Here is a 46,751-nt window from a genome sequence, read left to right as displayed (position 1 = left end):
ATGTTGAACTCCCGGTCGAGAATCGCGGAGTACGTCGAGTCGCCGAGCCTTCCGGCAGCCACGGCCGTCCCGAAATAGCGGCCGCTGCCGGCCGCGGCCGCGCCCAGCGTGCCGGAAGCCGCATGGGCGGCAGGGGATGCTGTCCCGGCCAGGGCCAGTACCGTGCCGGCTGTCAGTCCGGTGGCCAAGGCCATGGCTTTGCGGAGGCGGGGCTCCTCGTTGATCCAGAACATGAAGGATCAGTCTCCTTGTGTGTGGGGGTGGGGCACCGATCACGAGTCAGTGCTGCGGTGGGGTCGGGTCAAGCGGCCGAGGTGGCCGGCAGAGCGGTCCACTGCTGGTTGGCGCCGCCGTTGCAGTCCCACAGAACCAGTTGCGTACCGTCGGTGGTGGACGCGTTGGGGTCGTCGAGGCAGCGGCCCGAGACCGGGTTGCGGTAACCGCCGTTGTACGGCTGCCATTGCTGGTTGGCGCCGCCGTTGCAGTCCCAGATCTCGATCTTGGTGCCGTTGGCGGTACCGCGGCCGGTGGCGTCGAGGCACTTGCCGAGCGCCCGCAGGGTGCCGTCGGAACGCGCGGACCACTGCTGCGCGTCCGATCCGTTGCAGGACCACATGTCCGCGGCGGTCCCGTTGGCGCTGTTGCCGCCGTTGACGTCCAGGCACTTCCCCACGACTCCGGAGCGCACCTGGCCACCCTGGGAAACCGGCGGCTTGATCCAGCCTGCCGCGTCCGCGGCCTGGACCCCTGCGTTGAAGGCGTCCGCCATCTTGCGGTAGCCGTTGTCGTTGGGGTGCAGGGAGTCGGCCAGGTCCGCGGTGGTCAGAGCGCTCATGTCCACCAGGCGCACATGCTTGCCGGCAGCCTGTTCGGCCTGGACGATTCCGGGGAGCTTGGCGTTGAACGAGGGCCGGCTGGCCTCCTCGGTGCCGCTGGTGGAGATGATCAGGGTGCCGACGAGGACGGTCGCGTCGGGGGCGTCGCGGGTGATCTGGTCGATGAGCGCACGGAGCCGGTCGGTGGCGGTCGGGACCTGGTAGTTGCCGTTCAGGTCGTTGGTGCCGATCTCCAGGGTGACCACGTTCGGCCGGTAACGGGCCAGCACGTTGTCCGCGATGCCGGCTATCTGGTCGATCCGCCAGCCGGAGTGGCCTTCGTTGTCCGGGTCGGACATGGTGCCGCCCCGGCCCGAGCCGACGAAGTCCAGGGCGTGCCCCTCGGCCGACAGCTGGTTCCACAGGAAGCTTCGGTAGCCGTTCCCGGACGGGCTGCCGACGCCCCAGGTGATCGAGTCGCCCAGCGGCATCAGCCGCAGGGGCGCGGGCGCGGCGGAGGACGACGGGGCGGTGCCGGTGGCGGCCGACGCGGGCAGTGCGCAGGCCATGCCGAGCGCGGCCGTCAGCGCCGTGGCCAAGGCTGCCGAGTACTTCTTCATCAGCGTTCCTCACTGGTGCGGGACAGTGGGTGGGGTGAACGGGCCCGCGAGCGGTCAGCGCGGGGTGAAGTCCTGGTCGCTGCCTTGCGTGTTCTTGCAGGGCCACTGGTCGAGCTGCTGGCCGAGGTTGCTGCCGCCGCCGAAGACGTCCAGGCACAGGCCGCTGTTCTTGTTCTGGAAGGAGTAGGAGCCGTCGGACTGCCGCACCGGCAGCCACAGAGTGCCGGCGGCTCCGTCCGGGGCCTGCTGCACGATGTCGGGAGTGCCGGCGGCCGTGGAACCGCCCGCCACCGCCACGACCTGCCCGGAGTTCTGCGCCCGCAGCTGCCCGTAGCCGCCCGAGACCGGCACGAACTCGAACTGCTGGTTGCTCTGCCCGTTGCAGGTCCACTGGTCGATCGCGGCGCCCGCGCTGCCGGAGTTGCCGTACACGTCCATGCACAGGCTGTCGTTGCCGATCACCAGCTGGTGGTAGCCGCTGGGGAAGCCGCCGCCACCGCCGCCCGACGACTGGATGCCCGCCTGCTGGATGACCTGCGTCGCGCCCTGCGGCCAGTTGGTGCCGCTGACCTGGATGTTGCCGGTGAGGACGTTGTTGTGCGGAGGGCCGGTCGCCACGTACGTGTTGCCGCCGTTGTACCAGTTGCCGGAGAAGGTGCTGTCGTCGGTGTGGTTGTTCCCGTTGGCATTGGTCAGCGCCCAGTTACCGGCGTCCTGCACCACGTTGTGGGACACCGTCAGGTACCGGGAACCCTCGTCGAGGTACAGCGCGGTGGTGTGCCTGTTGTCGTACATGTAGTTGTCGGAGATCACCGAGCCGGGGTTCGCGGACAGGCTGTAGATGCTGCCGCCGTCGAACATCGCGTTCTTGGTATCGAAGACCAGGTTGTGGGAGACGGTGTTGTTCTTCAGCGTCGTGGGGGTGCTGTAGACGGGCTGGTAGGTGTACGTGCCCCGGTTGACGTAGTCCTGGCTGCCGCCCGGGTCGTTGATGCCCCAGCCCCAGCCGATGTCGATCCCGTCGTAGGGCAGGTGGTCGCACTGGTTGTGGGTGATCGTCGCGTTCGTGACGTAGGTGGACAGGATGGCCGCGGTCTCTTTGTAGTCGGTGCCCACCCCGCTGACCCGGTTGTTGCTGATGGTGATGTTCTGGTTGGTCATCTGCGGGTTGCCCGGGTGGTGCGCGTCCGGCTGGATCCCGCCGACCTGGATGCCGCTGCCGGCGATGTCGGTGAAAGTGTTGCCGGTGATGGTGATGCCGCTCGCGCCGAGTCCGGTGCCGGAGTCCGTGGCGACACCGTCGTTCCCCACGCCCAGTCCGGCCTGCCCGAGTTCGGAGAACGTGTCGCCGAAGAACATGATGCCGGTGGCGGCGGAGACCTGCACGGCCGCGGGCATCTGCGCCCAGTGGTTACGGGTGGCCTCGAACTGCGTGCACCCCGACTTGCAGGTGCTCAGCCAGTTGGCGGGCATCGCGTAGGCACCGGTGATGTGGGCGCCGCTCTGCTGGTCCGCGTAGCCGTCGGGTCCGCTCGGGCCGAGCCAGGACGTTCCCGTGAACCGGATGCCGTTGAACGCGAGGCCGGTGGCCGGTGAGCCGTAGCTGCCGCTGATGTCGAGCAGGCTGTGCAGCCGGGGCAGTTCGATGTCGAGGCTGTTCGGGTTCTGCCCGGGCTGGGCCCGGTAGTAGAGGTCGCCGGTGGACGAGTCGAGGTACCACTGTCCGGCCTGCTTGAGGAACGCGTAGTTGTTCTCGAGGTACATCGTCCCGCCGGCGAACGGCGCGTTGATGGTGTCGTATCCCCAGGAGTTGTTGTTCCACGCGGGCTGCCGCATGGTGATGGTTCTGCCGCTGATCGACTGGACCGGCGCGTAGCGGTCGGTGAAGGAGTTGACGCTCTCGACTTCCATGTGGTTCTGGTCCGAGAGGCCGGCCAGGTAGTCGAGGGAGGAGTCGGTGGCGGTCAGGCCGGTCTCGGTGAAGACGAAGCCGGAACGGGGCACCTGGATCGCCGCCCTCGGCGCTTCCTTGCCGTTCACGTACAACTGGCGCGTGTTCACGCCCGTGCCGACGTGGACCGACCAGATGCTGGTCGATTGGTCATGCACCTGCCAACCACTCGGCTGGGCGGCGCCGGTCACGACCGGCTGCTGTCCCGGCATGGCCTGGTAGGTGATGGTGTGGCCGTTCTGGCCGCCGTCGCCGGAACCGAAGGTGAGCGGCTTGGACAGCCGGTAGGTGCCACCGGCCAGGTAGACCACGACGTCCGAATCGGCCGAGAGCCGGTGCGCGGGCTGCTGTGCCTGGTCGATGGCGGCGAAGGGCTGCCCGGCGGTGCCGTTCCCGCCGGGAGGCGCATCCGGCGCCACATACAGGACGGCGGCCGCTGTGTGGCGCTCGGCCGGTATCGCGTAGGCGAGCCCCGTCGCGGCCGGGCCGCCGGCCAGTAGGGCGAGCAGAGCTAGGGGGGCGGCCCACAGACCGCGGAGCGCTCTGGCTCTGGACATGGTCATCCTCCGGTGATGGCGCGTGCGGGCCTGTGGTGTCGGGCGGTGCGGCGTTGCTTGTCGTCCGGGTCGCCTGCCTGGTGCGTCCGCGCGGTACGGCGATGCCCGCATGTGGTGGTGAGTGGCCCTTGGCCGACGGTGAGCCGGCCAGGGGCCGGAGCCGTTCAGGTCAGTTGAGGCGCCACTGCTGGTTGGATCCGCCGTTGCAGGGCCAGAGTTCGGCCAGGGCGCCGTTGGCCGTGGAGGCGCCGGTGACGTCGAGGCAAAGCCCGGACTGGGTGCCGGTGACGGTGCCGTCGGAGTTCAGCTGCCACTGCTGGTTGGCGCCGCCGTTGCACGGCCAGGTCTCCACCTTGGTGCCGGCGGAGGTCTGGTTGTTGTACGCGTCCAGGCACATCTGGCTGCTGCCGCTGTAGACGGTCAGCTGGCCCGAGGACGTGCGGGTCCAGGTCTGGTTGGCGCCGCCGCTGCAGTCCCAGATCTGCAGCTGTGTGCCGGCCGTGGTGGACGAGTTCGGCACGTCGAGGCACTTGCCCGCGCCCACCGCGTGCAACGCACCGGTGCTCGTCCCGCCGCCGGAGGAATTGCTGTATCCGGCCGCGGTGATGTTGGCCTGGACGGCGTTCTCCGTGGCGTCCGACGGGTAGCCGGAGGTCATCACGCCTTCGTAGAAGGTCCCTTGGGCGCCCTTGCTGTTGTCGCCGCCAGTGCCCAGGATGATGGCACCCTGCTTGCGCATCGGGTTGTAGCCCGGGACGCCTGGACGCACCCCGTCGTAGAAGGTGGACAGGCCGCCGGACTGTGCGTTGCCGCCACGGATCGCCCAGTGGTTGGGGCCGCCCTTGATGATGGCGGTCGTGTACCGGTAGTTGATGGTGGGGTCGTTCGCGTTGTAGTGCTGGTTCACCCCGGAAAACAGGCCGTTCTCCAGATCGGCCATGATCCAGGGACCGTTGCCCGAACCGTAGCCCCAGACCTTGATGTTGCCGAAGTAGATGGCCTCCATGGTGCCGTTGCCGTCGTCGTTGCTGTCGGTTTCGGCGTTGCCGTAGTCGAAGCAGCAGCCGCCGTTGTAGTGCGTGCCGTCGAGGATCGCGTACATGCCCTCGGGGTTGTCCCCGGTCGCGATGCCGTTGGTGTGGTTGTTGCGGTAGCCCGTGCCGGGCGCCACGAACACGCCGTAGGCCTTGTGACCGCCCACCATGGTGGGCGCGGCGGTCGCGTTCGCGAGGTTGTCCGGGCCGCCCGCGGCACCGCCCCCGGGCGCCTGGGTGAGGTTGTTGCCGCGGCCGGACTGGTCGTAGATGATCGTGATCAGGCAGGTCGTCCCCGAGCAGAACGAGTCCTGGGCGGCGGCGTCGGCGTACCCGCCCGCGCTCAGGACGCCGATGTTCCGGGTGGTGTTGTCCGAGGCACGCCGGACCTCGTAGAGCGGCCCGTTGTACGAGGCGTACAGCGCTCGGGTCGTGCTGTGCGCCGCCACACACGGCGTGCCGCCTGCCGCATAGATGTCGCACGGCCCGGACGCGGCCGCACGGGCCGTGCCGGCCGTGGCCGTGGCGCCGACCAGTGCCCCGGCGACGAGTGCGGCTGCGGCCCCCGCCCGGGCGAACGTTCTCGAACGAGAGCGGGGCGAGCGCGCCGGCGGCGAAATGTGCGCCTGGTCCGGCACACTGTGCGGCCTGCCACGGTGCCGTACCGCCGTGAGTAACCGCCGGACGCCACCACGCCCGGACGGCAGGTGGCGTCCCGTACGTATGGTTCTCATCCGATCTCCCTACCGTGCCGACGCAACCCGGCCGGGTTGTGTGGGTGGCGCTGACAATCCGGAAGCGCTTCAAGGTGCCGTTTCGCGGCGAGATTGCAGAGAGGTTTCGGGGGGAGACGGTGCTCCCGGTTTCGCTGGGCTGTCAAGGGTGCGGAGCCCACTGTTGCAAACGTCGTCGCGGAATCGATTCGATGGCTGATTCCTGCGGTTGGGAACCTCTCGGCGCGGTCGGAGAGCCGCGGCGTGGCGGCAGGCTGACGGCGGCGTGACCGCCCGTCGCGCCGCCGTCGTGGGCCGCACGGGTGTGAGACGACCAGGCCAGGAGCATCCGGCTGATCCGCCGCCATGCCGGTGAGCAGGGAGGCAGTCGCCGAACCGGGACGACGGGGGCCGGTCCGCAGGGCACTGGCCCAAGCGGCGGAGCCTCGGCTCGCGCGGCGGCTCCGCATTCCCCTCGCGGGACGCTGTTGACCCCTCACACCGCCGGTCGTAGCATCCCGTCGAAGCGCTTGCGTGGAACCGATTCGCTCCGCACCCTCCGGCGAGCGCACGGCTCTCCCGCACGACCTGCCCGCGTGGCCCTGCGATCGCTCGGACTGCTTCGTCGGCTCGACTGCGGCTGCGCCCCCGAGCTCGCGCTCGGCGCCGGCAACCGCAAGCCGCCGGCAGCGCCACGCCGGCCGGTGTCGTCGTCCCGGCAACGGATTCAACGGCGGCACGATCTGCTACCCCACCGGCACCGCCCGGGCACAAAGGTGCTGTCGCGATCGCCCCCGGCTGAACCGCCCGGCTCGCCGCGCTGGACAGCCGGTCGGGCGAACCGGCTTCGGTGGAGAGACCGGGCGGCACCTCCACCACCGCCACCACACATCAGTATCCTTGCGGCCTGAGCGCGGTCTTGAGGAGCTGCATGAACATCGGGGAGATAGCTCGACGCGCGGGGGTGTCACGCAGCACGGTGTCGTACGCGCTCAGCGGCAAACGACCCGTCGCCGCCGGCACTCGCAAACGTATCGAAGACGTGATCAACGAATTGGGATACCGCCCCAACGCGACCGCGAGGGCCCTCAAGGAGGGCCGGACCCGGACCATCGGTCTCGTCGTCCCACCGGCCGGCAACAGGCTCACACACATGCAGCTGGACTTCGTCGCCAGCGTGGTCGACGCCGCCGCCCGGGTCGACCTCGATGTGCTGCTCTCCCCTTCCGGCGGGGAACACGAGCGTTCCTTCGAGCGGTTGATCTCGGAGAGCCGCGTGGACGGCGTCATTCTGATGGAGATCCGCCTGGCGGACCCCCGTGTGGGGCGCCTGCAGGAAGCCGGGCTGCCGTTCGTCGGGATCGGGCACACGGCCGGAGACCACCAGATGTCCTGGATCGACGTCGATTACGCCGGTCTGGTCCAGCACTGCGTGCGGCACCTCGCCGATCTCGGGCACCGCCGGGTGGCTCTGGTCACTCGTTCCCGGGAACTCATCTCGGCCGGCTACGGCCCCGCGCACAGGGCCAGGGAGGGTTTCGAGGCGGCCCTGGCGGAACGCGGCCTCGACGGCGTCGAAGTGCCGTGCGGGGATGATGCCCGCTCCGGTCAGGAATGCGTCGAGGCGCTCCTGCGCAGCCATCCGGACGTCACCGCTGTCACCACCATCAACGAGGCCGCCCTGCCCGGCGTCCAGCGCGCGCTGGCGGACGCCGGTCTCGAAGTGCCGTACGACTTCTCCATCACCGGTGTGGCGGCCAGGACGTGGGCCGAGGACTTCCGTCCGCCGCTCACGGCAGCGGACGTACCGGCTCTGGAAATGGGCGAGAAGGCCGTTTCCCTGCTCGTGGAACGCATCGCCGCGCCGGACACACCGCCTCGGCACATCCTGTTGACTCCCCCGATCTCATTGCGTTCCAGCACAGCCCCCGTACCCACCGGCCGGCCGGCAGGGACCGACCGCGCGGCGCGCTGAGCCGCGCGTACCGCAATCACGTCCGCACGACGCCCCGACGCGGCAGCGCGACCCGGGCGTCCTTCTGGTGGCGTGTCAATGTGCGGCGGCGGTAAGGGGCACGGCCGTCAGGCGCTGAAGCGGGTGACCAGGCGGGTGGGGAGGATCAGCGGGGTGGGGTCCTGTCCGCTGATGAGCGCGACGAGCATGCGCGCCATCTCCCGTCCGAAAGCCGTTATGGGCTGGTGGACGGTGGTGAGCGGCGGATCGGCGATCTGGGCGACGGTCAGGTCGTCGAAGCCGACCACGGCGACATCGGCGGGGACCGGGCGGCCGGCCTCGCGCAAAGTGCGCAGCGCTCCCGCCCCCATGTTGTCGTTGGCGGCGAACACCCCGTTCACCTCGGGGCGGTTCACCAGCAGTGCGGCCATGGCTGCGGCTCCACCGGGCTCGGTGAAGTCCCCCTCCTGCGGCGGGTACGGGTCAAGGCCCGCTGCCAGCATGGCGTCCCGGTAGCCGCGGTACCGGGCACGCCCGGCCTCGGTGTCCAGACGCCCGCAGATCGTGGCCACACGGGTCCGGCCACGGGAGAGCAGGTACTCGGTGGCCTCGCGCGCTCCGCCGGCGTTGTCGACGTCCACATACCACCGGGGAGCTGAACCGACCGGGCGACCGCCGAACACGACGGGCATCTCCGCGTCCTGAGCCACACGGGCCAGCGGATCGCCCTCGCGCAGCGCCATCAGCATGACGCCGTCGGCGCCCCTGGACCGAAGGAGCTCCTCCACCCGCTTGCGGCCCCGGTCGGAGGCTGCCAGACACAGCATCAGATGCAGGTCGGCCTCCTCCAGGGCAGCCGAGGCCCCCACGATCACCTGGGCGAAGAACGGGTCCGCGAAGATGGACGGATCCTCTCCCGCGACGACCAGGGCCGCCGCTCCTGTCTGGCGGGTGGCCAGAGCGCGTGCGGTCGGGTTGGGCACGTAACCCAGCTGTTGGACGGCCCGCTCGACCGCCTCACGTTTGGCGCGGCTGACGTGCGGGGCGTTGTTGAGGACGCGGGAGGCCACCGAGCGGGACACGCCGGCGCGTTCGGCCACCTCATCGAGCGTCGGCTGCCGGCGCGGCGCATTCTCTCTCATGGACCATGAGCCTTTCCCACTCGGCCTCGCCGAAAGCGTCTCGCCCCGACCCGGTTCCACTGCCGTCCAGCCGCCGGGCGACGGAGGGCAGACACGGGTCCTTGAGAGACCAGGGCCGGTAGCGCTTCCAGTTCCAGGACTGCAGAGCCTTGTTCTCTTCATGTGAAGTGCAGGTTGTGCATCGCCTCTTGACAGCTTCACCGGAGCGCAACACGATACCGGCCACACACCAAAAGTCCTCCGTGCTTTTGGAAGCGCTTCCAATGGGAGCGCTCCCAAAGCCAGCCTCCGGCTCTTCGGGGCGCGCCCCCGCCCCAGCCCTTCGGTCCAAGGGGCCTCGTACCACCGCACTTCCTCAGCGCGCCGCACGCTCGGGACGAGAGCGTGCGACGCATCCCTGTCAGGAAACCGAGGTACAGTCATGCGCCGCAGACTCCGCGCCCTCGTGGCAGCGTTCTCCGCTCTGCCGCTGGCGCTCGCCGTCGCACCGTCCGCCCACGCCGCCGACCCGACCACCATGACCAGCGGGTTCTACGTGGACCCCGACTCCAGCGTGAAGCGGTGGGTCGCCGCCAACCCCGGTGACGGCCGGGCGTCCGCGATCAACGCCTCCATCGCCAACACCCCGATGGCCCACTGGTTCGGCTCCTGGAGCGGCACCATCGGCACCGCAACCGGTGCGTACGTGGGCGCGGCGGACAGTCAGGACAGGCTGCCCATCCTCGTCGCGTACAACATCTACAACCGCGACTACTGCGGCGGGCACTCCGCCGGCGGAGCCGCATCGCCGTCCGCCTACGCGAGCTGGATCGCCCAGTTCGCCGGGGGTGTCGCGGGCCGCCCGGCCATCGTGCTCCTCGAGCCGGACTCCCTCGCGGACTACGGCTGCATGACCCAGGCTCAGATCGCCGAACGCCAAGGCATGATCACCGGCGCCCTCACGCAGTTCAACCGCCAGGCGCCCAACACCTGGGTCTATCTGGACGCCGGCAACCCGAACTGGGCGAGCCCCGCGACCATGGCCCAGCGCCTCCACGATGCCGGACTCCGACAGGCCCACGGCTTCTCGCTCAACATCTCCAACTACTACACCACAGCCGAGAACATCGCCTACGGCAACGCCGTCAACAGCGAACTGGGCGCCCGCTACGGCTACACCAAGCCGTTCGTCGTGGACACCGGCCGCAACGGCAACGGCTCCAACGGCCAGTGGTGCAACCCCCCGGGCCGCCGCATCGGCACCCCCACCCAGAAGGGCGGAGGCGCCGAGATGCTCCTGTGGATCAAGACCCCGGGTGAGTCCGACGGCGACTGCGGCGTCGGATCGGGCTCCTCGGCCGGTCAGTTTCTCCCCGAAGTCGCCTACAAGATGATCTACGGCTACTGACCCCGGACCGCCGTGGCCCGGTACGCCCCTGCCCCGCGACCGGGGCACGGGCACCGCCGCAGTCAGCCCGGCCGGGTCCGCCGCTCACCGCCTTGCGCAGAGACGGTCGACAGCTCGCCTCGGCGGCAGACGCTCCCCCATCACACCCCCCGGAGCAGCCATGAAACCACGCAGCCCACGACGCCTCGCCGCTGCCGTCATAACGGCGCTCAGCGCCTGCGCCGCCCTCACCGCGACGCAGGCGCAGGCCACACCCGCGCAGGACGTGATCACCCCGGCCACGAAGTTCTACGTGGACCCGCACAGCAAGGCCGCGAAACAGGCCCTCGTCGACTTCGCGAACGGAGACATCGAGAACGCCGCGAACATGGCCGGACTCGCGAGCTGGCCGCAGGCCGAATGGTTCACCGAGGGCACACCCGACGAGGTCCGCGTCAAGGTGAACAGGCTTGTCCGCCGGGCGCGGGCCGTGGACCGGACCCCCGTCCTGGTGGCTTACGACATACCCGGCCGGGACTGCTCCCAGTACTCCAGCGGCGGAGCCGCATCCTCCGCCGCCTACCGCAAGTGGATCGACGCCTTCGCCGCCGGCGTCGGCGACGACAAGGCGGTGGTCGTCGTCGAGCCCGACGGCGTGGCCAACCTTCCCAAGGACTGCGGGCCCACCACCGACCCGACCGGCGAACTCACGGCCGCCCGCATCGCCGACCTCGCATACGCCGTGAAGACCCTGAAGGCCCGGCCCCGCACCACGGTCTACCTGGACGCCGGCAACGTCCAGTGGCGATCCGTCGGGGACATCGCGCAGCGACTGCAGGACGCCGGAGTCCAGTACGGCGACGGCTTCTCCCTGAACGTGTCCAACAACCACCCCACCGACCACAACGCCAGATACGGCACCTGGGTCGCCAAGTGCATCTGGTTCGCCACCGAAGGACCCGAGCAGGCACGCGGCCACACGGACTGGTGCGCCAGCCAGTACTACTCGTCGGCAGCCCCCAACGACGGCGCCCCGGGCAACGCCGTCTCCCCCGCGGACCCCACCACCTGGCGGTGGACCGACGCCTGGTTCGACCAGAACGTGGGCACCCCGCCGGCCGACGAGCTGCATCACTTCGTGATCGACACCAGCCGCAACGGTCGGGGCGCCTGGACCCCGGCGCCGGGCAAGTACAGCGGGGACGCCGAGACCTGGTGCAACGCGCCCGGCCGCGGTCTCGGCCCGCGCCCCACCGCCGACACCGGCGTCCCACTCGTCGACGCCTACCTGTGGATAAAGATCCCCGGTGAGTCCGACGGCAGCTGCACGCGCAACACCGGCGGCACGATCGACCCCGAGTACGGCATCGTCGACCCTCCCGCCGGCGCCTGGTGGCCGGACCAGGCCCACGCACTGGCCCGCAACGCGGTGCCGCTCCTGACGTTCAACCGCTGAGTCGGGCGGCTCGTGCAGGTCGGCCTGAAGGACGGACTCCCGTCACACGCCCGGGTTCGTCCACGGTCAGCCCTCGCCCACAAGGTCGAGGTCGTCACGAGATGCCGCCGAAGTGACCTCCGGAACGGGCCACTTGCGGTGCAGCGGCGCGGACACATCCCGCCACCAGGGGTGCGTAGGGAGGTCGCCGGCAGGCTCGAAGGGCTGGCCCGGAACCGGGACTGCGACCGCCTGACCGACTGCGCCGGCCGCGGCCTTCGTCCACTCACCGGGCTCCGCCCACGCGTGGGGGGCGAGGTTGAAGGTGGCCCAGTGGATGGGGAGCAGCACACCGTGCGGCTCGCCGCCCTGGAGGTCGAGGTGGGCGCGCGTGCCCTCCTCGGGGGTCATGTGGATGTCCGGCCAGAAGTCGGAGTACGCGCCGATCTGGATCATCGTGGCGTCGAAGGGGCCGTGTGCCGCCCCGATGTCCTTGAAGCCCTCGAAGTAGCCGGTGTCGCCGCTGTGGTAGACACGGTGCTCGTCGCCCGCCACGGCCCACGACGCCCACAGCGTGTGCTGCCCGTTGCGCAGGCCGCGGCCGCAGAAGTGGCGGGCCGGGGTGGCGGTCAGCGTGAGGCCGCCGACCTTCGTCGACTCGTTCCAGTCCAGCTCGCGCAGCCGGTCCGCGGACACGCCCCAGTGCTCCAGGTGGGCGCCGACGCCGAGGGGTATCGCGAACACGGTGTCCGTGCCGGCCAGGGCCTTGATGGTGGGCAGGTCGAGGTGGTCGTAGTGGTCGTGGGAGATGATGACGACATCGACGCGGCCGAGCGCGGCCAGCGGCAGCGGCACCGGGTGCAGCCTCTTGGGTCCGGCGAAGTCGAACGGCGAACAGCGGTGCCCCCACACCGGGTCGAACAGCACCCGGTGCCCGTCGATCTCCGCGAGGACGCTGGAGTGACCCATCCAGGTGAGCCGCAGCCCGCTCGCCGGAGGCCTGGCCAGGTCGGCGTAGGTCGTCGGGTGCACGGGGATCGGGCCGGCCGGGGCGCGGCGGGCGCGGTCCTCCTTGCGGAAGTACATCTTCGCCAGCTCCAGAGCGGAGCCGCCGGAGGGGCGGGTCCGGGTGCCCTCCGGGTTCACGAAGGCGCCGTCCGCGAAGTTCGGTGATCTGCGGATGCGCGCCAGGCGCTCCCCGCTGGGATCCACGCCGAAGGCGGTGGGTCGCAGAGCGCGGAGCCCGGAGCTCAGGGGACCGAAACCGGTCACGGCACCTCCAGTGGAGTGGGTGAGGTCCTCATTATGGTCGTCCCGTACTGCAGTGCCGGGTCGGCCATGTCACACGGCGGCGTCCGTCCCGGTCGCCGCGCGGGCCGGATGTCACAACCGTGCGCGCCGGTCCGTCGTACCCGTGTGGGCGCTCACCACGGAGCGCCGCGCCCGGGAACGACACACTGGAGGCACCCCATGGCCCGTATCTCCCTAACCCCGCGCCGCACGCTCTTCTTCCGCGTCATGGAGTGGTATTCGAAGCGGGCGTACGGAAAGGTCCTCGACCCCGGCAGGGCGCTCGCCCACCAGCCGCGCGTGCTGTGGAGCGATCTGCGGTTCGAGCAGTCGGTGGCGAAGTGGAACAAGCTGGACCCGGACCTCAAGGCGCTGGCCGAGATGGCGTCGGCCGCGGCGATCGGCTGCGCCTGGTGCATGGACTTCGGCTACTGGGTGAGCCGCGAGCGCGGTATGGCCCGCGAGAAGCTGGTCGACGTGCCGCGCTGGCGCGACAGCGACGTGTACACGGAGGTGGAGCGCGACGTCATGGAGTACGCCGAGGCGATGACCGCCACCCCGCCCGCCGTCGACGACGCCCTCGCGGCACGGCTCCTGGGCCGGCTGGGCGAGCCCGCGTTCGTCGAGCTGACGGCGATGGTCGCGGTGGAGAACCTGCGCTCGCGCATCAACTCCGCGCTCGGGCTGACGAGCCAGGGCTTCAAGGACTCCTGCGACCTGCCGCCCGTGGAACGGGGGACGTCCTCCGCGCGGTAGCGGTAGCTCAGGGAGCGCGCGGTGCCGGTCGGCCCCGACGACCGCCGTGCCGGCCTTCCACAGGAAAGCGGCGACTCCTTCTGAGGCTTCCGTAGGCGGGTGCCCGACGGACCGGACGTGCGGCCGGTCCTCCGGGACGGTCGGGACGGCACGGCTCCCTGGGGCTGCCACCCCCGGATCCCGGCTCGGGCTCCGCCCCGGACCCCGCTTCGGCCCGAACGGCCTCCTCCGCGAGTCCGGACGGGCTGCATGATGCCGACCGGGGCAGCCGGTGCGGACACATCAGCCCCTCGGCGTTCGCGGAGGAGGCCCGGTACTCAGACCGCCTGCGCGATCCGCACCCTGATGTCGTCCGGCGACAGCGTCCCCTTGGCCACCACCCGGTCCCCCGACGACTCCCCGCGCAGCCGCCGTCCGATCCACGGCACCAGGTACTCGCGTGCCCAGTGGATGTCGTCGCGCCGTACCTCGAACGTGCCGCGCGGCGGCAGGGGCGGCCACGGCTGGTCCGGGTCGGCCGGCACCTCCATGCCGAGAACCTGGCCCGCCCGCAGGGCGACGCGGGTGTGACCCTCGGGCGAGAGGTGGAGACGGTCGTCGTCCCAGGCGCGCCGGTCCTGCACGGACTTGAGCGACCACAGGTCGAGGACCGGGCAGCCGTACTGGTCCGCGATCGCCCGCACATGGCCGTTGTAGGTGGCGATCTTGCCGCGCAGATGCTTGAGCACCGGCACGCCCCGTGTGTCGAACCCGGTGGTCACCATGACGGTGCCGACGGCGGAGGTCAGGACCGCGACGGCCCGCTCGAACCGCTCGGCGACGTCGTCGGGGTCGGTGCCCGGCCGGATGATGTCGTTGCCGCCCGCACAGAACGAGACCAGGTCCGGAGCCAGTTCGACGGCCTTCGGGACCTGGTCCTCGACGATCTGGTCGAGCAGTTTGCCGCGCACGGCGAGGTTCGTGTACCGGAAGTCGCCCTCGGGCCGCCGGTCGGCGAGGAGGACGGCGAACCGGTCGGCCCAGCCGACGAACTGCCCGTCGGGCCCCGGGTCGCCGACACCCTCGGTGAAGCTGTCCCCCACCGCCACGTACGACCCGATCACTGATCTGTTGTCATTCTTCGAATCGTCTGCCACATCGGTCCATGATTCACCTTCTGATGTGAGCTACGCGACCGTAGGAAAAGGTTGACGGACGGTGAGATAAACCACTCGCCGTATCTGCGTCAATGAGGAATAGGCCTCTGATCAGGGGTGTTGGGCGCGGGCACGAGGATCAGACCCGGCGCAGCCGGATGACCGTCGCGTCGAAGTCACCACGCAGCGCGGGCCGCAGCCCATGGTGCAGAAGGACCGCGCCCCGGTGCAGTTCGCCGGTCTCCCGGCATTCGTACGTCGCCGCCGGGTCCAGGCCACGCAGCCGCAGCGGGACGACCGGCTCGCCGTAGTGCTGCGCCTGGAGCCAGGCGAGGACCACGGTCTCGTCGCCGAGGACGTACTGCACCGCGCTCAACCCGCCCGCCGGCGGCCGCAGCCGGTACAGCTCACCGCGCTGGACCACGGGCCGGATCTCCTTGTACAGGGCGACCCAGCCCCGGGCCTCGGCCAGCTCCTCCTCGGTCCACCGGGCGAGATCGCCGCCGACGCCGAGCACCCCGGCCATGGCGCTGACGAACCGGAAGCGCAGCGAGCTCACCCGCCCGTTGAGCATCGCGTTCGGGCTGTCGGTGACCCAGGCGGCCATCACCCGGGCCGGATGGATCTGGCTGAACCCGTGCTGGATGGCGAGGCGGTCGAGCGGGTCGGTGTTGTCGGAGGTCCACACCTGGTCCGTACGGCTCATGACGCCCAGGTCGACACGTCCGCCGCCGCCCGAGCAGGACTCGAAGGCGACCTGGGGGTGCGCGGCCCGCAGCCGGTCCAGCAGGGCGTAGAAGGCGCGCGCGTGGTCGACCCACAGCCGCTGCGGGTAGGGCTCGCCGGGCCAGCCGGCGTCGGTGAAGCAGCGGTTGAAGTCCCACTTCACATAGTCGATCGGTGCGCTGGTCAGCAGGGCGTCGAGCTGCTCCCAGAGGTACTCCTGGACGTCCTCGCGGGCGAGGTTGAGCACGAGCTGGTTGCGGAACTCCGTCCGCTTCCGTCCCGGCTGGTACTGCACCCAGTCGGGGTGGGCGCGGTAGAGGTCGCTGTCGGGGTTGACCATCTCGGGCTCGACCCAGATGCCGAACTGCATACCGAGGGCGTGCACGTAGTCGGCGAGCGGTTTCATGCCGGAGGGGAAGCGGTCGGGGTTGGGCCGCCAGTCGCCGAGCCCGGCGCGGTCGCTGGTACGGGTACCGAACCAGCCGTCGTCGACCACGAACAGCTCCACCCCCATGGCCGCCGCCCGCCGCGCCAGCGCCCCCTGCTGCTCCTCGGAGATGTCGAACTCGGTGGCCTCCCAGGAGTTGTAGAGCACGGGCCGGTCCCGGTCGGTGTCCGGGACGATGTGCGCACGCTGGTAGGCGTGCCAGGTACGGCTCGCGCCACCGTGGCCGCCGTCGCTCCACAGTCCCGCGAAGACGGGGGTGGTGTACGTCTCCCCCGGCGCGAGGAGCTGCAGACCCGAGTCGTCGTACCCGGCACCGCCGGTGATCTGCACCCGGGCGTCCGGGAGCTGGGCCACGGCGATCCGCCAGGTGCCCGACCAGGCGAGCGCGCAGCCGTAGACCTCGCCGCTCTCCTCGGTGGCGTCCGTGTCCAGCGCGACCCACGGCAGGTGCTGGTGGCCGGTGTGGCCGCGGCGGCTGCCGATGACCTTCTCGCCGTAGGTGAGGTCGGACCGCACCAGCCGGGACTCGGCCGCCCAACGGCCGTGCAGGTGGGAGAGGTGCCAGCCCTCGCGCTCCGGCAGGGTCCAGGTGGCTGAGTCGGCGCGGAGGAGTTCGGCGGGGGCGGGGCCGTCGTTGGCGAGGGTCACCCAGCGCTCCACGACATCGCCGCGCATCCGGTAGTGGAGGGTGATCCGGAGTCCGGCGTCGGTGAACCGCAGCCGCAGTTCGTCGCCGTCGGCCTCGTACGTCTCGAACACCCACTCCGTGCCGCGGCGCTCCTCGGTGCGCACCGACAGTGCGGGGCGTACGAAACGGGGCCCGCCCTCGACCGGGTACTCCTCGCGGCCGTCGAGCGGGGACTCGAAAGGCCGGTACGGCGGTGCGGGCAGGGCCGCGAGCGCCTCCGCGTCGGCGAGCGCGATCCGCGGGCCCCAGTGCAGGTGCAGCAGCGTGTCGTCCTCGGCGAGCCGCAGGGCGTAGCTGCTCGTGTGCCCTGACAGCAACCAGGTGCGGCCGTCCGCGGCGATCTCCAGCATCACATGCCCCCACAGATACGAACAGGTGCGATCAGACCCCAACATCATCGGGTGTGAGGTGCCTCGCGGGCAATGCCTGTCCGTGACGCATGGCGCCCTGCCGTGGACGATCGCCTGATCACACGGTGCCGTATGGTCGATGCGCGGGCCGCCGACGAGCAGCGTCGGCGGACGGATGGGAGGAGCCCTCGTGACGCAGCAGGTCCCGTCTACCGAGCCCGAGCTGACCGGCGTACGCAACTTCCGCGACGTGGGTGGCCTGCCGACCGTGGACGGGCGGCGGGTGCGGGGCGGAGTGCTCTTCCGCAGCGGCCACCTCGCGCACGCGACGGAGCGGGACGCGGCCTTCCTCACCTCCCTGGGCCTGCACACGATCTTCGACTTCCGCAACGCGGCGGACAAGAAGCTGGAGGGCCCGGACGTCGAGCTGCCCGGCGTGCGGAACGTCAACCTGCCGCTGACCGACCCGGCGCACGGCGCCGGGTTCTGGAAGATGGTCCGCGACGGCGACCTGGAGCAGCTGCGCGCGCTGCTCGCCGACGGCAAGGCCGAGAACAGGATGATCCTGTCGTACCGCACGATCATCAAGGAGCGCACGGCCGAGCACTCCCAGGTGCTGCACGCGTTGGCCGAGGACAGCGTGCCCGCACTGATGCACTGCGCCGCCGGCAAGGACCGAGCGGGGTTGTCGATCGCGGTGACGCTCCTCGCCCTCGGGGTCGAGCGTGAGGCCATCGTCGCGGACTACCTGGAGTCGAACGCGAAGCACCGCCGATACAAGGTGCGCCGCAACGGCTCGTCGCCCGACGCGTACTCCCCCGAGGTGATGGAGCTGCTCAGCCCCCTCTTCGACGCGCGCGCCGAGTATCTGGCGGCGGCGATGGAGACCGTCGAGGAGACCTGGGGCGGTGTCGCCGCCTATCTGGAGAAGGGACTGCGGATCACGCCCGCGGTGCGGGAGCGGCTGCGCGACCGGCTGCTCGACTGAGGTGCGCTCCGGGGTGGGCGCTCACTTCGCGCCCACCTGGAACAGCAGGTAGATGAAGGCGGCGAACAGGTGGCCGACCGCGATGTAGACGATCAGCCGCACCCACAGTCCGCGCGGGAACTTCTCCTCCATCACCTTGCGGGGGCGGGGTTCCGGTTGCTCGGTCATGGCATCTCTCCAGGGGTGGGGCCGAGGCAGAGCGCGGCGGTCGGGCTCTGCAGCAGGGTGTGGACGAAGAGCAGCTCGGTGCCGTCGTGGTCGGCGGCGGCGAGGCGGTGCGGGGTCAGCGAGTCGAAGTGCGCGCTGTCGCCCGGCGCGAGGACGTGAGTGGAGTCGCCGAGGCGCAGCCGCAGCCGCCCCTTGAGGACGTACAGCCATTCCTCGCCCGGGTGGACGCGCACGATGTCGCCCTGGGTGCCGTAAGGGATGTGCACCCGCAGGGCCTGCATGCCGCGTCCGGCCCCGCCCGCCTGCCAGTACGCCCAGCCGCCCGCCCGGGTCGGCTCCATGTCGGCGGCGCGCACGACGGCGTCCCGGTCGGCGACGCTCTCGCCGAGCAGTTCGGAGACGGTCGTACCGTAGATACGGGCGAGCGCCAGGAGCATGGGCAGCGACGGCTGACGTCGGCCGGTCTCCAGCCGGGACAGGTGCGCGGGCGAGAGTCCGGCGGCACGGGCCGCGGCCTCCAGGGTCAGCCCGGCGCGGCGGCGCAGCGCACGCAGCTGTGGAGCGACGACGGGCAGGTCCTCGGACGGCCCGTCCTCGATCCCGGTGTGGGGATCGGTCTCAGGAGAGCTCATGCCTCCATTGAGCCGGAGCTTTGCCCCTGCGGCAAATTTCTTGCCTATGAGGCAAAAGCTCCGGCTCCCGGAGGGTCAGCGGTTCGCCACCGCCTGCTTGATCAGCGTCTTGCCGAAGTCCCACATCAGCCCGCCGCCATGAGCGTCGTCCATCACCGCGGTGAAGGCGTCCACGAACCGGTCGACGTCCGCCTCACCGATGATCAGTGGCGGGATGAGCTTGATCACCTCCAGGTGGTCGCCGGAGACCTGGGTGAGGATCCGGTGGCGCTGCAGCAGCGGCACGACGACCATCTGCGCGAACAGGCCCTTCCGGGCGGCCTGGAGCATGGTCCACCGGCTGCGCAGCTTGAGCGAGCTGGGCCGGCCGAACTCGATGCCGATCATCAGGCCCCGGCCGCGGATCTGCTTGAGCATCTCGTACTTGTCGACGAGCTCGGTGAGCCGGGACTTCAGCTGCTCCCCGACGGCCCGGGCGTTCGCGACGATCTGCTCGTTCTCCATCACGGACAGGACGGCGAGCCCGGCCGCCATCGCCTGCGCGTTGGAGCCGAAGCTCGCGGAGTGCACGAGGACCCGGTCCATGGACGAGTAGACCTTCTTGAAGATCCAGTCCCTGCCGAGGGTGGCGCCGACCGGGACGTAGCCGCCGGAGAGCGCCTTCGCCACGCACACCAGGTCGGGCTCGACGCCGTCCTCGTGCTGGTGGGCGTAGAAGTCGCCGGTGCGGCCGAGGCCGGTCTGCACCTCGTCGGCGATGAGCAGCGCCTTGTGCTTGTGCAGCAGCTCCTGCGCGGCGCGCAGATAGCCGGGCGGGGCCTCGTGGACGCCCTTGCCCTGGATGGGCTCGACGATGAGGGCGGCCACGTCCCCCTTCTTCAGCTCACGGGCGAGGGCGTCGAGGTCGCCGAGCGGGACGGCGGTGTCGGGCAGCAGCGGGGTGAAGCCGTCGCGGAAGCCGTCCTCGCCGTTGACGGAGAGCGACCCGGTGGTCAGCCCGTGGAAGGCGTGGGTGCAGTACAGGATCCTGGGCCTGCCGGTGGCGTACCGGGCGAACTTCAGCGCGGTCTCGACCGCCTCCGTGCCGCTGTTGCCGAAGAACACCCGGTCCAGGTGCGGGCTGTGGGCGAGCAGCTTCTCCGCCAGCAGCCCGGGCAGGGGTTGGCAGTCGAAGCGGGTGAGGTCGGCGAGCTGGGCGTCCAGCACGTCGTGCAGCGCCTTGCGGACCACGGGGTGGTGGCGGCCGAGGCCCATCACCCCGAACCCGGCGAGCATGTCCAGGTAGTCGTTGCCGTCCGCGTCCCAGAAGTGGGCGCCCTCGGCCCGCTCGTACACCTTGTCGAAGCCGATGGTGTGGAGCATGCGCGGAAGCTGGTGGTTGAGGTACTTCGCGTGCAGCTCATAGCGCTCGGCCCCGCGTTCGGCCAGGAGCGCGCCGAGGTCGAACTCCCGTTGCCCGGTGGGGATGGTCATTCCGCGTTCACTTTCTCCTGGGACAGCACATCCTGGGCGAGCACGTCCTGGGACAGCTCGTCCTTGGCGGCCAGGCAGGCGCTGATCCGCCCGGCGATCTCCACGGGCGTGAGGCCGATGTCGGCGAGCACCTCGCTGCGCTTGGCGTGCGCGAGGAACTGCTCGGGGATCCCGAACCGCCGCACCGGTACGTCGACGTCGGCGTCGCCGAGTGCGAGGGCGACCGCGGAGCCCACGCCGGCGGAGCGGCTGTTGTCCTCGACGACCGCGACGAGCCGGTGCTCGGCGGCCAGGCCCGGCAGGGAGGGGTCGACGGGTTTGACCCAGCGGGGGTCGACGACCGTGCAGCCGACACCGCGGGCCTGCAGCAGGTCGGCGGCCTGCAGGCAGACGGGCGCCATGACGCCGACGGCGACGAGCAGCACCTGGGGCGCTTCGTCGCGGTGCAGCACGTCCAGGCCGCCCACCCGGTCCACGGCCGGGACCGCCGGGCCCACCGACTCCTTCGGGAACCGGATCAGGGTCGGCGCGTCGTCGACGGCGACCGCCTCCCGCAGCTGGGCCCGCAGCTGGTCGGCGTCGCGCGGTGCGGCGATCCTCAGGCCCGGCACGACCTGCAGGACGGACATGTCCCACATGCCGTTGTGCGAAGGTCCGTCGACGCCCGTGACACCGGCCCGGTCCAGCACGAAGGTGACGCCGCAGCGGTGCAGGGCGACGTCCATCAGGAGTTGGTCGAAGGCGCGGTTGAGGAAGGTGGCGTAGACGGCGACGACGGGGTGCAGTCCTCCGGTGGCGAGCCCCGCCGCGGAGACCGCCGCGTGCTGCTCGGCTATGCCCACGTCCCAGACCCGGTCGGGGAACCGCTCGGCGAACCTGCCGAGGCCCACCGGGTGCAGCATGGCCGCCGTGATCGCCACGACGTCCTCGCGCTCCTCGCCGATCCGCACGATCTCGTCGCCGAACACCGAGGTCCACGACGGTGCCTTGGGCGGCACGAGGGGCTCGCAGGTGCGCGGGTCCATCACGCCGACGGTGTGGAAGTGGTCCTCCTCGTGGGCGAGGGCGGGCTCGTAGCCGCGGCCCTTCTCGGTGAGGCAGTGGATGAGGACGGGACCGTGGAAGCGTTTGGCGCGGCGCAGCGCCGACTCGACGGCCCGTATGTCGTGTCCGTCGATGGGGCCGACGTACTTCAGGCCCAGGTCCTCGAAGAGGCCCTGCGGGGCGAACGCGTCCTTGAAGCCCTTCTTCGCGCCGTGCAGGGCCTCGTAGACGGTGGGGCCGATGACGGGCGTGCGCTGCAGCACGTCCTTGCCCCAGGCCAGGACCTTCTCGTAGCCGTCGGTGGTGCGCAGGGTGGCGAGGTGGTTGGCGAGGCCGCCGATGGTCGGCGCGTAGGAGCGTTCGTTGTCGTTGACGACGATGATCAGCGGACGGTCCTTGGCGGCGGCGATGTTGTTGAGCGCCTCCCAGGCCATGCCGCCGGTGAGCGCGCCGTCGCCGATTACGGCGACGATGTGGCCCTTCTCCCCCTGCACCTGGCGGGCCTTGGCGAGCCCGTCGGCCCAGCCGAGGGCGGTGGACGCGTGGCTGTTCTCGATGACGTCGTGCTCGGACTCCTCACGCGAGGGATAGCCGGACAGGCCGCCCTTGCCGCGCAGCTTCGAAAAGTCCTGACGTCCAGTCAGAAGCTTGTGCACGTAGCTCTGATGGCCGGTGTCCCACAGGATGCGGTCGACCGGCGACTCGAAGGCCCGGTGGAGCGCGATGGAGAGTTCCACCACCCCCAGATTGGGCCCCAGGTGCCCCCCGGTCCTGGCGACCGCGTGGATCAGGAACTCCCTGATCTCCTCGGCCAGTTGACTCAGTTCCGCCTCGGACAGCGCCTTCAGGTCGCGTGGTCCCCGGATGTTCTCCAGAATGGTCACGCCGGGCCCCCTCTCGGTCCGTGCTGTTCAACTCACGGTGACGGCCGGCGCTCCCGGCCCGACGCCGTCCTTCTCCATCCGCTCGGCGATCCTCATCGCCTCCTCGATGAGGGTCTCCACGATCTTGGACTCGGGCACGGTCTTGACGACCTCGCCCTTGACGAAGATCTGGCCCTTGCCGTTGCCGGAGGCGACCCCCAGGTCCGCCTCCCGTGCCTCCCCGGGGCCGTTGACCACACAGCCCATGACCGCGACCCGCAGCGGCACCTCCATGCCCTCGAGGCCGGCGGTGACCTCGTCCGCGAGCTTGTACACGTCGACCTGGGCGCGCCCGCAGGACGGGCAGGAAACGATCTCCAGGCGCCGCTGCCTGAGGCCCAGCGACTGAAGGATCTGGATGCCGACCTTGACCTCCTCGGCGGGAGGCGCCGACAGCGACACCCGGATCGTGTCGCCGATGCCCTGCGACAGCAACGCGCCGAACGCCACCGCCGACTTGATCGTGCCCTGGAAGGCGGGTCCGGCCTCCGTCACGCCGAGGTGCAGCGGGTAGTCGCACTGGGCGGCCAGTTGCCGGTAGGCCTCGATCATCACGACCGGGTCGTTGTGCTTGACGGAGATCTTGATGTCCCGGAAGTCGTGCTCCTCGAAGAGCGAGGCCTCCCACAGCGCGGACTCCACCAGCGCCTCCGGGGTCGCCTTGCCGTACTTCTTCAGCAGCCGCTTGTCCAGAGAACCCGCGTTCACCCCGATCCGGATCGGGGTGCCGTGGTCCCTGGCGGCCTTCGCGATCTCCTTGACCTTGTCGTCGAACTGCTTGATGTTGCCGGGGTTCACCCGAACGGCCGCGCAGCCCGCCTCGATCGCCGCGAACACGTACTTCGGCTGGAAGTGGATGTCGGCGATCACCGGGATCTGCGACTTGCGCGCGATCGTGGCGAGGGCGTCCGCGTCGTCCTGCGTGGGGCAGGCGACGCGGACGATCTGGCAGCCGGAGGCGGTGAGTTCCGCGATCTGCTGCAGGGTGGCGCCGATGTCCGACGTACGGGTCGTCGTCATCGACTGCACCGACACCGGGGCCCCGCCCCCGACCGCCACCGGCCCGACATGGATCTGCCGCGACATGCGCCGCTCGGCGATCGGCCGGACCGGTACCTCGGGGACGCCCAGAGGAACGGCGGTCATCAGATTCACCCGTTGTTCTGCTGGACGGTCTCGCGCATGGCCCGCAGGGACTCCTTCAGGGAGCCCATGGTGGCGAGGACGGCGGTGGGCTCGTAGCCACAGTGCGCCATGCAGTTGGCGCAGCGCGGGTCCTTGCCGCGGCCGTACTTGTCCCAGTCGGTCTCCTCGATCAGCTCCCGGTAGGTCGGCACGTACCCGTCGCTCATCAGGTAGCAGGGCCGCTGCCAGCCGAAGAGGGAGTAGTTTGGGATCGCCCACGCCGTGCAGGGGAAGTCGACCTTGCCCTCGAGGAAGTCGAGGAACAGCGGCGAGTGGTTGAGCCGCCAGCGGCCGCGGTTGCCGCCCGCGAACGCCTTCTTGAACAGCTCACGGGTCTGCTCGACGCCGAGGAAGTGCTCCTGGTCGGGTGCCTTCTCGTAGGCGTAGGCGGGCGAGATCATCATCTCGTCCACCTTCAGGTCGTCATTGAGGTAGTTGAGCACCTCGATGACGGTCTGCGGGGTGTCCGTGTTGAAGAAGGTCGAGTTGGTGGTGACCCGGAAGCCGCGCCGCTTGGCCTCCTTGATGGCCTCCACCGCCTCGTCGAACACACCCTCCTTCGCCACGGACTCGTCGTGCCGCTCGCGCAGGCCGTCGATGTGCACGGCGAACGCGAAGTACGGGGACGGCGTGAACTTGTCCATCTTCTTGCGCAGCAGCATGGCGTTGGTGCACAGGAAGACGTACTTCTTGCGCGCCACCAACTGCCGCACGATCTCGTCGATCTGCGGGTGCATCAGCGGCTCGCCGCCCGCGATCGACACCATCGGCGCGCCGGACTCCAGAACCGCTCCCACGGCCTGCGCCACCGGCATGCGCTGCTTGAGCACTCCCGCCGGATGCTGGATCTTGCCGCAGCCCTCACACTTCAGATTGCAGGCGAAAAGCGGTTCCAGTTCCACGATGAGCGGAAACTTGTCCCGCTTGCGCAGCTTCTGTTCGAAGAGATAGGTCGCCACCTTGATGGACTGGCGCAGCGGCATGGCCATCTGGCTCACCTCCTGGGGAGCAGCAAAGATCGGTGCCATTCGAAGAAAACTGGCAGCACGGCACGAAGAACACGGAAAGCTGATATTCCACCGCGTACGGTGCCGATCCGGACGAGTTCATGTTCTGGAGCGTCCACGACCACCCGGACGGCCGCAACCGGGCGCGGCCCGGTCCGTACCGCGCTCAGGAGCGTGGCCGCGGACTCCATGTCGACCGCGATCGCGCCGGTCGCGCGCAGTTCCGACCGCTCCTGACCGCGGACGACGTGGTCCGAGCCGGTGAGCGGTCCGGTGTGGACGGTGCGCCCCGGGACGGCGCGCACGAGTTCCTTCACGAGCAGGTCGGTGCCCTCGCACGGGGTGGTGCCGCGCGGGTCCCGGGTCTCCTCGGCGACGACCAGGTCACCGGGGTGCATCCCGGGTGCGAGTCCCGCACAGAATCCCGTGGCGAGGACAGCCGCATGAGCGAAGCCCGGCTCGCCGAGCGCCCGGGTGACCGAGCGTTCGGCCGACCGGGGTCCCATACCCGTACGGAGTACGCTGACGGGCCCGTCGGCGCCGCTGTGACCGCCGCTGCGCAGGGCGAGGTGCTCGATGCCGAGCGCACAGGCGATCAGCAGCGGGGCCGGCTCGGGCTTGACGCTCATCAGCTCCCCTTGGCCTTGGCGAAGGGCTCGCCGTGCACATAGCGGCCCAGCGCGGTGAGCGGGAAGACCTGCCGGTAGAGGTGGTAGTTGATGGAGAAGTCCCAGGGGAAGCCGGTGCCGGTGAAGTACGGCTCGTCCCAGGAGCCGTCCTCGTTCTGGGTCTGGGCGAGGAACTCGATGCCGCGCTCGACGGCCTTGGACTCGCTCTCCCCCGCGGCCAGCAGCGCGAGCAGGGCCCACGCCGTCTGCGAGGCGGTGGAGGCGCCCCTACCGCTCCACTTCCCGGCGTCCTTGTAGGAGCGCAGGTCCTCGCCCCAGCCGCCGTCGTCGTTCTGCACGCTCTCCAGCCAGGCGACGGCACGGCGGATCGCCGGGTGCGCGGCGGGGATACCTGCCGCCGCCAAGGCGGGCACCACGGACCCGGTGCCGTAGACGTAGTTGACTCCCCAGCGTCCGAACCACGAGCCGTCCGGCTCCTGTTCGGCCAGCAGCCACTCGATGCCGCGGCGGGTGCGCGGGTCGTGGGCGAGGCCCTCGACCGCGAGCATCTCCACGACGTGCGCGGTGACGTCGGCGGACGGCGGGTCGATGACCTCGCCGAAGTCGCAGAACGGCAGCCGATTGGGGAACGGGCTCGTGTTGTCCACGTCGAAGGCGCCCCATGCGCCGTTCTTCGACTGCATCCCGAGGTTCCAGCGCACTCCGCGCCCGATGGCCTTCTCCAGCCGGTCCGGGTCGTGGTGCCTGACCCGGCGCAGCGCGAGGACGACCTCGGCCGTGTCGTCGATGTCGGGGTAGTTGTCGTTGTGGAACTCGAACGCCCAGCCGCCCGGCGGCAGCTGGGGCCGACGCACCGACCAGTCGCCGGGCCGGACGATCTGCTCGCCGAGCATCCAGTCGGCCGCCTTGACCAGCTGAGGGTGGTCGGCGGGCAGGCCCGCGTCGGCGAGCGCGATGGTCGCGAGACAGGTGTCCCACACCGGGGACTGGCACGCCTCGATCATGCGGGCGCCGTCCTCGCGCCAGACGGCGAAACGGTCCAGCGAGGCGATGCCCTCGCGCATCACCGGGTGCTGGAGGTCGTAGCCGAGCAGATGCAGGGCGATGACCGAGTAGACCGCGGGTGGCTGGATCCCGCCCCAGCAGCCGTCGTTCTCCTGCCGCTCGATGATCCAGCGGGCGGCGGTGTTCATGGCGGCCCCGCGCAGCCGGCGCGGGGCGACCTTGCGGAACTGGTGCAGCGCCTTGTCGAGCCGCTGGAAGACGCCGTCCCAGCTCGCCACCGGGGCGAGGTCTCTCTCCGGGTTGGGGTGGTCCGGGTCGGCGTGCAGCTCGTCGAGCGGGAACGGCGCGGGCCGCACCGGACGCTTGGCGGAGACGATGGTGAGCGGCACGATGGTCTGCCGTGCCCAGCAGCCGAAGTCGTAGATGTTCAGCGGCATCCACTTGGGGAACCAGATCAGCTCCGGCGGGAGTTCGGGCAGGTCCTCCCACTTCCACCAGCCGAACAGGGCGAGCCAGATCCGGGTGAAGACGCGGGCGGCGGCGATGCCGCCCTGCTCGCGGATCCAGGCGGACGCCTTCGCCATGTGGGGTTCGTCCGGCGCGTCGCCGGCCAGGCGCAGGGCGACGTACGCCTCGATGGTGGTGGACAGTTCGCCGGGTCCGCCGTAGAAGGTGGCCCAGGTGCCGTCGTCGCGCTGCTCGCCGCGGATGAACAGCGCGGCGGCCTGCGTGGTCTTCTCGTCACGAATGTCGAGGAACTGACGCAGCATGAGGTCCTCGGCGTCCATCGTGACGTTTGTCTCGAGGTCGCCCTTCCACCAGCCCTGGGCGTCCTGACGCGCGAGCAGGAAGTCCGTGGCGCGCCGCATGGCGCGCTCGGCGGCGTCTCGAGTGCCCCCGGCCCCGGCCGCCCCCGGGATCGGTTCGCTGGTGTCGCTGGCCGAGGCAGCACGGGGCGGCAGGGCCCCGGGGCTTCCGTCGGTCGTCGCTGTCATGGCTTCCCCTTCGTGCAGTCGTGCGAAATCGTGCTGCTGTGGGTCCGCCGTCGGCCGGTGCGCGTGCGCTCAGGGCACCGGCCGGCGACTACGCGAGGTGTATTCGACCGATAGTGATCATCTCTTTCGTACGACGACGAAGTCGGCGAGCGCCGTGAACCGGTCGCGCACCTCCTGGGGCATCCGGACGGCGTCCAGGGCTTCGATGGCGATCGCGTGCTGGCGACGCGCCTCCTGAGCGGTCCATTCCCGGCCGCCGGCCTCCTCGATGAGGGCGGCGCGCGCGGCGAACTCCTCCTCGGAGAAGTTCTCGAAGTCGCTGCTCTTGGCGTCCTCGGCGAGAAGCTCGCCGAGCCGCTCGGAGGCTTCTCCGCCCGCCGCGAGCGCGGCCACGACCGGCAGGGACTTCTTGCGCTGGCGCAGATCGCTCCAGGTCTGCTTTCCGGTGGCGTCCGGGTCGCCCCAGATGCCGAGGAGGTCGTCGACGGCCTGGAAGGCGAGGCCGAGGTGGTAGCCGTACTTCTCCAGCGTGTCGGCCGTCGCGTCGTCCGCGCCGCCGAGGACCGCGCCGATGGAGGAGGCGCAGGCGAGCAGGGCGCCGGTCTTGTTGCCCTCCATCTCCAGGCACTCGGCGACGGTGACCCGCTCGCGGTGCTCGTAGGAGATGTCCTGGGCCTGACCGTCGATGAGGGCTCGGGTGGCGGTGGTCAGCCGACGGGTGGCGCGGCCGGCCTCGACGGTGCCGAGCTCCAGCAGCACCTCGTTGGCCAGGGCGAACAGCGCGTCACCGACCAGGATGGCCTGCGCGGGGCCGTGCACCTTCCACACGGTGTCGCGGTGGCGGCGCTGCTCGTCACCGTCCATCAGGTCGTCGTGCAGCAGGGAGAAGTTGTGCACCAGCTCGACCGCGACCGCGCCGGGCACGCCCACCTCGGGCGCCCGGCCGGCTGCCTCGGCGGACAGCAGGGCCAGCGCGGGGCGCACGGCCTTGCCGCCGTCGCCGTCCGCGGGGTTGCCCTGGGCGTCGATCCAGCCGAAGTGGTAGGCGGCGACGGTGTCCATCGGCGGCGCCAGGCGGTCGACGGCCGACCGCAGCACCGGGGTGGCCAGGGTCCGGCCGCGCTCCAGGAGCGCGGACACGTCCACCGCGGTCCTCGGGGCGGCCGTCTCGGCCGGGGGCACAGTGGGCACGGTCTCTCCTCTTGTTGCGATACCGGGGGTGCGGGGGGCTGCTGCCGGCGAATCGACGCTCATGCCGCCTCCTCGAAGAGATCGGGAAGGTGGGCGCCGGACCGGCCCAGCGCGCCGAGTGCGGCGCCCGCCGCACTGATGCCACTGCGGACCGCACTCTCCATGGTCGCGGGCCACCCGGTGGCGGTCCACGCGCCGGCCAGGCAGAGGCCGGGGACCTTGGTGCGGGCGCCGGGCCGCAGGCGCCCGACACCGGGGCCGGGGGCGAACGTCGCCGTGCGCTCCCGGGTCACGAAGAAGTCCTTCACCTGGGCGCCGCGGGTGGCGGGCAACAGCCGCTGGAGTTCCGGCAGATAACGTTCGCGCAGTACGGCGACCGGCTCGTCGATCTCCCCCTGGGCCGCCGACTGCGACAGCGCCAGGTACTGGCCCTCACGCAGTCCGGAGGCCTCGGTGCGGTCGAAGACCCACTGGACCGGGGAGCCGAGGGCCGCGAAGAACGGGCGGTTGAGCACCTTGCGGTCGTAGACGACATGGATGTTGAGGATCGGCGCGGTGCCGATGTCCAGCAGCCGCTCGGGGGCCTCCAGGGCGCCCGGGGGCAGCAGATCGTGGGCCTCGCGCTGCGGTACGGCGAGGACGACGGCGTCCGTTTCGATGCGCTCGCCGGGAACCTGAACGTTCCAGAGCCCGTTTTCGTCAGTGGAGATGGAGGTGACGCGTGTACGGAGTTCGGTACGCACGCCCGCGGAGTCGAGCGCCTTGCGGGCCAGCCGGTCGTGCAGTTCGCCCAGCGGGACGCGTGCCCAGCCGATGTCGGCCGCACCCGGGTCGGACAGCAGGCCCGTCTTGAACACCATCGCGGCGAGCCCGAGCGAGGCGTCGCCGGCCACCGCGTTGAGGGTGGCGACCCCGACGAGGTCCCACAGTGCCTCGACGGCACGCGCCGACTGACCGTGCGCGGCCAGCCAGCTGCCGAAGTCCTGCGCGTCGAGCGCGGGGTCCGCGAGGTCCAGTGCTCGCAGCGCCAGCGCGGCACGCCCCACCTTGGCGCGCTCGGCGAGCGAGAGATGCGGATAGGTGGCCAGGCTGCGCCCGAGATGCAAGGGTACGGGCAGCGCGTCGCGCCGTAGTCTGCCGAGCCGCCGTCCCGGTGCGGCGTTCGCGTCGAGGACGGGCACGTCGAGACGATCCTGCAGGGGCGCGAGCGTGGAGGCGTCGATGCGGTCGAGGAACCAGCGGTACGCGGTGCAGCAGCGCAAGTAGACGTGCTGGCCGTTGTCGACCGTCAGATCGCCGCGGTGGAAGGAGAAAGCGAGTCCGCCGAGCCGCGGCCGTCCCTCCAGGAGGGTGACCCGCACGCCGGCGTCGGCGAGCGCCAGCGCGGCCGTGATGCCGGCGAGTCCGCCGCCGACCACCACGGCGGACGTCCCGGGCGAGGACGGCATACCGCGGTGACCCGGGGTGTCCGCGACCGGGTCCTCCGCCTGGGTGCCGTCGCTCATCGTGCTTCCTCCCGTGCCGGTCCACCGTGGTGCTTGAACGATGCACGGCAGGCCGTCGCAGTCAGGGACGCCGCGCCGCACCGGAGGGTTGCCTGCCGCTTTTCGGAGGTGGCGGGCGGAACCGGGGTGTCGATCACACACGCCTCCTGACGACCCGCCGGGAGACGTTCCGCGCGTCGAGCCCCGACAGGCCCCGCACGGCGACGTACGCCTTCTCACGCCCGGGCAGCGAGACCCGGCCGCGCAGCACGGCCTCCGGCTCGCGCTCGATACGGTCCAGGAGCCGGCGGTAGATGCCGGCCATGGCGGCGACGCAGGCGCCGCTGCGCCGGTCGAGCATGGGCAGCAGCCGGTAGCCCTCGGCGAAAAGGGCGCGGGCCCGACGCACTTCGAAGTGCACGAGGCCCGCGAAGTCGGAGCCCTCGGGTGGGGTCGGTCCGTGGAAGCCGGCCGAACAGCCGAACTTGGCGAGATCGTCGGCGGGGAGGTAGACGCGGCCGCCCTCGGCGTCCTCACGGATGTCCCTGAGGATGTTGGTGAGTTGCAGCGCGAGTCCGAGCGTGTCGGCATACTCTGGCGCACGCTCGGTGCCGCGCGCCCCCGGCTCCGTGCCGAACACGCCGAGCGAGAGCCGTCCGATGGCCCCGGCGACACAGCGGCAGTAGACCTTCAGATCGTCCCAGGTCTCGTAGGTCTCGCCGCGTACGTCCATCAGGACGCCGTCGATGAGTTCGTCGAGGCCGCCGAGGGGGATCGGGAAGTGCCGGGCGGCATGGGTGAGGGCGACCGCGACCGGATCGGTGTCGTCCTCGGCCACCGCCTTGTCGCGGATACGGGCCAGCAGCGCGCGCGTCTCCTCCAACCGTGCCGTCTTGACGTCGGCCGCCAGCTCGCCGTCACCGATGTCGTCGACACGCCGGGAGAACGCGTAGAGCGCCGACATGGCGCGGCGCTTCGGCGTCGGCAGGAGCCTGATCCCGTAGGCGAAGTTACGGGCCTGCTGCCCGGTCACGGCCTCGCAGTAGCGGTACGCGGCGAGTACCGGTGGGGACACGTGTTCTTCCGACTCCACGGTCCGGATCACCCCTCTCCTCGCAGACTCACGCCCACCTCGCGCAGCAACCGGAGCTTGCCGGGCTTGGGCGGGCCGGGAAGTACGTCGTAGTGGGCTGCGGCGATCGCGTGGATGGCCGCCCTTCCTCCCGCCACGAAGCCCGCGAGCAGCAGCTTCAGCCTGCCGTGGACGCTACCCACCAGGGGGGCGCCTTCATTCAGGAGATCGCGGGCGCGTTCTGCTTCGTACGCGACCAGTGCGCGCACCGATGCGCCCGCTGTGGGCGTGGCGAGGTCCGTCTCCCGCACGTGGAAGCGCTTCATGTCCGCGGCGGGCAGATAGACGCGGTCGCGGCCGAGGTCCTCGGCGACGTCCTGCAGGTGTTCGACGATCTGCAGCGCCGTGCAGATCGCGTCGGAACGGCGGACTCGCTCGGGGGTGGAGGTGCCGGTCACGGCGAGGACGAGGCGGCCGACCGGGTTGGCGGAGAGTTCGCAGTAGCCGAGGAGGTCGTCGTACGTCTCGTACCGCTTGACGAGCTGGTCCTGGCGGTTGGCGGCGATCAGGCCGAGGAACGGCTCGGGGGTCAGGCCGGCGCGCCGGACCGTGGGCTGCAGCCGGCGCAGGAGGGGGTGACGGGGTGTCGCGTCGAAGACCCGGCGCAGGTCGGCCTCGAAGGCGTCCAGGAGGATCAGGCGGTCCTCGGCCTCCTCGGGCGACACGCCGAGCAGGCGGGCGTCGGACCCACCGGGGGCGAGGTCGCCGTCACCGATGTCGTCGACCAGCCGGGCGAAGCCGTAGACGGCCATGAGGTCTTCCCGCCACGCCTTCGGCAGGAAGAACGGCGCCACGGGGAAGTTCTCGTCCGCGGCCTTGTCGAGGGTGCCGCGCTCCGGGTCGCCGGTGCGCGCCGTCCCGGCTTGCGTCACCGCTCGCCGCCCGACGCGGGGACGGCACATGTCCCGCGGAGCTGGAGACTTTCCGTAGCCATTGCCGTCACATCTCCCGTTCTACACCGCCGACCCAATACAACCTCTTTCGGACACGCCGCCCAGCTGTCCGTGCAGCGCGACAGGTGTGGGGGTGTATGGCATTATCGCCCCACTTGCCGCGAATCAGCACCGTCACAGCTTACGTTGTACAACGCAGGGAGCTTCGGCGGGGTGTCCTGCACATCACAACAACACACCGATTGGCGCCAAGATTCCTGAGACAAGCCCGAGTTGACGTTTCCTTTGCAGACGCGGGGCCCCGCCCAAACGTTGCGACGGGGCCCCGGGGCGGCGTGGATTACTTGCCTGTGAACTTCTCGTACTCCTTGAGGACCTCTTCTGTGGGGCCGTCCATCCGGAGTTCACCGCGTTCCAGCCACAGGACGCGGTTGCAGGTGTCACGGATGGATTTGTTGTTGTGACTGACCAGAAACACCGTGCCCGCCTCCTTGCGCAGCTCCCGGATGCGGTCCTCGGACCGCTTCTGGAAGGCGCGGTCGCCGGTGGCGAGGGCCTCGTCGATCATGAGGACGTCGTGGTCCTTGGCGGCGGCGATGGAGAAGCGCAGCCGGGCGGCCATGCCGGAGGAGTAGGTGCGCATCGGCAGGGTGATGAAGTCGCCCTTGTCGTTGATGCCGGAGAAGTCGACGATCTCGTGGTAGCGGGCCTTGATCTCCTCCCGGGACATGCCCATGGCCAGACCGCCCAGGATGACGTTGCGCTCGCCCGTCAGGTCGTTCATGAGGGCCGCGTTGACGCCGAGCAGCGAGGGCTGGCCGTCGGTGTAGACCCTGCCCCTCTCCGGGGGCAGCAGTCCGGCGATGGCGCGCAGCAGCGTGGACTTGCCGGAGCCGTTGGAGCCGATCAGGCCGACGGCCTCGCCGCGGTAGGCGACGAACGACACTCCCCTGACCGCGTGCACCCTGCGGACACCACGCGCCACGTCGTCGGAGCCCCGCTTGAGGATGCGGTTCAGAGCGGCGGTCGCGCTGCCCTTGCCGGTTCTGGCACCGTTGACGCGGTAGACGATGTGCAGGTCGTCGGCGATGACGGTGGGCACCCCGGCCCCGGTGTTCTGCTCAGCCACGGCCGTACCGCTCCTCAGCCTTCCAGAAGTACACGAACCCGCCGGCGAAGACGACCACGGCCCAGAACAGCGCGATGGCCCACACGTGCGGCGGGAGGTTGGACGTGCCGTAGTCCTTGATCAGGGCGAAGCGCATCAGGTCCATGTAGACGGCGGCCGGGTTCACCTGCAGGGTGCGGATGAACCATTCAGGGCGCCCGACGAGCATGCCGTGGATGGAGAACATGACGCCGGAGGTGTACATCCAGGTGCGCAGGATGAAGGGCATCAGCTGGGCGAGGTCCGGGGTCTTGGCACCCATGCGCGCCACGATCAGCGACAGGCCGGTGTTGAAGAGGAACTGCAGCACCAGGACCGGGACGATCAGCAGCCACGAAAGCCGCGGGTAGCTGCCGAACCCGATGGCGACGGCGAACAGCACGATCATCGAGAAGAGCAGCTGCTGGAGCTGCTGCAGCGCGAACGAGATGGGCAGCGAGGCGCGCGGGAAGTGCAGGGCCCGCACCAGGCCCAGATTGCCGGAGATCGCCCGGACGCCCGCCATGATCGAGCTCTGGGTGAAGGTGAACACGAACACGCCGGTCACCAGGAACGGGATGTACGTCCCGTGCGACATGCCCCGGCTGGCCTTCAGGATCAGCCCGAAGATGAAGTAGTACACGAGCGCGTTCAGCAGCGGGGTGGCGACCTGCCACAGCTGGCCGAGCTTGGCCTGGCTGTACTGGGCGGTGAGCTTCGCCTGCGAGAAGGCGAGGATGAAGTGACGCCGTCCCCACAGCTGGCGGACGTAGCGGACGAGTCCGGGCCGGGCACCGCTGACCGAGAGCCCGTACTTGGCGGCCAGCTCGGCCGGACTCAGCCCGCCATCGGCGGACGGGCCGGCGGTCACCGCGGCGCGCCCGTCATGCGTTGTCTCACTCACAGGTTGGCAAACTCTCCGTTTCGGGATGCGCGGTGGTTCCGCGCGCGGGTGGGGAGCCGAGATGTGGGTCCCTCCGCCGGCTTCCGAGTACCGAGCTTGTCAGATCACCGGGGGCCGTCCCAGTCGAGTGAGCCGCCAGACCGTACGCCACCGCATGGGCCGACGGGGTCCGCACGGGGTCGTCCAGCCCTCCCGGAAGCCGCCGAACCAGGCCCTCAGGGCGGCCCGCGAGGGGCGGCGCAGCAGCGTCAGGAGCATCCAGACACCCAGATAGACCGGGACGAGGACGGCGGGCAGGTTGCGGCGGGCGAGCCACACCCGGTTGCGGGCGACCATCCGGTGGTAGACCGCGTGCCGGGAGGGCGCGGTCGTGGGGTGGTACAGCACCATGTCCGACCGGTAGTCGATCATCCAGCCCGCGTCCAGGGCCCGCCAGGCCAGGTCGGTCTCCTCGTGGGCGTAGAAGAACTCGTCCGGCAGGCCGCCGACCTCGGCGAACACCTTCGTGCGGACGGCGTTGGCGCCGCCCAGGAAGGTGGTCACCCGCGAGGAGCGCAGCGGGTCGGAGGCGCGCAGCCGGGGCACGTGGCGGCGCTGGGTCTCGCCGGTGTCGGGATCGGCGATGCGGAAGCTGATGATGCCGAGCCGAGGGTCGGCGGCGAAGGCCGCCCGGCACAGCTCGGCGGTGTCGGTGCGGGCGAGCAGGCCGTCGTCGTCGAGGAAGAGCAGCACGTCGACGTCGGCGCCGCCGGGGCCGAAGGCCTCGATGCCGACATTGCGGCCCCCGGGGATGCCGAGGTTCTCGGGCAGCTCGATCGTGCGGACGCCCTCGGGGACGTCCGGGACCGGGGAGCCGTTGCCGACCACGACCACCTCGACGGGGTCGCCGTCCTGCTTGGCCACCGAGTCGAGGAGGGCGCGGAGCTCGGCCGGGCGGTTGCCCATCGTGATGATGACGGCCCCGACCTTCATGGCGCCGCCGGAGGTGGCACCGCCCTCGGCGGGGCGGCTCACCTCAGCCTGCTGGAGGCGAGGATGGACACGAGGTGGAGCACCGTCTGGAGCAGCGCGATGCCGGCCAGCACGGCCACACCGAGCCGCTCGAAGAACAGGTCCCCCCGCACCGTGTCCACGATTGCCAGGACCAGGATCAGCAGGGACGCCTCGATGCCCAGGATCAGCCGGTGGAACTTGAGCGCGGCGGCGGCCTTGCGGGCCAGGGCCATGCCGGAGGAGCGCATCTGAGAGGCGTCCTCCTTGACCGGCGGCTTGCCGGCCTGGTGGCGGGCGACGCCGACCAGGTCCGTCTCCGCCTTGATGAGGATGGCGCCGAGCGCGGCCAGCGTCCCGAGGAAGGCCCACAGCCAGTCGATACGGCCGCTGCCCCACGGGTCGGCGGCGCGCAGACCGAAGCCGACGAGCACGGCGGCATCGGTGAGGTAGGCGCCGACGCGGTCCAGGTACACCCCGCCCAGCGAGTACTGCTTCTTCCAGCGCGCGATCTCACCGTCGACGCAGTCCAGGAGTAGGTACAGCTGGACGCACACGACGCCGAGCACGGCGCCCCAGATCCCCGGCACGAGCAGTGCCGGGGCCGAGAGCACGCCGAAGACGGTCATCAGGTACGTGAGCTGGTTGGGCGTGACCCTGGTGTTGACCAGGTAGCGGTCGACCCGCAGGGACACCTCTCGCATGTAGAGGCGTCCCATCCAGTGCTCACCGCTGCGCCGGTCCTTCACCCCTGCGGGGTGGACGACGGGCCGGAGTTCAGCTACCGATGGCCTTGACATAGTCGGCGTAGGTGTCCTTGATCTGTTCGGGCTTCAGGTCGAGGTGTTCGAGGATCGTGTAGCGGCCGGGCCGGGTCTGCGGGGCGTACTCCACGACCCGGACGAACTCGTCCACCGTGAAGCCGATCTCCTGCGGCAGCACGGGCAGCCCGTGCCGGCGCAGCACCTGGGCCATGAACGCCGCCTCCTCGTGCGCCCCGCGCAGGTACATCGCGAAGGCGGCGCCCAGGCCGCACTGCTCGCCGTGGGCGGCCGCGCGCTTGGGGAACAGCAGGTCGAAGGCGTGGTTGATCTCGTGGCAGGCACCGGAGGAGGGGCGCGAGTCGCCCGACACCGACATGGCGATACCGGTGAGGACCAGGGCCTCGGCCAGGACCTGCAGGAAGCCGTCGTCGCCGATGCCGTCCGGGTGCCGCAGCACGGCCTCGCCGGCCTGCCGGGCCATGGCGGCGGCCAGGCCGTCGATCTTCTCGCCGTTGACGCGGTTGGACAGCTCCCAGTCCGCGACCGCGGAGATGTTGGAGATGGCGTCGCCGATACCGGAGCGCACGAAACGGACGGGGGCCTCACGGATCACGTTCAGGTCGATGACGACCGCGATCGGGTTCGGCACACCGTACGAGCCGCGGCCCGCGTCGTTGTCGAGGGTGGCGACCGGCGAGCACAGGCCGTCGTGCGCGAGGTTGGTGGCGACGGCGACCAGCGGCAGACCGACGCGCGCGGCGGCGAACTTGGCACAGTCGATGATCTTTCCGCCGCCCAGGCCGACGACCGCGTCGTAGTGACCCGACTTCATGTCGCTCGCCAGCCGGACCGCGTCGTCGATGGTGCCGCCGCCCACCTCGAACCAGGTGGCACCGGGCAGCGAGGGAGCGATCCGCTCACGCAGCCGGGCGCCCGAACCGCCGCTGACGGCGATGGCGAGCCGGCCGGACTGCGAGACACGCTCGTCGGCGAGGACGGACGCCAGGTCGTCGAGGGCACCCGCACGGATGTCCACAACGAGCGGCGAGGGGATGAGCCTCGTCAGTACCGGCACGCGATCTCCCGCCCCCGGGCCAGGTCGTCGTGGTTGTCGATCTCGACCCACGGGACGTCGCCGATCGGCGCCACGTCGATCTTGAAGCCGCGGTTGACGAGCTCCTGGTAGCCGTCCTCGTAGTACAACTGCGGGTCGCGCTCGAAGGTGGCCTTGAGCGCGTCGGCCAGCTCCTCGGCCGCCTCTCCCTCGATGAGGGTGACACCGATGTACTCGCCGGTCGCCTCGGCGGGGTCCATCAGCTTGGTGATCTTCTGGACGCCCTTGTCGGGGTCCACGACGACCTTCATCTCCTCGTCGGCGAGCGTCTTCACCGTGTCGAGGGCGAGGATGATCTTCTTGCCGTCGCCGCGGGCGGCGAGCAGGGTCTTCTCGACCGAGACCGGGTGGACGGTGTCGCCGTTGGCGAGGATCACGCCGCCCTTGAGGGCGTCACGGCCGCACCACAGCGAGTAGGCGTTGTTCCACTCCTCGGCCTTGTCGTTGTCGATCAGGGTGAGCTTCAGGCCGTACTTCTGCTCCAGGGCCGCCTTGCGCTCGTACACGGCCTCCTTGCGGTATCCGACGATGACGCCGACCTCGGTCAGGCCCACCTCGGCGAAGTTGCCGAGCGTGAGGTCCAGGACCGTGAGGCTGTCCTCCGCGCCCTCGGGCCCCACCGGCACCAGAGCCTTGGGCAGGGTGTCGGTGTAGGGGCGCAGGCGCCGTCCGGCGCCGGCCGCCAGCACGAGGCCGATCATGCGGGTTCTCCTTCATCGTGTACGGCGGGTGCGCCGCCCTTGTGTGCGGCCACCCAGAAGCGGATGCTCTCGACGAGCACCACGAGGGCCACGTACCCGGCGAGGGCCGTGAGGGCGACCTTGAACTGTGCCGCGGTGACAGTCGCGGCCAGCACCGTGACGAGCAGCGTCCGGCCCTCGTGCCCCCCGATCGCGCGCACCAGCCAGTGCGGCGGCGCGCCGGCGTCGCCGCGGATGCGGTACACCGTGTCGTAGTGATGGTAGGCGACGGCCGCCACCAGTCCGAAAGCCGCCGGTAGCACTCCGTTCACACCGGATTTCGCCGCGAGGACGAGGACGGTGCCGTATTCGGCGGCCCGGAAGAGCGGGGGGACGAGCCAGTCGAGGGGGCCCTTGAGGGTGCCCATCACGGCGATGGCGGACATCAGCGTGTAGCCGACTGCGCCCAGGACGGTCTGCCATCCGGCGCCCCACAGCACGGCGGGGCCCACCACGAGAACGCCGCCGACGAGGGCGGTGCACGGCGCCGTGTACCGGGAGGTGCCGCGGGCGGCACGCCGCAGCAGTTCGACGAGCGGGCCGCTGTCGGCGAGGTCGGCCAGGGCGATCGCAGCCCGGTCGGTGCGGCGCGCCTTGCGCGTCAACGACCGGAGCACCCGGCCCGCCGTGGTGTACGTCGCCGCGAACGCACAGCCGATGAGCAGCACGACGAAGGTGATGCGGGGGGTGGTGGCGGCCGTCAGGACGGCTATCAGCGCCCAGCGCTCCCCGATCGGCAGAACGATCATCCGGCGCACCCACACCGTCCAGCCGACGCTGTCCAGGCGGTCGGAGAGGGCCGCGGTGGGGCTGGTGTTGGCGGTCGCGTCGTGGTTGGCCTCGTTGAACGCGAAGTCGACCACGTGCCGGCACGTCTGCAGGACCATCGCGCCGAGCGCGAGCGCCCACACGTCGTCGCCGCCGCGGGCGGCGCCGAGGGCGAGGCCCGCGTAGTAGGCGTACTCCTTGACCCGGTCGAAGGTGGCGTCCAGCCACGCGCCGAGCGTCGAGTACTGCAGGGAGTAGCGGGCGAGCTGGCCGTCGGTGCAGTCCAGGACGAACGAAAGGATCAGCAGGACGCCGGCCGCGACGAACCCGCCGCGGGTGCCGGTGGCCGCGGCGGCGGCCGCGATCAGGGCGGTGAGCAGCGAGGCGGTGGTGACCTGGTTGGGGGTCAGACCGCGGCGGGCGCACCAGCGGGCGATGTAGCGCGAGTACGGGCTGATGAAGTGGGTGGTGAAGAAGCCGTCGCGGGCCTTGACGGCGCTGCGCAGCCGGACGGCCTCGTCGTCGACGGCGGCGACCGCCTGCCGTGCCTCGTTGCGGGACTGGGGGTCGGTGGGGACGGCGGCGACCAGCGTTCCGAGTTCGGGGCGGTGGACCGGGATCCCGTCGGCGTCGAGGGCGGCGGCGATGCGCTCGGCGAGGTTGTCGGTGACCACGGCCGCACCGCCGGCCGCGGCGGAGTTCTCGCGGGCCAGAGCACGGGTCAGGGCCTGGCGGGCGGCGGGCTGGGCGGTGACGGCACCGGGCACGGCGGCGGCCGGGAAGCGGGGGTCGGTCAGACCGAGGCGCAGCGCGTGCAGATGCCCCACGAGGCGGGCGTCGACGATCGCGACCCGCTGGCCCGCCGGCACGGCGGCGAGGAGGGCCTCGGCGTCACCGGTGCCGGTGGCGACCCGCACGTCGAAGCCGAGGGACCGCAGATCGCCTTCGAGCGACGATCCGGGGACCGGCTGTCCGGTGAGGATGGCGGTCGACAGACGAACTCACTCCCTGAAGGCCCGACGCGCGTCCGGGCGCCGGTCATGTGTGCGATGCGGTACGCCCGGGCGGGGCCGGGCGGCGTGTCGGCAGAGGCTATCGGATGCCTGGAATCCCGCGTTCACCGGGCGTTCAGGGGCTGATCAACCCGGTTTGCACGGCCACCGCCGCGATCATCATCGGGGATGGGACGGGCAGGCCACAAACCGCGGGTGCGGATCCACCCATTCCCGGCAGCCGAGCGGACGGGGCCGGACGGCGTTCGCCGGACGGGCATAGGGTGAGGCTCCATGACGTGGCTGACCACCGGCGGGGCCGGGTACATCGGAGCCCATGTGGCGCGGGCGATGGCCGCCGAGGGAGAGCGCGTCCTGGTCCTGGACGACCTCTCGGCCGGCGTTCCCTCCCGGCTTCCGGAGGGCATTGCGCTGGTGCGGGGCTCCTCGCTGGACGGCGAGCTGCTCAAGAGTGTCCTGGCCGAGCACGAGGTGACCGGTGTGGTGCACCTCGCGGCGCGCAAGCAGGTCGGCGAGTCCGTGGAGCGGCCGACGCACTACTACCGGGAGAACGTGGGCGGTCTGGCCACGCTGCTGGACGCCGTCGCGGAGGCGGGGATCAGGCGGTTTCTGTTCTCGTCGTCCGCGGCCGTGTACGGCGACCCGGGTGTGGACCTCATCACGGAGGACACCCCCTGTGTCCCGATGAGCCCGTACGGCGAGACAAAGCTCGCGGGCGAGTGGCTGGTGCGGGCGGCGGGCCGGGCGCACGGCATGGCGACGGTGTGTCTGCGCTACTTCAACGTGGCGGGCGCGGCGGCGCCGGAGCTGGCCGACACGGGCGTGTTCAACGTCGTACCCATGGTCTTCGACCGGCTGACCCGCGGCGAGGCCCCGCGGATCTTCGGCGACGACCATCCGACACCGGACGGCACGTGCATCCGCGACTACATCCACGTCGCCGACCTCGCCGAGGCGCACCTCGCCGCCGCCCGGCGGCTGGCCGGGGGCGCGACGGGCGACCTGACGGCCAACGTCGGCCGCGGCGAGGGCGTCTCGGTACGGGAGCTCGTCACGCTCATCGGCGAGGTGACCGGTGACAGCACGCCCGCGGTCGTCGAGCCGCGCCGCCCCGGGGACGCGCCCCGCGCGGTCGCGTCGTCCGCGCTCGCCGAGCGGGAGCTCGGCTGGAGGGCCCGGCGCGGGGTGCGCGACATGGTGGAGTCGGCCTGGCAGGGCTGGCTGCTGCACCACCCGGAGGCACGCCACGACTGAGCGGGATGCGAGCCCCTCGGCGGCGCACGCGGGGGCTGCGCCACGGGTACCCCGCCGAGAGGCTCGCAGGGTGCGCCCCGGGTGCGCGGCGCGTGCGCCGGCGGGGGTTGCCGCGGACGCGCCCCCGCGCGGTTCCCCGTCGGCGGCGACGGGCACGATCAGGTATCCGACCGCTTCCGGCGTCCTCTGCGTGTGGTCCCGGACCGCTTTCGATGCGTCCGTGGCGGGACATGCGGGGAGGAGCGAAGTGCCGGGAGTGCCGGATTCGTACGGCAGACTTGGGGCTGGACAACCGATGCGAAGGATGGGTATGCCGATCACACCTGCCACCGCGACGCACCGTTCGTCGAACGGCACCGCCGAAGCCATCATGCTGGAGCTGGTCGACGAGAACGGCACCACGATCGGCACGGCCGAGAAGCTCGCCGCCCATCAGCCGCCGGGCCGGCTGCACCGGGCGTTCTCGGTGTTCCTCTTCGACGAGCGGGGCCGGCTGCTGCTCCAGCAGCGGGCGCTGGGCAAGTACCACTCCCCCGGTGTCTGGTCGAACACCTGCTGCGGCCACCCCTACCCGGGTGAGGCGCCGTTCGCGGCGGCGGCCCGGCGGACGTACGAGGAGTTGGGCGTCTCCCCGTCGCTGCTCGCCGAGGCGGGCACGGTCCGATACAACCATCCGGATCCGGACTCGGGCCTGGTGGAGCAGGAGTACAACCACCTCTTCGTCGGTCTGGTGCAGTCCCCCCTGCACCCGGACCCGGAGGAGGTCGGGGCGACGGTGTTCGTGACCGCGGAGGAGCTGGCTCAGCGGCACGCCGAGGACAGATTCTCTTCGTGGTTCATGACGGTCCTGGACGCGGCGCGGCCCGCGATCAGGGAGCTGACCGGGCCGTCCGCAGGCTGGTGAAGCGAGGGTCCGTCCGGCCCGTCCGGACGGACCCGCACGGTCCGCGGATGCCGGACCGGCTCAGTGGATGGCCTTGCCGGCTCAGAAGACGCCCGTGGGCTTGAGCGGAAGCGCGGCCCAGATCACCTTGCCGCCGCCGGCCGTGTGCTCGACGTCGCACACCCCGCCGGCCTCCCTCGTCACCTCCCGCACCAGGAGCAGTCCCCGGCCCCCGGTGCGGCCGTGGTCCGCCTCCAGCGCGCTCGGGCGGTAGGGGTGGTCGTCCTCCACCGCCACCCGCACCCACTCGGGACCGACGGCGACCTCCACGGCGAGCATCGGCGACAGCAGCGCCGCGTGCCGGACCGCGTTGGTGACCAGCTCGGAGACGATCAGCAACAGCGCCTGCACGGTGTCGTCCGAGACCGGCACGCCCTGGCGGACGAGCAGGTCCCGCACGGCGTGCCGCGCCTGCGGCACCGAGGCGTCCACGGCGGCGGCGGCGAACCGCCACACCCCCTCGTACGGCAGCGGTCCCGTCGGCCCCACGCCATCCGGCGCCCTTCCGCCGCCTTCAGGGCGTGGGCCGGACCCTCGCCCTTCGTTCTCCATCGTCCGGTCGCCACCCTTGCGCTCGATTGTCACCACACCTCGAGTGTTGGGAATACGCTGGTCCGTCCCAAAAGACTGAACACAAGTCAGCAGGTATCGACGACATCTGACCATTGGCGTATGACACGGTCAGTTGTGTGACCGCTCCTGCTCCTTGCCGCGCCACCTTGCGAACTCTTCGGGTTGTAGGCGTCCGTCGAGCCTTCGGTGGCTGCGGATAGCATCCGGCGTATGGAGCCCCAGCTGCTGCACCGCGTCGCCGACGGGGTCGCGACCGTCGTCATCCACCACCCGGCCAAGCGGAACGCCATGACGGCCGGCATGTGGGAGGCCCTGCCGCCGCTGCTCGACGCCCTGGCCGCCGACCCCATGGTCCGGGCACTGGTGCTGACCGGAGAGGGCGGCACCTTCTGCGCGGGCGCCGACATCTCCACGCTGAGGGGGTCGCCGGAGCGGGCACAGTCGCTCGCGGTGCGGGCCGAGGAGGCGCTGGCCGCGTTCCCGAAGCCGACGCTGGCGGCGGTCCGGGGGCACTGCGTGGGCGGCGGCGCTCAGCTCGCGGTGGCCTGCGATCTGCGGTTCGCGCAGGAAGGCGCGCTGTTCGGGGTGACGCCCGCCAAGCTGGGAATCGTCTACCCGGCCTCCTCGACCCGGCGGCTGGTGTCGCTGGTGGGACCGGGCACCGCCAAGTACCTGCTGTTCTCGGGCGAGTTGGTGGAGGCGGAACGGGCGCTGCGCACCGGCCTGGTCGAGGAGGTGCTGCCCGAGGGGGAACTTGACAAGCGGGTGGCGGAGTTCACGCGTGTGCTGGCCGCACGCTCACAGCTGACGCAGGCGGCGGCCAAGGAGTTCGCGAACGGACGGACGGACCGGGACGCGTACTGGGCGGAGCAGGCGCGCGGCAGCGGCGACACCGCGGAGGGTGTCGCCGCGTTCCTGGAGCGCAGGCAGCCGCGCTTCGGCTGGACCACGTCGAGTTGACTCCTCCCCGCGGTGAACGACCCGGGTTTCCTTTCGTCGCTGGTCGCGCCTTCTGCTTCGCAGCCATGCCGGCCCCCGCGCTTCCCGGCGTACCGACCAGTCGGTAACCTGCCGGTCATGACCTCTCCCCTGCCGGAGCGCGCCGGGCGGCGCTGCCACAATGTGATCAATCCGCTGCACTCGACGCACTACTTCTCGCCGGATCTGAACCGGGAACTGACCGCCGTGGGCGTGTCCGACAGCAGGGCCGCCTACTTCGCGGTGCGGGCCGCCGCCATGGGCCCCGTGGGCGCGGGTGTGGTGACGGCCGCGTTCTTCAACTTCCACCCCGGGCTGGTGGCACGGCACGTGCCCGCCGTGTGGGAGACGGCGTCCCCCCAGGTGGTGCTCGCGGCACGCGCGCGTGCCGTCGACGCGACGCTGCGGCGGCTGCTGGGCGAGGAGACCGTCGCCGCCAAGGAGATGGCCGAGGCGGCGGAGCTCGCGCTGCGCGCGACTGAGGCGTGCACCCGGCACGCGCGCCCGCTGTACGCCGCGCACGCCGATCTGCCGGTGCCCGACGAGCCGCACCTGGCGTTCTGGCACGCGACCACACTGCTGCGGGAGCACCGCGGCGACGGCCATCTCGCGGTGCTGCTGGCCACGGACCTCGATCCGGTGGAGGCGCTGGTGACGCACACCGCGACCGGCAAGGGCATGTCCCCGAAGTGGGCGCTCCGCACGCGCGGCTGGAGCCCGGACGACTGGGACGCCGCGTGCGGGCGGCTGCGCGAACGTGGACTGCTCGGTGCGGACGGCGAGTTGACCGAGGCGGGCACCGCGCTGCGCGGGGAGATCGAAGCGGAGACCGACCGCCTGGACCGGGCCCCCTACGAACACCTCGGCGCCGCAGGCGTCGAACGGCTGACGGATCTCGCGGGCGCGCTGCTGACCAGGGCTCTTACGGCCGGGGCCTTCCCGGAGGGCATGATCGGCAAGGCATGAGGTACCCGGTCGTCACCCGATGGTCCGCACCGGGAGACGAAAGGGGAAGCTTGTGTTCCGTGCGATCGCAGACGTACTGCGCCAGATCGGCGGCGCCGTCGCGACCGTCGTGACGCTGCCGTTCCGGGCACTGGCCCGGCTGTTCGGCGGGGCTTCGGGCTCCGCCCGCCGGGCCTGAGCGGGCCCGAGGACCCCGATCACGGGGCGGCGGAGCCCGGCTCCGCCGCCCCGTGTCGTGTCCTGGGAGCCCGTGTTCCATCCCAGCCGGATCAGCGCGCGTGCCGGGCGGCGTGCGCCCGCCTGGGGGTGTGACACAGCCTGTGTGCCCCCGTTGTCGGTGCGACCTGCCACAATTGCCGCGCAACCTCAGTGGAGAAGGCGGTACGGGATCGTGACGACACCCGGGTCCCTCGGAGCAGGGTCCATCGAAGGCAGGATCGCCGAGGAGCTCGGCGTACGGGAGCGGCAGGTGAAAGCCGCGGTCGAGCTGCTGGACGGCGGCTCGACGGTGCCCTTCATCGCCCGCTACCGCAAGGAAGCGACCGAGATGCTCGACGATGCGCAGCTGCGCGTCCTCGAGGAGCGGCTGCGCTATCTGCGTGAGCTCGAGGAGCGGCGCACGGCGATCCTCGAGTCGGTGCGCGAGCAGGGCAAGCTCACCGAGGAGCTCGAGGAGCGGATCCGGGGCGCGGAGACCAAGGCACGCCTGGAGGACATCTACCTCCCCTACAAGCCGAAGCGGCGCACCAAGGCGCAGATCGCGCGCGAGGCGGGACTCGAGCCGCTGGCCGGGGGCCTGCTCGACGACCCGACGGTGGAGCCTCTGGCCGCCGCGGCCGCGTTCGTCGACGCCGACAAGGGGGTGCCGGACCCGCAGGCCGCGCTGGAGGGTGCGCGGGCGATCCTCACCGAGCGGTTCTCGGAGGACGCGGACCTGATCGGCGAACTGCGCGAGCGGATGTGGGTGCGCGGGCGTCTGGCGTCCAAGGTGCGGGACGGCAAGGAGGAGGCGGGCGCCAAGTTCGCCGACTACTTCGACTTCGCCGAGCCCTTCACCGAGCTGCCCTCGCACCGGGTCCTCGCCCTGCTGCGCGGCGAGAAGGAGGAGGTACTCGACCTCGTCCTGGAGCCGGAGGAGCCGACGGACGGCCCGTCGTCGTACGAGGGGATCGTGGCGCACCGTTTCGGGATCGCCGAACGCGGCCGCCCCGCCGACAAGTGGCTGCTGGACACGGTCCGCTGGGCCTGGCGCACCCGCATCCTGGTGCACCTCGGCATCGACCTGCGGCTGAGGCTGCGTACGGCCGCCGAGGACGAGGCCGTCAAGGTCTTCGCGGCGAATCTGCGCGACCTGCTGCTCGCCGCCCCCGCCGGCACTCGCGCGACGCTGGGCCTGGACCCCGGTTTCCGTACGGGCGTGAAGGTGGCCGTGGTGGACGCGACCGGGAAGGTGGTCGCCACGGACGTCATCCACCCGCACGTCCCGGCCAACAAGTGGGACGAGGCGATCGCCAAGCTGGCCCGGCTGGCCAAGGAGCACGCGGTCGAGCTGATCGCGATCGGCAACGGCACGGCGTCCCGCGAGACGGACAAGCTCGCCGGTGAACTCATCGCCAGGCACCCCGAGTTGAAGCTGACGAAGGTGATGGTGTCCGAGGCGGGCGCGTCGGTGTACTCCGCCTCCGCGTTCGCCTCGCAGGAGCTGCCGGACATGGACGTGTCGCTGCGTGGCGCGGTCTCCATCGCCCGCCGTCTGCAGGACCCGCTCGCCGAACTGGTGAAGATCGACCCGAAGTCGATCGGTGTCGGCCAGTACCAGCACGACCTGTCCGAGGTGAAGCTGTCCCGCTCGCTGGACGCGGTGGTGGAGGACTGTGTGAACGGCGTGGGCGTGGACGTCAACACGGCGTCGGCTCCGCTGCTCGCCCGGGTCTCCGGTATCTCCTCCGGGCTCGCGGAGAACATCGTGGCGCACCGCGACGCCAACGGCCCGTTCACGTCCCGCGCCCAGCTGAAGAACGTGGCGCGGCTCGGGCCCAAGGCGTACGAGCAGTGCGCGGGCTTCCTGCGGATCCGGGGCGGTGACGACCCGCTGGACGCCTCCAGCGTGCACCCGGAGGCGTACCCGGTGGTCCGGCGCATGGTGAAGACGACGGGTCAGGAGGTGGCGTCGCTGATCGGGAACACGGCGGTGCTGCGCTCGCTGAAGGCGTCCGACTTCGTGGACGAGACGTTCGGTCTGCCGACGGTGACCGACATCCTCAAGGAACTGGAGAAGCCGGGGCGCGACCCGCGGCCGGCGTTCAAGACGGCCAGCTTCAAGGAGGGCGTGGAGAAGATCTCCGACCTGTCGGCCGGGATGGTCCTGGAGGGCGTGGTCACGAACGTCGCCGCGTTCGGCGCCTTCGTCGACGTCGGCGTCCACCAGGACGGTCTGGTGCACGTGTCCGCGATGTCGAAGACGTTCGTCAAGGACCCCCGGGACGTGGTGAAGCCGGGTGACATCGTCAAGGTGAAGGTGCTGGACGTCGACATCCCGCGCAAGCGGATCTCGCTGACGCTGCGGCTGGACGACGAGGCGGCCCCGCAGAACCAGCCCTCCGGCGGCGCCCGGCAGCGCGGCGGGCGCCCCCCGCAGCAGCGCCAGGGCCGCCAGGGCACAGGCTCCCGTCAGGCGCCCCCGCCGGCCAACAGCGCGATGGCGGACGCACTGCGCCGGGCCGGCCTGCTCGACCAGAAGCCGGGGCGCCGCTGATGTGTCGGGGCCGGGGGACGTCTCCCCCCCCGGGTCGAGGACCTCTTTCCCCTCTTCTTGCCGTGGGGGGGTTTAGCGGCGAAAAGGAGTGGGTCAGGGAGTCCCCCTCTCC

Annotated in this window: 39 protein-coding genes and 1 pseudogene; 11 read left to right on the top strand and 29 right to left on the bottom strand. The window is 70.9% G+C overall.

Features of this window, described 5'->3' with window-relative positions; translation table 11 throughout:
• From ACZ7L1_RS35030 to ACZ7L1_RS35015, 4 genes and pseudogenes are all read right to left on the bottom strand, one after another.
• A pseudogene (locus ACZ7L1_RS35030) lies at positions 1-233 on the bottom strand (endo-1,4-beta-xylanase); the annotation flags it as partial.
• A gap of 68 nt (positions 234-301) precedes the next feature.
• Positions 302-1,435: a ricin-type beta-trefoil lectin domain protein gene (locus tag ACZ7L1_RS35025; RefSeq protein WP_471443178.1), complete on the bottom strand. Its 1,134-nt coding sequence runs from the start codon at positions 1,433-1,435 to the stop codon at positions 302-304.
• 54 nt (positions 1,436-1,489) lie between these two features.
• Positions 1,490-3,943 carry an RICIN domain-containing protein gene (locus ACZ7L1_RS35020; RefSeq protein WP_471443176.1) on the bottom strand — a complete coding sequence of 818 codons (2,454 nt, stop codon included), beginning with the start codon at positions 3,941-3,943 and terminating at the stop codon, positions 1,490-1,492.
• A gap of 169 nt (positions 3,944-4,112) precedes the next feature.
• Positions 4,113-5,711: an arabinofuranosidase catalytic domain-containing protein gene (locus tag ACZ7L1_RS35015; protein ID WP_471443174.1), complete on the bottom strand. Its 1,599-nt coding sequence runs from the start codon at positions 5,709-5,711 to the stop codon at positions 4,113-4,115.
• Positions 5,712-6,621: 910 nt separating this feature from the next.
• On the opposite strand from ACZ7L1_RS35015, the gene ACZ7L1_RS35010 reads away from it, so the two are divergent.
• On the top strand, positions 6,622-7,665 hold the full coding sequence (locus tag ACZ7L1_RS35010) for a LacI family DNA-binding transcriptional regulator (RefSeq protein WP_471443172.1): 1,044 nt from the start codon (positions 6,622-6,624) through the stop codon (positions 7,663-7,665).
• Between the two features lie 107 nt (positions 7,666-7,772).
• Here the strand turns inward: ACZ7L1_RS35010 and ACZ7L1_RS35005 are convergent, their stop codons facing one another.
• Positions 7,773-8,786, bottom strand: coding sequence for a LacI family DNA-binding transcriptional regulator (locus tag ACZ7L1_RS35005; protein ID WP_471443171.1), 1,014 nt, complete (start codon positions 8,784-8,786; stop codon positions 7,773-7,775).
• A 421-nt stretch (positions 8,787-9,207) separates the two neighbouring features.
• Here ACZ7L1_RS35005 and ACZ7L1_RS35000 point away from each other — a divergent pair, with 421 nt between their 5' ends.
• Both ACZ7L1_RS35000 and ACZ7L1_RS34995 read left to right on the top strand, forming a co-directional pair.
• Entirely contained in the window at positions 9,208-10,173 is a 966-nt protein-coding gene (locus ACZ7L1_RS35000) for a glycoside hydrolase family 6 protein (RefSeq protein ID WP_471443169.1), read from the top strand.
• 160 nt (positions 10,174-10,333) lie between these two features.
• On the top strand, positions 10,334-11,608 hold the full coding sequence (locus ACZ7L1_RS34995; protein ID WP_471443167.1) for a glycoside hydrolase family 6 protein: 1,275 nt from the start codon (positions 10,334-10,336) through the stop codon (positions 11,606-11,608).
• Between the two features lie 66 nt (positions 11,609-11,674).
• Here the strand turns inward: ACZ7L1_RS34995 and ACZ7L1_RS34990 are convergent, their stop codons facing one another.
• The gene (locus ACZ7L1_RS34990; protein ID WP_471443165.1) at positions 11,675-12,859 is read right to left on the bottom strand and encodes an MBL fold metallo-hydrolase; all 1,185 of its coding nucleotides are present in this window, start codon (positions 12,857-12,859) and stop codon (positions 11,675-11,677) included.
• Between the two features lie 198 nt (positions 12,860-13,057).
• On the opposite strand from ACZ7L1_RS34990, the gene ACZ7L1_RS34985 reads away from it, so the two are divergent.
• Positions 13,058-13,633, top strand: a complete 576-nt coding sequence (locus tag ACZ7L1_RS34985; RefSeq protein WP_471443163.1) for a carboxymuconolactone decarboxylase family protein — start codon at positions 13,058-13,060, stop codon at positions 13,631-13,633.
• Positions 13,634-13,950: 317 nt separating this feature from the next.
• Here ACZ7L1_RS34985 and ACZ7L1_RS34980 read toward each other — a convergent pair whose 3' ends face one another.
• The gene (locus ACZ7L1_RS34980) at positions 13,951-14,736 is read right to left on the bottom strand and encodes an SGNH/GDSL hydrolase family protein (protein ID WP_471443161.1); all 786 of its coding nucleotides are present in this window, start codon (positions 14,734-14,736) and stop codon (positions 13,951-13,953) included.
• 172 nt (positions 14,737-14,908) lie between these two features.
• Positions 14,909-16,981 (bottom strand): alpha-galactosidase, encoded by a 2,073-nt coding sequence (locus tag ACZ7L1_RS34975; protein ID WP_471443159.1) that lies wholly within the window; start codon positions 16,979-16,981, stop codon positions 14,909-14,911.
• A gap of 190 nt (positions 16,982-17,171) precedes the next feature.
• Between ACZ7L1_RS34975 and ACZ7L1_RS34970 the strand changes: the two genes are divergently transcribed.
• Positions 17,172-17,969 carry a tyrosine-protein phosphatase gene (locus tag ACZ7L1_RS34970; RefSeq protein ID WP_471443157.1) on the top strand — a complete coding sequence of 266 codons (798 nt, stop codon included), beginning with the start codon at positions 17,172-17,174 and terminating at the stop codon, positions 17,967-17,969.
• A gap of 21 nt (positions 17,970-17,990) precedes the next feature.
• On the opposite strand, the gene ACZ7L1_RS34965 is transcribed toward ACZ7L1_RS34970, so the two are convergent.
• From ACZ7L1_RS34965 to ACZ7L1_RS34870, 20 genes are all read right to left on the bottom strand, one after another.
• Positions 17,991-18,137, bottom strand: a complete 147-nt coding sequence (locus ACZ7L1_RS34965) for a DUF6126 family protein (RefSeq protein ID WP_471443155.1) — start codon at positions 18,135-18,137, stop codon at positions 17,991-17,993.
• Positions 18,134-18,769: a helix-turn-helix domain-containing protein gene (locus tag ACZ7L1_RS34960; RefSeq protein WP_471443153.1), complete on the bottom strand. Its 636-nt coding sequence runs from the start codon at positions 18,767-18,769 to the stop codon at positions 18,134-18,136. Before ACZ7L1_RS34960 ends, ACZ7L1_RS34965 begins: the two co-directional genes overlap by 4 nt.
• 75 nt (positions 18,770-18,844) lie before the next feature.
• Positions 18,845-20,242, bottom strand: a complete 1,398-nt coding sequence (locus ACZ7L1_RS34955; RefSeq protein ID WP_471443151.1) for an aspartate aminotransferase family protein — start codon at positions 20,240-20,242, stop codon at positions 18,845-18,847.
• The gene (gene dxs, locus ACZ7L1_RS34950; protein ID WP_471443149.1) at positions 20,239-22,170 is read right to left on the bottom strand and encodes a 1-deoxy-D-xylulose-5-phosphate synthase; all 1,932 of its coding nucleotides are present in this window, start codon (positions 22,168-22,170) and stop codon (positions 20,239-20,241) included. The genes ACZ7L1_RS34955 and dxs overlap by 4 nt, the downstream gene beginning before the upstream one ends.
• Before the next feature lie 27 nt (positions 22,171-22,197).
• A complete protein-coding gene (gene ispG, locus ACZ7L1_RS34945; protein ID WP_471443147.1) occupies positions 22,198-23,355 on the bottom strand; it encodes a flavodoxin-dependent (E)-4-hydroxy-3-methylbut-2-enyl-diphosphate synthase in 1,158 nt (385 codons plus the stop codon).
• A 5-nt stretch (positions 23,356-23,360) separates the two neighbouring features.
• Positions 23,361-24,383, bottom strand: a complete 1,023-nt coding sequence (gene hpnH, locus ACZ7L1_RS34940) for an adenosyl-hopene transferase HpnH (protein WP_471443186.1) — start codon at positions 24,381-24,383, stop codon at positions 23,361-23,363.
• Positions 24,384-24,388: 5 nt separating this feature from the next.
• A complete protein-coding gene (locus ACZ7L1_RS34935) occupies positions 24,389-25,030 on the bottom strand; it encodes a phosphorylase family protein (RefSeq protein ID WP_471443145.1) in 642 nt (213 codons plus the stop codon).
• The gene (gene shc, locus ACZ7L1_RS34930) at positions 25,030-27,030 is read right to left on the bottom strand and encodes a squalene--hopene cyclase (RefSeq protein WP_471443143.1); all 2,001 of its coding nucleotides are present in this window, start codon (positions 27,028-27,030) and stop codon (positions 25,030-25,032) included. The genes ACZ7L1_RS34935 and shc overlap by 1 nt, the downstream gene beginning before the upstream one ends.
• 117 nt (positions 27,031-27,147) lie before the next feature.
• On the bottom strand, positions 27,148-28,284 hold the full coding sequence (locus tag ACZ7L1_RS34925; RefSeq protein ID WP_471443141.1) for a polyprenyl synthetase family protein: 1,137 nt from the start codon (positions 28,282-28,284) through the stop codon (positions 27,148-27,150).
• A complete protein-coding gene (gene hpnE, locus ACZ7L1_RS34920; RefSeq protein ID WP_471443139.1) occupies positions 28,281-29,726 on the bottom strand; it encodes a hydroxysqualene dehydroxylase HpnE in 1,446 nt (481 codons plus the stop codon). Before hpnE ends, ACZ7L1_RS34925 begins: the two co-directional genes overlap by 4 nt.
• Positions 29,723-29,863, bottom strand: a complete 141-nt coding sequence (locus ACZ7L1_RS34915; protein WP_471443137.1) for a DUF6380 family protein — start codon at positions 29,861-29,863, stop codon at positions 29,723-29,725. Before ACZ7L1_RS34915 ends, hpnE begins: the two co-directional genes overlap by 4 nt.
• A complete protein-coding gene (gene hpnD, locus ACZ7L1_RS34910; protein ID WP_471443135.1) occupies positions 29,860-30,810 on the bottom strand; it encodes a presqualene diphosphate synthase HpnD in 951 nt (316 codons plus the stop codon). The genes ACZ7L1_RS34915 and hpnD overlap by 4 nt, the downstream gene beginning before the upstream one ends.
• Positions 30,807-31,709, bottom strand: a complete 903-nt coding sequence (gene hpnC / locus ACZ7L1_RS34905; protein ID WP_471443133.1) for a squalene synthase HpnC — start codon at positions 31,707-31,709, stop codon at positions 30,807-30,809. Before hpnC ends, hpnD begins: the two co-directional genes overlap by 4 nt.
• A gap of 361 nt (positions 31,710-32,070) precedes the next feature.
• Positions 32,071-32,859, bottom strand: coding sequence for an ABC transporter ATP-binding protein (locus ACZ7L1_RS34900; RefSeq protein WP_471443131.1), 789 nt, complete (start codon positions 32,857-32,859; stop codon positions 32,071-32,073).
• The gene (locus tag ACZ7L1_RS34895; protein ID WP_471443129.1) at positions 32,852-33,781 is read right to left on the bottom strand and encodes an ABC transporter permease; all 930 of its coding nucleotides are present in this window, start codon (positions 33,779-33,781) and stop codon (positions 32,852-32,854) included. The genes ACZ7L1_RS34900 and ACZ7L1_RS34895 overlap by 8 nt, the downstream gene beginning before the upstream one ends.
• A gap of 99 nt (positions 33,782-33,880) precedes the next feature.
• Positions 33,881-34,753: a glycosyltransferase family 2 protein gene (locus tag ACZ7L1_RS34890; RefSeq protein ID WP_471443184.1), complete on the bottom strand. Its 873-nt coding sequence runs from the start codon at positions 34,751-34,753 to the stop codon at positions 33,881-33,883.
• Between the two features lie 38 nt (positions 34,754-34,791).
• Positions 34,792-35,571 (bottom strand): CDP-alcohol phosphatidyltransferase family protein, encoded by a 780-nt coding sequence (locus ACZ7L1_RS34885; protein ID WP_471443127.1) that lies wholly within the window; start codon positions 35,569-35,571, stop codon positions 34,792-34,794.
• Entirely contained in the window at positions 35,549-36,610 is a 1,062-nt protein-coding gene (locus tag ACZ7L1_RS34880; protein WP_471443125.1) for an iron-containing alcohol dehydrogenase family protein, read from the bottom strand. The genes ACZ7L1_RS34885 and ACZ7L1_RS34880 overlap by 23 nt, the downstream gene beginning before the upstream one ends.
• Positions 36,598-37,350, bottom strand: a complete 753-nt coding sequence (locus tag ACZ7L1_RS34875) for a phosphocholine cytidylyltransferase family protein (protein ID WP_471443123.1) — start codon at positions 37,348-37,350, stop codon at positions 36,598-36,600. Before ACZ7L1_RS34875 ends, ACZ7L1_RS34880 begins: the two co-directional genes overlap by 13 nt.
• A complete protein-coding gene (locus tag ACZ7L1_RS34870; RefSeq protein WP_471443182.1) occupies positions 37,347-39,152 on the bottom strand; it encodes a DUF5941 domain-containing protein in 1,806 nt (601 codons plus the stop codon). Before ACZ7L1_RS34870 ends, ACZ7L1_RS34875 begins: the two co-directional genes overlap by 4 nt.
• 291 nt (positions 39,153-39,443) lie before the next feature.
• On the opposite strand from ACZ7L1_RS34870, the gene galE reads away from it, so the two are divergent.
• Positions 39,444-40,424: a UDP-glucose 4-epimerase GalE gene (gene galE, locus ACZ7L1_RS34865; protein ID WP_471443121.1), complete on the top strand. Its 981-nt coding sequence runs from the start codon at positions 39,444-39,446 to the stop codon at positions 40,422-40,424.
• Between the two features lie 310 nt (positions 40,425-40,734).
• A complete protein-coding gene (idi, locus tag ACZ7L1_RS34860) occupies positions 40,735-41,328 on the top strand; it encodes an isopentenyl-diphosphate Delta-isomerase (protein ID WP_471443119.1) in 594 nt (197 codons plus the stop codon).
• 81 nt (positions 41,329-41,409) lie between these two features.
• On the opposite strand, the gene ACZ7L1_RS34855 is transcribed toward idi, so the two are convergent.
• On the bottom strand, positions 41,410-41,919 hold the full coding sequence (locus ACZ7L1_RS34855) for an ATP-binding protein (protein ID WP_471443180.1): 510 nt from the start codon (positions 41,917-41,919) through the stop codon (positions 41,410-41,412).
• A 231-nt stretch (positions 41,920-42,150) separates the two neighbouring features.
• Between ACZ7L1_RS34855 and ACZ7L1_RS34850 the strand changes: the two genes are divergently transcribed.
• The 4 genes from ACZ7L1_RS34850 to ACZ7L1_RS34835 all read left to right on the top strand — a co-directional run bounded on the left by ACZ7L1_RS34850 (position 42,151) and on the right by ACZ7L1_RS34835 (position 46,639).
• Positions 42,151-42,900 carry an enoyl-CoA hydratase/isomerase family protein gene (locus ACZ7L1_RS34850; RefSeq protein WP_471443117.1) on the top strand — a complete coding sequence of 250 codons (750 nt, stop codon included), beginning with the start codon at positions 42,151-42,153 and terminating at the stop codon, positions 42,898-42,900.
• A gap of 117 nt (positions 42,901-43,017) precedes the next feature.
• Positions 43,018-43,884 carry an SCO6745 family protein gene (locus tag ACZ7L1_RS34845; protein WP_471443115.1) on the top strand — a complete coding sequence of 289 codons (867 nt, stop codon included), beginning with the start codon at positions 43,018-43,020 and terminating at the stop codon, positions 43,882-43,884.
• A 52-nt stretch (positions 43,885-43,936) separates the two neighbouring features.
• Positions 43,937-44,062, top strand: a complete 126-nt coding sequence (locus ACZ7L1_RS34840; protein WP_258053467.1) for an LPFR motif small protein — start codon at positions 43,937-43,939, stop codon at positions 44,060-44,062.
• Between the two features lie 213 nt (positions 44,063-44,275).
• Entirely contained in the window at positions 44,276-46,639 is a 2,364-nt protein-coding gene (locus tag ACZ7L1_RS34835) for a Tex family protein (RefSeq protein ID WP_471443113.1), read from the top strand.
• The last annotated feature ends 112 nt before the right edge of the window (positions 46,640-46,751 follow it).

The sequence above is a fragment of the Streptomyces sp. NPDC107546 genome (assembly GCF_055639175.1).
The sequence above is the reverse complement of the archived record's forward strand: the minus strand, read 5'-3'. Positions and strand labels throughout refer to the sequence as shown.

Coding starts and splice junctions, on each gene's coding strand:
- ACZ7L1_RS34995 (WP_471443167.1), top strand. CDS start 10,334: ATGAAACCACGCAGCCCACGACGCCTCGCCGCTGCCGTCATAACGGCG.
- ACZ7L1_RS35010 (WP_471443172.1), top strand. CDS start 6,622: ATGAACATCGGGGAGATAGCTCGACGCGCGGGGGTGTCACGCAGCACG.
- ACZ7L1_RS34850 (WP_471443117.1), top strand. CDS start 42,151: ATGGAGCCCCAGCTGCTGCACCGCGTCGCCGACGGGGTCGCGACCGTC.
- ACZ7L1_RS35005 (WP_471443171.1), bottom strand. CDS start 8,786: ATGAGAGAGAATGCGCCGCGCCGGCAGCCGACGCTCGATGAGGTGGCC.
- hpnE (WP_471443139.1), bottom strand. CDS start 29,726: ATGAGCGACGGCACCCAGGCGGAGGACCCGGTCGCGGACACCCCGGGT.
- ACZ7L1_RS34985 (WP_471443163.1), top strand. CDS start 13,058: ATGGCCCGTATCTCCCTAACCCCGCGCCGCACGCTCTTCTTCCGCGTC.
- ACZ7L1_RS34875 (WP_471443123.1), bottom strand. CDS start 37,350: ATGATCGGCCTCGTGCTGGCGGCCGGCGCCGGACGGCGCCTGCGCCCC.
- ACZ7L1_RS34975 (WP_471443159.1), bottom strand. CDS start 16,981: ATGCTGGAGATCGCCGCGGACGGCCGCACCTGGTTGCTGTCAGGGCAC.
- ACZ7L1_RS34955 (WP_471443151.1), bottom strand. CDS start 20,242: ATGACCATCCCCACCGGGCAACGGGAGTTCGACCTCGGCGCGCTCCTG.
- ACZ7L1_RS34885 (WP_471443127.1), bottom strand. CDS start 35,571: ATGTCAAGGCCATCGGTAGCTGAACTCCGGCCCGTCGTCCACCCCGCA.
- ACZ7L1_RS34890 (WP_471443184.1), bottom strand. CDS start 34,753: ATGAAGGTCGGGGCCGTCATCATCACGATGGGCAACCGCCCGGCCGAG.
- galE (WP_471443121.1), top strand. CDS start 39,444: ATGACGTGGCTGACCACCGGCGGGGCCGGGTACATCGGAGCCCATGTG.
- ACZ7L1_RS34925 (WP_471443141.1), bottom strand. CDS start 28,284: ATGAGCGTCGATTCGCCGGCAGCAGCCCCCCGCACCCCCGGTATCGCA.
- ACZ7L1_RS34855 (WP_471443180.1), bottom strand. CDS start 41,919: ATGGAGAACGAAGGGCGAGGGTCCGGCCCACGCCCTGAAGGCGGCGGA.
- ACZ7L1_RS34965 (WP_471443155.1), bottom strand. CDS start 18,137: ATGACCGAGCAACCGGAACCCCGCCCCCGCAAGGTGATGGAGGAGAAG.
- ACZ7L1_RS35025 (WP_471443178.1), bottom strand. CDS start 1,435: ATGAAGAAGTACTCGGCAGCCTTGGCCACGGCGCTGACGGCCGCGCTC.
- ACZ7L1_RS35000 (WP_471443169.1), top strand. CDS start 9,208: ATGCGCCGCAGACTCCGCGCCCTCGTGGCAGCGTTCTCCGCTCTGCCG.
- ACZ7L1_RS34845 (WP_471443115.1), top strand. CDS start 43,018: ATGACCTCTCCCCTGCCGGAGCGCGCCGGGCGGCGCTGCCACAATGTG.
- ACZ7L1_RS34960 (WP_471443153.1), bottom strand. CDS start 18,769: ATGAGCTCTCCTGAGACCGATCCCCACACCGGGATCGAGGACGGGCCG.
- ACZ7L1_RS35020 (WP_471443176.1), bottom strand. CDS start 3,943: ATGTCCAGAGCCAGAGCGCTCCGCGGTCTGTGGGCCGCCCCCCTAGCT.
- hpnH (WP_471443186.1), bottom strand. CDS start 24,383: ATGGCCATGCCGCTGCGCCAGTCCATCAAGGTGGCGACCTATCTCTTC.
- ACZ7L1_RS34935 (WP_471443145.1), bottom strand. CDS start 25,030: ATGAGCGTCAAGCCCGAGCCGGCCCCGCTGCTGATCGCCTGTGCGCTC.
- ispG (WP_471443147.1), bottom strand. CDS start 23,355: ATGACCGCCGTTCCTCTGGGCGTCCCCGAGGTACCGGTCCGGCCGATC.
- shc (WP_471443143.1), bottom strand. CDS start 27,030: ATGACAGCGACGACCGACGGAAGCCCCGGGGCCCTGCCGCCCCGTGCT.
- idi (WP_471443119.1), top strand. CDS start 40,735: ATGCCGATCACACCTGCCACCGCGACGCACCGTTCGTCGAACGGCACC.
- ACZ7L1_RS35015 (WP_471443174.1), bottom strand. CDS start 5,711: ATGAGAACCATACGTACGGGACGCCACCTGCCGTCCGGGCGTGGTGGC.